The sequence below is a fragment of the Pseudomonas sp. CHM02 genome (assembly GCF_000612585.1).
In the GTDB taxonomy this organism is placed as follows: Bacteria; Pseudomonadota; Gammaproteobacteria; order Pseudomonadales; family Pseudomonadaceae; genus Aquipseudomonas.
The window spans coordinates 1-56,566 of record NZ_JFCA01000043.1; the positions used below are offsets into that span (position 1 = coordinate 1).

Consider the following 56,566-nt stretch of genomic DNA (forward strand, 5'->3'; position numbering starts at 1 on the left):
ACAGAGGGAGGGGGGTCAGGCGGTGTCTTTGAGCCAGAGCTTTTCGAAGCGCCAGGTGCTGAACAGTGACTCTTCCGACTGCGCACCGCCGACGCGTGTGGACACGCTGTCGAGCAGGTCGGCGTAGCCCCAGATCAACATGCCGCCGCGCTCGTACTGGATCTGCTGCACCTGGTGCACCAGGGCCTTGCGTTTTTCCAGGTCAGGCTGGGCCATGGCCGCCAGGAACAGCTCGCTGAACTGCGGGTCGTTGAAGTGGGTCTTGTTCGACACCGCAAATGGCGCATCGGTGTGGATCGCGCTGGCCAGGAACGGCGCGCCGATGCTGCCGCCGGTGCTCAGGGGCCAGTCGTTTTTCAACGGGCCCTGGAAGGTCGCCAGGTCCACCTGCTTGACCTTCAGGGTCACGCCGATGCGTTTGGCTTGCTCGGCCAGCACCAGCGCCGAACTCAGGCCGGGGCCGGCGGTGGTGATCAGCTCCACCTCGAGGTGTTCCTGGCCGGCCTCCTTCAGCAGTTGCGCCGCGCGTTGCGGGTCGTAGGGGCGCGGGCCGAGGCTATGGTTGAAGGTCGGGTCGCTCGGCGCATACAGGTCGTTGGCCACGCGGCCTTGGCCATTCAGGGCCCGGCGCACCAGTTCCTCGCGGTCGGCCATCAGGCGAAACGCTTCGCGCACCCGTGGGTCGTTGAAGGGCGGCCTGTCCAGGTTCATGTCGAAGGACAGCCAGTTACCGGTCACCGATTTGATCACCTGCAGGCGCGGGTCCTTTTGCAGGATCGGCAGTTGCTCGGTGGGCAGCACATTGGCCATGTCGATCTGCCCGGCGCGCAGGGCGGCGAGGCGCGAGACCTGGTCCTTGAAGTCGATGATTTCCAGCTCATCGGCGTAGGGCTTGCCGTCCTTGTAGTAGTTCTCGAAGCGGGTGAACAGCGAGCGCTGGCCGGGGGTGAAGCTTTTCAGCTTGTAAGGGCCGGCGCCCACCGGGTTGGTGACCGGGTGATAGTCCACCGGTACGATGCCGCCGAAGTTGACCCAGGTTTCCGCCAGCGGCATGTAGCTGCGGCCTTCGCGAAAGTTAAGACGCACGGTGCGGTTGTCGAGCTTGACCAGGTTGTCGCGGTCGACCCAGTGCAACAGCGCGGCATACGGCGAGGCCAGTTGCGGGTCGGTGAGGCGACGGATCGAGAAGATCAAATCGTCGGCGTCGATGGTCTTGCCGTTGTGGAACTCCAGGCCCGGACGCAGGCGCAGGGTCCAGGCACTCGCATCGGCGTTCGGCTCGGTCAGTTCGGCCAGGGCCAGGCGCGGTTGCATGTGCTCGTCCCACTCCCACAATTTGCTGTACAGCGCAAAGCCGCGAACGATGCCGCTGCCCACCGGTTTGTGTGCGTCCAGGTTGCCGCTCTGGTTGCCGTCGAGAATCCCCAGGCGCAGGCGTCCGCCATAACGCGGCTGGTCGTTGCCGGCCAGGCTGGCAGGCGCGTCACTGGGGCCGCAACCGGCCAGCAGCAGGCCGCCGCCGACGGTGGCGCTGTAGCCGAGAAAGTCCCGGCGGCTCAGGCGAAAGGTCATGGCATCAGGCTCCGCCGTTGGCCGAGTGCAGTTCGCGCACCGGTTCCTGGGTGCGCGCCAGGGCGACGCGCTCGCTGCGAAAATGCGGCAGGATGTGCTCGCCGAGGCGATAGGCTTCTTCCAGGTGCGGGTAGCCGGCAAGGAAGAACAGGTCGATACCGATGCTGTGGTATTCGCGAATCCGCGCCACCACGTTTTCATAGCTGCCCACCAGTGCGCAGCCTGGCGGGATGCCGATGTAACCGAAACCGGTCCACACATTCGGGTGGATGAAGAAGTCATCGAAGGACTGGGCCTCGTTCTTCTCGGCAAAGCCGTGCTCGTAGCTCAGCTTGCGCGCGGTGCGCAGCCCCGCATGGGCGGCCACGGCCTTGACCGCGCCACGGGCGATGCCTTCGTCGAAGAAGCGCTTGGCCTCGGTACGCGCCAGTTCTTCGGTCTCGCGGGTGATCACGTCGATCGACAGGCCGAAGCGAATGTCGGTACGCCCCCACTTCAGCGCGCGCTGGCGCAGGTCGGCGATCAGCGCGGCGATTTCATCCGGGTGCTCGGCCCGCATCAGGTAGAAGTCCGCATGCTTGGCGGCAAATTCCCGCGCCGCAATCGACGAACCGGCGGTGCAGATCAGCGGCAGTTGGGCCTTTTTCAACGGGCCGCGCAGGCCACCGCCGTCGGCTTTGTAGAATTTGCCGTCGTAGTGGAAGGCCTCGTTGTGCCAATAACCCTTGACCACGTCCATGAACTCGGTGGCGCGTTCATAGCGTTCATCGTGGTCGCTGTAGTCGCCGACCTGGCGCTGGATCGCATCCGAACCGCCGTTGATGATGTTCCACACCAGGCGGTTGCCGGTGGCGCGCTGGTAGGTGGCCGCTTGTTGCACCGCCACCCACGGGGTGTAGTGGTAGGGTTGGAACGCAGTGACGAATTGCAGGGTGCGCGTCTCGCGGGCCAGCAGCGAGCAGACCGTCCAGGGTTCTTCGCCGGTGGGCGCGTTGACCATCAACGCGCCGCCAAACTGGTTGATCTCGGCGGCCTTGGCGATCTGGCCCAGGTAGTCGATGTAGGTGAAGTGGTCGCCCACGCTGAACCCGGAGACCGCGCCGGTGCTGCTGGCGCCGCCGCGATGCCAGTCGCCACGGTTGCGTGGATCGCCGGGCAGGAACTGGGTTTCGCCGTGCAACGGCAGGCGGGTGAAGAATTCAATGCTCATGCAAGCCTCCTGCTTATTGCGCGCTCGGGGCGCAGACCGGGGTGATCGGCTGGTCGTTGATGACCTTGTGGGCAAACGGGATCGAATCCTTGAGCGACGCATTGACCGTGGCGCTGTGGCCCAGGCCCTTGTACAGGTGACCTTCGACCACTGAGCCGGCGTTGCAGGCGTCCTGCATCAGCTTGAGCTGGGTCGCGGCGGCCGGGGTGGTGTCTTCGGCGCCGGTGCCGATAAAGATCGGCTTGGAGGTTTTCAGGGTCGGGTACGAGACTTGCGCCAGCCAGGGTGCGAGTTGCTTGCCCTTGTAGTCTTTCTTGGTGTTGGCAATGCTCAGGCCCAGGCCTTCGACGTCGCCTTCCAGGGCGAACAGGCAACTGGTGCGGGCCTGCTCGAAGATCGGCAGCGCCTTGTCGGTGTAGAAGTTCGCCGGGTTGATGCTCGGGTCGTATTGCTGGGCAGCGAGTAGCGTGTAGAAGCCGTAGGCCAGGGTCGGGTCGACCTTGTTGCGCACCTCTTCGCTGGGGTTTTTCGCGTAGTCGAGGGTGTAGATCACGCCGGTGCCGATGCTGCCCTTGACGCCGAGGTCCGGTGCGTAGGTGGCGGCATAGGCGGCGGCCGCAAACGCACCGGCACCGCCCTGGGACTGGCCGACGATCAGCACTTTGTCGGCCAGGCCGGGCACATCGGCGACCACCGCTTTGGCGGCGTCGAGGATGCCGTAGGCGGCCATGCGGCTGTTCAGCAATGGGTGGCCGCCGGGAACGCCGAGGCCCTGGTAGTCAGTGGCGACCACGGCAAAGCCTTCCGCCAGCCAGCGGTTGAGGTAGGCCACATCGCGGTAGGAACGACCCTGCCAGGACGGTGCGCACACGTCCGCCACGCCGACGGTGCCATGGCCCCAACTCGCGACCGGCCAACCGCCGGCGGGCGCCTTGCCCTTGGGCAGGAACAGCGCGCCGGAGACCACGATCGGCGTCTTGTTATCGATGCCATCGGTGGAGGTGTAGAGGATGCGCTGGGCGCTGGCGGCATTCGCCAGGCTCAGGGTCTTGTCCAGGGGCTCGCTGCGCAACAGTTTGCCGGGTGTGGCCGGAATGGCTTTTTCCCAGGTGTAGAACGCCGAGACGCGGCCGTCGCCTTGCAGCGGGTCGGGTTTCGGTGCGTGCACATCGGCGGCGAAGGCGCTCATGGACAAGGCCAGTACACTGAGACCGAAGGCGAAGGAGTGCGGCAGTTTCATCAATAATTTCCCTATCAAGGATTGGTGCTGACCTGGCCACGCAGGGCCGGCCAGTAGTCGGTGAGTTTCAGGTCGATCAGGGCCTGCTGGGTGAAGCCGGTGGCCAGTGACGGGCCGATGTCGTAGGTGTCGCGAATCAGGTGGTTGGCCAGCGCATAGGCGGTGAGCGCCTGGTAGTGGGCCTTGAGTTGCGCATCGCTTTTCGGCGCCCAGCGTTCTTTCCAGGCGACGGGGTCGTTCTGGTCGTCGCGGCGCAGCACGCTTTCGGCGGTGCCGGCACGGGACGACAGCTGGTAGTAGGCGTCCTGGTTCTGCGGTTGGGAAATCCACCAGGCGGCCTTGACCCAGGCGGTGGCCAGCAGTTGAGTGATAGCCGGATGCTGCTGGACGAAGGTGTCGGTGCCCCACAGGTCGGAGACCAGGCGCCAGTCATTGCTGCCTTGCTTGGTCGACCAGATGATCTTGCCCACGCCCTTGTCTTCCAGGGCATAGGCTTCGCTGAGCAGCACTGCCGCATCGACCTTGCCGGCCGACACCGCCGCCGCGCCCACTTGCGGGTTGAGGTTGGCGATCTTGAAATCGTCGAGCTTCAGGCCCTTGCTGGCGAGGAAATTACTGAACGCAAACTCCCAAGGCCGGCCCCGGTGCAGCGCCAGGCGCTTGCCCTTGAGGTCTTCGATGGTCTTGGCGCTGGAGCCTTCCGGCACCACCAGGTAGATGTTGTTGCCGCTGCCGCCGGGCACGATCAGCTTGCCCGGTACACCACCGGCGCCGGCGATCACCGAGGGCAGGTCGCCGCGTACGGCAAAGTCCAGGCTGTTGTTGCTGAAACCTTCGTTGATCTGCGGGCCGGCGCCGGCGTGGGGCAGGGCGATCCACTCGAGTTTCACGCCGCGCTCGCGCAATTGCGCTTCCAGCCAACCCTCTTCGATCACCCGTCCGGCGATGCCGCCGAACACCGGTTTACCGCCTTGGGTAAAGGCGACGATAGCGATTTTTACCGAGGCCGGCTCGGCGTGGACGGTGCTGATTGCCAATACCCCGAACAGCGCCGCGATAGTCTTGCGCCAAACGTTTTTCATGGGCGTTCTCCCTACCTGAATTGACAAGCCCCTGTAGGCGCCGGCTTGTCGGCGATGAGGCCGTTGAGCCTTGCACCGCCTGAAAAGACGCTATCGCCGGCAAGCCGGCTCCTACACGGAGATCGTGTTGGGAGGGAGAGAGCAGAATGCATGCCACTCGTTGGAAAAAGCGCTCTAGCCCGCGTGCCGCATGGCTTGCAGCGTTTGACGATGGCTGTCGATGAAAGGGCTGCTGCTGATGAGCGAACACGCAAGTGCTGGCCGATTGCTGCTCCAGCAGCAGTCCATGGGGGTGTTGTTGGTATATTCGATCAGGGAATATATAAATATTAATTAATAATTAAATGGTATAGAAAACTTCATGCACTATTGAGCACGCGCTTTTACTGCCAGGAATGCACCATGTCGCTGATCACCCATCCCAACGCCCGCGAATTGACCAAGTCGGTGCGTGCCACCGTGCTGGTCTTCAAGGACCCGCGCTCCCAGGAATTGCTGGCGCGCATCGAGCGCCTGGCTCCCAGTGAAGCCAACACCTTGATCATCGGCGAGACGGGCACTGGCAAGGAATTGGTTGCGCGGCACATCCACAACCTGAGTCGTCGCGGCCGTGAGCCCTTTGTTGCAGTGAACTGCGGTGCGTTTGCCGAAACCCTGGTGGAAAGCGAATTGTTCGGCCATGAAAAAGGCGCGTTCACCGGTGCCACCACCCATAAGGCCGGCTGGTTTGAAGCAGCCAATGGCGGCACGTTGTTTCTTGACGAGATCGGTGATTTGCCACTGAACATGCAGGTCAAATTGCTGCGGGTTTTGCAGGAACGCGAAGTGGTGCGCCTGGGTTCGCGTACGCCGATTCCGATCAATGTACGGCTGGTGGCGGCCACCAACGTCAACCTGGCAGACGCAGTGGTCGCCGGGCATTTTCGTGAGGACTTGTTCTACCGTTTGCACGTCGCCACGATTCGCCTGCCGCCGTTGCGAGAACGTCCGGGAGACATCCTGCCGCTGGCCGAGTTCTTCCTCGAAGAACACTGCCAGCGCCTGGGCTACAACCGTGCCAGCCTGAGTCCGAACGCCGAGCGCAAGATGCTCGAGCACAGCTGGCCAGGCAATATCCGCGAGCTGGAAAACGCCATTCACCACGCATTGCTGGTGTGCCGCAACCAGCAAGTGCAACCTGCGGATCTGCACCTGGTGGACATGCGTTCCTCGGGCATTCGCCAGGACGAAGCCAACCATGCGCCGCCCGCACTGAGTGGTCCGGTGGACCTGGAAAGCGCGCTCAATGCGCTGTTCGAACAGAACATTCCGGACCTCTACGAACATATCGAAGAGACCATCTTTCGCGCGGCCTATCGCTACTGCCATGGCAACCAATTGCAGACCGGGCGCTTGCTCAACATAAGCCGCAATATCGTGCGTGCGCGGCTGGAAAAAATCGGCGAATTGGGTAAGCCCGCGCTACTCGACGGCCAGTAATCGCGGTGTTCAAGCCTGGCAGCGTGGTGGGACGCGGGCAGGGGTTTGATGGAGAAGCCAGCGCATAAACGCAATGTTGAAAAGATCATGGTGTGTCGGCGCGATATTAAATAGAATGAATCTCATTTGAGACTCACTCGCGCCGCGCAGGTCGCTAGCCATGAATGATGCTGTTGTTCCGACCCACGCCCCCGAACTGACCTTGTCGACCCTGTATCGAGACCATCGCAGCTGGCTGGAAAGCTGGCTGCGCCGGCGCCTGGGCAATGCCTGGGATGCGGCGGACCTGAGCCAGGATACGTTCTTGCGCGTGCTCGCCAGCGCTCAGCCGATCGCGCAGATGCAGGAGCCTCGGGCCTATCTGGTGACGGTCGGCAAGCGTCTGCTGGTGAATTTCCATCAGCGGCGCAGCCTTGAACAGGCTTATCTGAATGCCTTGGCCAGCCTGCCGGAAGCCTGCGTGCCGTCGCCCGAACAACGCTGGCTGGTGCTGGAAACCCTGCAAGCCCTGGACGAGTTGCTCGATGGCTTGCCGGTGCTGGTGCGTCGCGCCTTTCTGTGGAGCCAGTTGGAGGGCCTGGGTTATCGGGAAATCGCCGAGCGCCTCGATGTCTCCGAACGCACAGTCAAACGCTACATGGCCCAGGCCTACGAACACTGCCTGCTGGTGGACTTGTGAGCCGCGACGTTGCCCGTGCAGCCGCGCAGTGGCTGGCGTTGCTGGAGTCCGGCGCCGCCACCGAGCGTGATCACGCCGCGTTGCAGCACTGGCGCGACAGCCATCCCCAGCACGAACAGACCTGGCAAAAAGCCCAGAGCCTGCGCCAGCGTTTCAGCGACTTGCCCCAGGCCCTGGCGATGGCCAGCCTCGATCGCCCGCAACCGGGACGACGCGCGGTGCTCAAGCGTGCCCTGGGGATTGCCGCGCTGGTGCCGACGGCCTGGCTGGTCAGCCGGCAATTGCCCATCGAGGCATGGCGCGCCGACCTGCATACCGCGACGGGCGAGCGCAAGCGCATGCCGTTGGCCGACGGCGCCAACCTGCAGCTCAATACGGCGACGGCGGTGGACGTGGACCTGGCGCAGCGTCGCATCACCCTGGTGGGCGGTGAGCTGGCGTTGAATGTACCCGGCGCCACGGCGATGACCGTGCGGACCCGCTACGGCGAACTGAGCGTCAGCCAGGCCGATGTGTGCGTACGGCAACAGGCCGACGGCTGCCTGGTGTCTGTGATCAAGGGGCGGGTGCAGGTGCGTGATTTGAATGGGCAGCGGGCGACGTTGGAAGGCGGCCAGCAAGCATCCTTGAAAGCCGTTGGGCTGGGTGCCTGGGTGCCGTTCGATGCCTTGCAGCTGGGCTGGCGCGACGGGGTGCTGACCGCGCAGAACCAGGCGCTGGGGGACTTCCTGCGTGAGCTGGAGCGTTATCGTCCGGGAGTGTTGCGCTGGGAGCCGAGCCTGGAAACGTTGCGGGTCACCGGCAGTTTTCGCCTGGACGACACTGACCGTATCCTCAACCTGCTGGCCTCGACGCTGGGGCTGGAATTGCACTCACGCACGCGCTATTGGGTGACACTGCGCAAAGCCATGACTTGACCCCTCTCCTGTAGGAGCCCGGCTTGCCGGCGATGGCGTCCTCAAGATCGCCATCGCCGGCAAGCCGGGCTCCTGCAAGGGTGGTTCAGATAACGTGGGCGCGTTGCAGCTCGGTCAACGACAATGCCTTGAGTTGCGCCAGCCGCGGATCACGCCGGTCCCTGGGGTGTGGCAAATCCACCGCAAGCTCCTGGCGAATGCTGCTCGGCCGGTTGTCCATCACCAGCACCCGGTCACTCAAGTACAGCGCCTCGTCCACATCGTGAGTCACCAACAGTAGGGCGATGGCGTGGTGTTCGGCCAGTTGCAACAGCAAGTCCTGCAGCTTCATGCGGGTAAAGGCATCCACCGCGCTGAACGGTTCGTCCAGCAGCAACACCTGCGGGCGTGAATACAGGCCCCGCGCAATCGCCACCCGTTGCGCCATGCCGCCGGACAATGCCTTGGGCAACGCCTGGGCAAATCCGTTGAGGCCGACTTCCTCGATCAGTTGCGTGACCCAGGCCTTGTCGTAGTGCTTGTCATCGCTGAAACCGATGTTCTGTTCCACCGTGAGCCAGGGCATCAGCCGGGGTTCCTGGAACACAAAGGCGACTTCGCCATCGGGACTGCGCAGTTCGCCCTGGAAGTCCTTTTCCAGGCCGGCGACGATGCGCAGCAAGGTGCTTTTGCCGCATCCGCTGGGGCCCAGCAGGCTCACGGCTTCCCGAGGTTGCAGGGCCAGGCGCACATCTTTCAGCACGGTGGTGCTGGCGAAGTTTTTACGCGCTACGTGAATGTCCAACAACGGCAGCACGCTCATTGTTCTGCTCCCTGGAACGTATCGCGCCAGGCCAAGCAGCGCTTTTCCAGCGCGGCGAGCAGGCCATCGCTGACCTTGCCCAGCAACGCCAACACGATGATTGCCGCCAGCACGATATCCGGCCGCGAGGTTTCGCGCCCATCGCTGAGCAAGTAACCCAGGCCCTTGGTGGCCGCGATCAATTCGGCTGCCACCAGAAACATCCACGCCAGGCTCAAGCCGCTGCGCAACCCGGTGAACAGGCCGGGCAGGGCGGCCGGCAACAGGATGCGGCGCACCAGGCGCCACCGACTGAAACCGTACATTTGCCCGACTTCCACCAGTTTGCGGTCGATGTCGCGGATGGCGGCGACGCCATTGAGGTACACCGGAAAAAACGCGCCGATGGCGATCAGCACGATTTTCGAGGTCTCGTCGATGCCCAGCCACAGCAGCAACAGCGGCACCCAGGCCAGGCTCGGAATCGAGCGCAGCCCGGCGAAGGTCGGTTCCAGATAGGCTTCGGCCTCACGGCTCAAGCCCACCCAGGCGGCAAACGCCAACGCCAGGCTGGCGCCGATGGCAAAGCCCAGCAGTACCCGGCCGAGGCTGGCGCTGATGTGTTTCCACAGCGCGCCTTCGGCAAGGTCCGTGAGGGTTACGGCGACCTCGCTGGGCGCCGGCATCTGATAGGACGGCAACCAGCCCACCCGAACCACGACCTCCAGCACCAGCAGGATCAGCACCGGCAACACCAGGCCCTTGAGCCGCCTCGGCCACGCGCTGCGGTTGATCGCCACCGGCTCGACCAGGGGCAATGCTTGGGTTTTGCTGGTCATCACACGCTCCTTAGTGGCCGAACGAGGTGTCGATCAACTGGTCGATCACCTGGTCCACATTCACGCCTTTGCGCACCAACTCTTCGGACACCAGGATCGGTGCAGCCGCTTTCGACGACACTACGTCCTTGCTACTCAGGAATGGTGTGCTCAGGTCGGTGCGCGACAGTTGCAGCTTGGCCACTTCCAGCGGCAGGCCAGATTCGTCGGCGAGCAACTTGGCGAACTCATCCGGGTGTTTCACCGCCCAGTCCCGGGCCTTTTCATACGCGCCGAGCACTTTGGTGATGGTCTGCGGATGCTCCTTGGCGAATTTTTCGGTGACGCTGACCACGCCGTAGCTGTTGAAGTCCTTGTTGCGGTACAGCAGGCGCGAACCGGCCTGGATTTCGCTGGCGGCCATGTGCGGGTCGAGGCCGGCCCAGGCGTCCACGTCACCTTTCTCCAGGGCGGTTCGACCGTCCGGGTGTTGCAGGTGCACCAGTTCCACATCGTCCTTTTTCAGCCCGGCCTTTTGCAGGCTGCGCAGGGTGAACAGGTACGGGTCGGTGCCTTTGGTGGCGGCGATTTTCTTGCCTTTCAGGTCGGTGACGCTCTTGAACGGCGAATCCTTGCGGACCACCAGGGCGGTCCATTCGGCGCGGCTGTAGACGTACACCGACTTGATCGGGCTGCCGTTGGCGCGGCTCAGCACGGCAGACAGGCTGGCGGAGGAGGCGAAATCCACGCCGCCACTGTTGAGGTATTCCAGGGAGCGGTTGCTGCCCTGGCTCAATACCCAGCCTACTTTGGACTGCGGCAGGGCTTGTTCCAGCCAGCCGAAATGCTTGAGCACCAGGCTGACGGGCGAATAATAGGCGTAGTCGAGATTGACTTCGGCGGGATCGGTTTCGGCGGCATGGGCCAGTGGTTGCAGGCACAGGGCGAGGGCGCATGCGCCGAGTAGACGTTGGGTGAAGGGTTTCATGGAACAGCTCCGGCAAGGCGTTGAGAGAGGGCTTTTTCTTATATTCAGAAAAATTAAACGGCATGTTCCATCATGCTTTTCAGGAATATGCAGTCTCTGTGCCATCTGTTCCGGACGTGTATTTACGGGGCCTTTGGGGAATAAGGCTGTAGCGAGAAAAGACAAACTGTTGATCAACTGTCGGTGATGCAACAGTTGATATATAGCCGGATCGAATAAATAAAGAGTTATATATTCCTTTTAATGTCTTCGTGGATGGCGCATTTTGAGGGCCTGCGCATTCGTGCGGATTGACCCAACAGCCAAAAGGAAAGCCGACATGACCATTAAAGCGATCAACGTGCGCAATCAGTTCAAGGGCGTGATCAAGGAGATTCTGCTGGGAGAAGTGGTGTCGGAAATCGACGTGCAGACCGCGTCCGGTATCGTCACTTCGGTGATCACCACCCGCTCGGTGCGTGACCTGGAATTGAAGGTCGGCAGTGAAGTGATTGCCTTTGTGAAGTCCACCGAAGTGTCCATCGCCAAACTCTAAAACCCCGCATAAACCCGTAGGAGCCGGCTTGCCGGCGATGAGGCCAGCAGGATCAACGTTGATCTTGCGGCCGCCATCGCCGGCAAGCCGGCTCCTACAGGGGGTGTGCGAGTCGTCAGGCGATTTTCGGGCCTGAACCGCCGGATGGATGGGGCTCTGGTCTTTCCGGCGGCGCATCACTGGGCAGGCTCTTGGGTTTTTCGTTTGGGTCCTCGTAGTCCTTGTGCAAGTCTCCATCCAGGCGATTGCTCGACGAGCCGCCTTTTTGCGGTGTCTGGTCGAAGTGTTCCCACTCCGATTGCTGGAAGCGGAAGATGCTGTCATCGGCCGGCGCGTCACGGCCACCGTAATGGTGGATTTCGTAGTGGGCGTACTCGACCTTGTCAGCCCAGTTGTCCTGCAACAGACCGTCGCCGGCCAGGTCGCGGTACCAGTCGTTTTCCTTCTCGGTGGCCTTCTGCTTTTTGTTGTGGTCGACAAAGTAGCCGATGATCCCGCCCACCACCGCCAGCACCACACCCACTAGGAACAACGGCCCGGTCAGTGCTGCCGCCGTGCCCGCGCCAAACAGCGCGGCTGCCCCCAGCACCCCGGCCGATGCGCCGAACGCACCGCCAGCCACTTGCAGGCCACCGGCCGCCTGGGCCAACGGGTCTTTGTCTTTTACGCCGCTTTTGATCGCGAGCGCACCCAGCACGATGTCGGCAAAACCACCGGCGATGTCGGTGGCCGGGCCCAGCACCTTGATCACGGAGCCAGCGATCTTCGCCGATTTGGACGCGCCGAGCTTGGCCGCACCCGCAGCCGCCAGGCCGTCGTCCAAGTGTGTGGCCAGGCCTTCGGTAGCCTCGGTGACGGCTTTGTCGCCGTCGCCGAACATTTTCGAAATGCCATCGTATTGGCTGTCCGGCACGGCATCGAGGGTGGTGGCGATCTTGGCTTTGACATCAGACGGCAATTCACTGACGCGGAACTCGAAGTTCGGCTCCTGCAGGCCGTTCTTGCCCCAGATCTCCGGCAGGGTCTTGTCCAGGCCGAGGAAGTCGACCAGGCCGCCTTTGCCCAAGGCTTCGCCGATCTTGTCACCCAATTTGACAAAGTGGCTCGCGCCACCCGCGAAGCTCAGGAAGTCCTTGGCGATGGTCATGCGTTGCGCCGGGGTTTCACCGAGTTTGCCGCCTTTGCCCACCAACTGGTAAATCCCGGAGAACAAGCTCACGCCGGCGCCAAGGGAGCCAAGGATGCCCTTGCTGTTGAGGGTGTTGAACACCTCGCCGAGCATGCCGCGATCTGCCACGGGGATGTAGGGTTTGCTCAGGGCGGTTTTCAGGTCGGTTTCGCTGATCACGCCGTTTTTCTGGTACACCGCACCCAACTCTTCCAGGGCTTTGGTCACCGCCGAGGACTTTTCCTTGCCCTGCAGGCCTTCGTTGAGGAATTTCTCCAGGGTTTCCTGGGTGCGCCGCGGCAAGTCCAGGACGTTGCCCTTGAGCACGCCTTTGAGCAGGCCGAACAGGTCTTTGGTGGCGAGTTCCTTGTTCTCGTCGGAGATCTTGCTCGGGTCCGCCAGGATCGCGTTGAGGTCGGTGGTCAGGCCGTCGGCCTGGATGTTCTGTGCGGCTTTGCTTGCCGCCTCCGGGTCGAACAGTTGCAGCGAGGTGAGGGTGTCGCTCAGGTCTTTCTGCGCCTCGAAGGTCTTGCCCTGGTTCTGCAGGTCCTTGAGGTACAGCACGTAATCCGGGTTGGAGGTGAGGTCCAGCAGCTTCTGCTTGATCTCGTCCTTGTTCGGCAGCTTGTTGATGGCTTCGTCCATCTTCGACTTGTAGTCGGCCTGCACCGTGGGATCGTTGAACAGTTCGCCGATCTGCTTTTGCACGGCCTTGCCGTCGATGATGTCGTGCATGTCGGCCGAGGTCAGCTCGGTCTGCTTGTCATCGAACTCGCGCCAGGTGGTGTTGAACGGGCGCTTGGCTTCCTCGTAGCCGGTGATGCCATGGCCGTTCTGGTACGCGGCTTGTGCTTCGAGGGCGCGAACCAGTTTGGCCCGCGGGTCGTCCTTGGGAATCGAACCGTCCTTGACGCCGGCGCGGTAGGTGTCGATCAGTTGGGTGGTGGCCAGTTCGCTGACGCTGAGGGTCGGCGACTTGTCGTCCTTTTCATCGGCGTGGACGCCGGTGTCCAGGTTCAGCACATCCAGCTCATCGGCCTTGGGCAGGTTGTACTTGGCGCGGGTGTCGTCCACCGAGCTGGCGCTCCAGGCTTCCCATTTGGCCGCCACGTCGTCGTAGAGCTGCGGGCTGAGTTCCTTGGAGACAATCACCTTGCCTTCACTGGTTTCGTAACGGATCAGGCCGTCGCCCAGCTCATCCGGGGAGCCGAAGGTGATATTGGTGTTCTTCAGGAAGTCATTCGGCCCGGCCAGTTTGTAGCCTTCGCCTTCGCTGGTGTGGATCTTGGCCCAGGTGTCATTGGCGGTGGCGACGCTCTTGAACAGCTCGGGGCTGACATCGGCCGACACCACCACCTTGGTGCCGTCATGCAGCTCATAGGTGAGGATGTTGTCTTTCTGGTCGTTGATCCAGTTGAAGTTCTTATAGTCGTTGAGACCCGGTACCGGAGTGTTCGCATCGGCGAGCACCGCGCCGTTATTCAGCTCGCCTTCGACCACCGACTTCTTGCCAGGGTCGGTGTAGACCTCGTGCAGGCCCGCCAGGTAATCGAACAGCTTGGGGTTGTCGTCGCGGGCCACGACCATCTTCTGGCCGTTGCTTTCGAAGCGGATCAGGCCTGGGCCGACTTCATCGACAGGGCCAACGGTGGTGCCGCCGTAGGGTGGCCACACTTCATTGTCGCTGGCGCGCTTGTAGCCGGCGTCTTCGCTGCTGGAAAGGCCGGCGAAGCTTTCATAGGCTGCCTTGGCTTTCTGGAACGCCTCGGGGTTGTCGCGCTGGCTGATGACGACCTTGGTGCCGTCCTGGGTCTCGTAGCGGATCACCCCTGGGCCGGTTTCATCCGGCGGGCCGAGAGACTTGTAGTCCGCGAGTTTGGCCGGCGCGGTGCCGTCGGCGCCGAGGCTCTGGTAGCCGGCATTCTGGCTGGCGACCACCCCGGACAGCGACTTGAAGTCCTGGCTGACCTGCTTGAACAGCTCGGGGCTGTCCTGCTCGCTGACGATGACTTTCTTGCCGTCCTGGGTTTCATAGCGAATCAACCCGGGGCCGACCTCATCGGGCGGGCCGATGGCCTTGTAGTCGGCCAGGGCAGGGGGCGGCGAGGCGTCCTTGACGGCCAGTTCATAGCCGTCCTTTTTACTCGCCTCCAGCCCCGACGGCGTCTTGTCGTGGGCCTCGACCTTCTTGTTATTGGCGCTGTTCTTGAGCAGCACGTGAAACTGCGCGCCGGACTTGGGCGGCGTGCGGGGAAGGGCTTTGGGGTCGGACGCGCGGTCGAGAGGCTGGGTCGTCATGCCTTGGAACTCCTGCTGTTGCCGGTTGTGGCGGTCGGCAAAAACAGTAACAGCAGGGGTTCGGCACTCGTTGCGAAAAGTTGTGAATTAGGCCTGACGGTTGCGCAGGGCGCTTTCCATGCGTTGCAGGCCTTCTTCCAGCATCGACCGTGGGCAGCCGAAGTTCAGGCGCACGAACTGCTGGCTGTCATCGCCGAACTCGATACCGGCGCTCAACCCGACCTTGGCCTGTTCCAGGAAAAACTGCTGCGGATCGTCCAGGCCCAGGGCGCTGCAATCCAGCCAGGCCAGGTAGGTGCCTTGTGGCGCATGCATCACCACGCCGGGCAGGCGGGTCTGCACGGCATCGAGCAGGTAGTCACGGTTGGCTTGCAGGTACTGCACCAGCGCATCGAGCCATTCGCCGCACTGGCTGTAGGCGGCGCGGGTGGCTTCCAGGCCCAGGGGGCTGACGCTGTCGACCATGCCGCAACGGGCATGGTTGAAGCGCTCGCGGATCTCGGCGTTCTGTACCACGGCGAAGCAGGTCTTCAGGCCGGCGACGTTATAGGCCTTGCTCGCCGACATCAGGGTGATAGTGCGTTGGGCGATCTCGGGGCTGAGGCTGGCGGTAGGGATATGGCGGCGGCCGTCGAAGCACAGTTCGGCGTGGATTTCGTCGGAGATGATCAGCGCGCCGTTTTCCAGGCAGGCGTTGGCCACGGCCAGCAGTTCTTCACGGAGGAACACTTTGCCCACGGGATTGTGCGGATTGCTCAGCAGCAGGGCGCCGGCGCCGCTCAGTGCCTGGCGCATGGCCGGCAGGGGCGTGAGGTATTCACCGTCGACCAGCGCGAAGGGGACTTCGATGCGCGGCAGGTTCCAGTGCCCGGGTGCCAGGCGAATCGGCCGGTAGTTGGGGGTTTGTAGCACCACGGCCTGGCCCGGCTGCACAAACGCATGCAGCGCCATGTTGAAACCCGGCTCGACGCCAGGCAGGAACAGCAACTCATCCGGCTGCACGCGCCAGGCGTACTTGTTCCACAGGTCGGCAATGATCGCCTCGCGTACATCCGGTCCGGCGACGCTGTAGCCCAGCACCTGCTGGTCCAGGCGTGCATGCAAGGCCTGCAGCACGGCGGGTGGGGCGGCGATGTCCATGTCGGCGATCCACATCGGCAACACGTCTTGCGGGTAACGGTTCCACTTGGTGCTGCCGGTGCCGAGGCGTGGGTGGATCGTGTCGAAATCAAAGCTCATGGGGGGCTCGTATCAGGGCGTCAGGCGCAGGAATGGCGCTGATTCTAGCGCCATTATTTTTATAGGCCAGAGCTGATTGCCACCCACCGTTGCCGATGTGCCTGTCCCAGGCGCGGGTTCATTGGCTCAGGTCTTGGGAAAAGTGCATGCCCAGGGCCATGTGCATGATCAGGCTTTGGGTGCTTTTGCGTCGGGGGACAGGCCCAGCAAAACGCTCTTGCCCCAACACTCGGCACCTCGCTTAGGCTCGGTGTGCCCTCACTCCGGCTTGAATCCGTGGGCCACGGATTCAAGCCTGCGTTCGGCCAGCGTGTTTAACGGGGCCCCTCAGATCAAAATCAAGATCAAGAGCGACTCGCTTCGCATCGTGGATACGCGGTCCATTGTAGGAGCCGGCTTGCCGGCGAAAAACGTGAGACCGCCGCGTTTTGTCTGGTTCCCCGTGTCATCGTTAACGACCATCGCCGGCAAGCCAGCTCCTACACGTACCTGCCTTTGATCCAACCACTCAGGCCGCCGTGCTGTGGCTTTTGATTTTGATCTTAGGCGGCCCCCCAAATCACTGTCGGATTACGGGCACACCGAGCCTAGGCGAGGTGCCGAGTGTTGGGGCAAGAGCGCTTTGGTTACTTTCGCGCTTGTCGAAAGTGACCCGCCGTAAGGGCGGAACCAATATCAGCCATCATCCAAATAACGGATATGCCCCCAATCACAACCCCTGACTCCCCCGAATCAAGTCATACGCCTTGCGTGCAATCGGATTCGCCGTATTCGGGCGAATCCACAAGTAATACGTCACCTCCGGCAACCGCGGCAGCCCATCCGTCTCCCCCAGCACCCGCATATCCGGCCCCAGCATCTCCATGCTCCGCGGTGTCACCCCTAACCCCGCGCGCGTGGCGGCCTTGATACCGATGAGGTTCGAAGCCAGGTACGCCTGCCGCCAAGGGATATTCGCCCGCTCCAACGCCTCCAACGCGTAACGCCGATAAATACTCGGCTCATCCACCAGAATCAACGGCAACGGCTCACTCGGCTGGTGAATGTACTGCGCCGAACAAATCCACCACACCGGCGACGTCCGCAATGCAAACCCCTCCAGGTTCGGATCGGACCGAGTGGAGATCACCATATCCACCTTGCCCCGATGCAAGTCATCCATCAAGAACGGACTGCGCCCCACATCGATCTCCAGGCGCAAGCGCGGGGCCGAGCGGGCGATGTGGCTGAGGATCGGCGGCAGGATGGTGTCGGCGATATCGTGCGGCGAGCCGATACGCAGCACGCCGCTCAGGCTGCTTTCGCGCAGGGAGTTCAAGGCGTCGTCATTCAGCGACAGCATCTGGCGTGCATGGCGCAGCAGTTGCAGGCCAGGCTCGGTCAGTTGCTTCTGCCGCCCACGTTTCTCGAACAGGCTGACCCCCACTTGCTGCTCCAGCCGCTGCATATGCTGGGTCACGGACGATTGGGTGCGGGCCAGGTGCGTACCGGCTTCGGCGAAGCTGTGGTGGTCGACCACGGCAATAAAAGTGCGCAGCAATTCAAGGTCGAGGGTCGACATGGCCGGTTCCAGAGGCGGTTTTTATATCAAGGGTGTGAAGTTAAACATTACAGATTTTTATGTATTGGTGAAGCGCATTTTTAACGCATCCAGTAAATCATGGGTTATGCCGCAAACGAAGGTTGTCCATGTACGGCAAGTTATAACGATATTAGATATTTGCATTTCCGTTGCCCCCGCACTCTCCCTAGCATGCCCCTCCATCAGGTCGGGGTACGCCGATCACTAGCCAGGGGGAAGTCCGATGAAGTTGAAAAAATGGTTGCCGGTGGCCCTGGGGTCGATGATCGCGTTGGGCGCCAGTGTGGCGGCGCAGGCCGATGCGACCCTGGACAAGATCGAGCAGCGTCATGTGCTGGTGGTGGGTGTGCTGTTGTCCGGCGGGCCGTTCGGCAGCATTGACCCGACGACGCAAAAGCCCAAGGGCTTGAACGTCGACCTGGCCAACGAGCTGGGCCGTCAACTCAAGGCCGAGGTGCAACTGGTGCCGGTGCTGCCGGCCAACCGTGTGCAGTTCCTGCAGCAGGGCAAGGTCGACCTGTTGATCGCCAATATGGAATGGACCGCCGAACGCGGTGAGATCCTCGGCTTCGTACCGACCCCGTTCTACCGCATCGGCGGCGCCGCTGCCGTGCTCAAGGACAGCAAGATCGCGCGCTGGGAAGACCTCAAGGACCAGCCCGTGTGCACCTCCCAGGGCAGCAGCTACGTGAAGCCGCTGACTGAATTCGGCGCACAGCTCAAGGCGTTCAAGAGCTCTTCGGAATCGCTGCTGGCCCTGCGCGGCAACAACTGCGTGGCGGCGGTGCATGACTCCACCCTGATCAACCCGCTGATCAACGACAGCGCCGAGTGGAAGGACTACCGCGTCATCGGCCCGGAACTCAACCCGGCGCCGTCGGTGATCTGGACCCGTCGTGGCGAAAGCGACACCCAGGCCAAGCTCGATCCGATCGTCAAGGAACTGCATCGCAGCGGCTGGCTGATCGACGCCCAGACCCGCAACCGCATCAGCCCGGCATCGCCGGCGCTGGTGGAATTGCAGAAACAGTTCAAGGGCGCCTGACATGCATTTCAAGACCCTCACCGCACTCGGCCTGGCCCTGTGCGCAGGCTTCGCCCACGCCGACGCCACCCTCGACAAGATCCAGCAACGCCACGCGATCAGCGTCGGTGTGATTCTCAGCGGCCCGCCGTTCGGTACCCTCGACCCCAAGACCGGCGAACACCTGGGCTACAACGTCGAACTGGCCAAGGGCATCGGCGAGGCGCTGGGCGTCGAGACCAAGACTGTCTCGGTGCTGGCGCCCAACCGCGTGCAGTTCCTGCAACAGGGCAAGGTCGACATCCTGATCGCCAATATGCAGTTCACCGAAGAGCGCGCCGAGATCCTCGACTACGTGCCCACACCGTATGAAGAAGTCGGTGGTGCGGCGTTGATTCGCAAAGGTGCCGGTATCAAGCAGTGGGCCGACCTCAAGGACAAGCCAGTGTGCGTGTCCCAGGGCAGCAACTTCATCAAGCCACTGCAAGAGACCTACGGCGCGCAGATCAAGGCGTTCCGCAGCCAGTCCGAGTCGTTGCTGTCGCTGCGTGGCAATGGTTGCGTGGCCGCGGTGCACGTCAGCCCGACCATGCACGCACTGCTCAGCGATGCCGAGTGGGCCGGCTACGAAATTCCGTTGCCGGGCGACCTGATCCCGTCCAACTCGGTGATCTGGATCCGCAAGGGCGAACACGACACCCAGGCCAAGCTCGATGCCATTGTGAAGGGCTGGCATAAAAGCGGTTTCCTGATTGCGCTCGGCGAGCGCACCGGCATGGCGCCATCCCAGGCCCTGCGTGATCTGCACGAGCAATACAGCCATGAGTGATGCGCTGTTCGCCACCTTGCAACAGCTACTCGGCGCGGCCCATGTGCAAACCAGTGAAGAGGCTGCGCATTACCTCACCGACAAACAGGGGCGCTACACCGGAAAGGTGATTGCGGCGGTGCACCCGGCCAACGCGGAGGAAGTGGCCGCGGTGGTGCGCGCCTGCGTGGCACTGAAGGCGCCGATCGTGGTGCAGGGCGGCAACACTGGCCTGATGGCCGGCGCAACACCGGATGCCAGCGGGCGTTCGGTGCTGCTGTTGCTGGACCGCATGAACCGCGTACGCACGGTTGATACCGACAACGACACGCTCACGGTGGAAGCCGGCTGCATCCTGCAAAACGTCCAGGACGTGGCCCGCGCGGCCGGTCGCCTGTTTCCCCTGAGCCTCGGTGCCGAGGGCAGTTGCACCCTCGGCGGCAACCTCGGCACCAATGCCGGTGGTACCGGCGTGCTGCGTTATGGCAACACCCGCGAACTGACCCTGGGCCTGGAAGTGGTGACCGCCGAAGGCGAGATCTGGCACGGCCTGCGCGGTCTGCGCAAGGACAACACCGGCTACGACCTGCGCGACCTGTACATCGGCAGCGAAGGCACTCTCGGCATCATCACCGCCGCCACCTTGAAGCTGTTCCCACTGCCCAAGGCCCAGGCCACGGCGCTGCTGGCGTTTGATCAGTTGTCCCAGGCCGTTGCCTTTCTGTCCCATGCCCGTGCCGGTTTCGGGGCGAACCTGACCGCCTTCGAACTACTCACCGCCGATTGCCTGGCCCTGCTGCGCGATCAGTTCCCGGAGGGCCCGCAACCGTTCAAGACCGCGAGCCAACCCTGGTTCGCCTTGATCGAACTCTCTGACAACCACGGCGAAAGCCATGCCCGCGAGGCCTTCGAGCAGGTCCTGGGCGATGCCTTCGAGCAGCAGTTGATCAGTGATGCCCTCATCGCCGAAAGCCTGGCGCAAAGCGAAGCCCTGTGGCTGCTGCGCGAAAACATGAGCGAGGCGCAAAAGCGCTCCGGGCGCAATATGAAGCACGATATCTCGGTGCCGATTTCCCAGGTAGTCGCCTTCGTGGCCCATACCGATGCGTTGTTGCAGCAGCATTTCCCCGGCGTGCGCAACTTCACCTTCGGCCACCTCGGCGACGGCAACCTGCATTACAACGTGGCGCATCCGCTGGATTCGACGGTGGACGCGCACATGGCGCACTACGCCGAACTGAGCGCCCTGGTGCACGACAGCGCCCACGCCCACGGCGGCTCGATCAGTGCCGAGCACGGTATCGGCCAGCGCAAGGTCGGCATGCTCGGCCGCTACAAAAGCCCGGTGGAGCTGGACCTGATGCGCCGCATCAAACAGGCGCTCGACCCGCACAACCTGCTCAACCCCGGCAAAGTCCTTGAGGTACAGCCATGACCCTACGCCTGTCCCAACGCGTGCAGCGGGTGTCGTTGTCCGCCAACGCCGCGGCCAAATCCCGTGCTACCGAATTGCGCGAGGCGGGTCGCGATATTCTCGACCTCACCACGGGCGAGCCGGATTTCGACACACCGGAACACATCAAGCAGGCCGCCTACAAAGCCATCGCTGGCGGCGCTACCAAGTACACACCGACGCCGGGCGTGAAGGCCTTGCGGGTCGCGGTGCAGCGCAAACTGGCCGAAGAGAACCACCTTGATTACCCGCTGGCGTCCATCGTGATCGCCAATGGTGCCAAGCAGATCATCTTCAATGCGTTCGCCGCCACTCTGGATGATGGCGATGAAGTGCTGGTGCCGACACCGTACTGGCCGTCGTTCCCCGACAGCGTGCGCTTCAATGGCGGTGAGCCGGTGTTCGTCGAATGCGGGCTGGAGCAGGGCTGCAAGCTGCTGCCGGCGCAGTTGGAACAGCACATCAGCGCACGCACGCGCTGGCTGATTCTCAACGGCCCCGGCAACCCCAGTGGCGCGGTGTACAGCGATGCCGAGTTGCGCGAGTTGGCCGAGGTGCTGCGCCGTCATCCCCAGGTGCTGATCCTGCTGGATGAACTCTACGAACATATCCGTTTCGACGATCGCCCCGCGCAAAGCCTGCTGAACGTCGCACCGGACTTGCTCGACCGCTGCCTGCTGGTGGGCGGCGTGTCCAAGACCTACGCCATGACCGGCTGGCGCATTGGCTTTGGGGCGGGGCCGAAAATCCTGACCGAGGCCATCGCGGTGGTGCAATCCCAATCCACCTCTGGTGCTTCCTCGGTGGGCCAGGCCGCTGCGTTGGCGGCTTACAACGGCGGGCTGGATTTCCTCGCGGAGCAGGTCGCCGCGTACCAGTTGCGTCGGGATATTCTGGTCGCGGCGCTGAGCAACGTCGACGGCCTGGACGTGCTCGAACCCCAGGGCGGGTTCTTCGTGTTCGTGCGCTGCGCCGGGTTGCTGGGGCGTGTGCGTCCGGACGGCCAGCGCATCGACAACGATGGTGATGTGGTGGCGTGGTTGCTGGAGGAGGGCGTGGCCGGCGTGGCAGGCAGTGCCTATGGGCTGTCGCCGTGGTTCCGCCTGTCCATCGCCACCGCGACCGACAGCGTGGCAGAGGCGGGGCGGCGTATCGCGAGCGCCTGCGGAAAGCTGCAATGATGGAACTGTTCGTGCAGTGGGCCGCCGGCATTGGCCTGAACTATAACTTCCTGCTCGATGCCTACCAGCGCGGCACCCTGGTCCAGGGCGCGTTGACCACTGGCTTGCTGTGCCTGTTCACCCTTATCGGCAGCCTGCTGGCGGGCATCACCCTGGCCGCGATGCTGACCTCGGGCAACCCGTGGCTGGCCAAGCCCGCGCGGGTATTCGTCGAAGTCACGCGCAATACGCCGACGCTGGTGCAGTTGTACTGTGCGTTCCTGGTGCTGAACATGCTGCTGACCCAGGCGGTCGGCGCGGCCAACCCGCTGACGCCGTTCGCCTGGGTGGTGATCGTGATCTCCCTGCACAAAGGCGCGTTCCATGCCGAGGCCTTGCGCGCCGGTATCGAAGCGGTGCCTGCCGTGACCCTGGAAGCCGCCAGTTCCCTGGCCTTCAGCAGCCGCCAGTTGCTGTGGAATGTGCAGTTGCCGCTGGCACTGCGCTTTGCCTTGCCGTCGCTGATCAACAACCTGATCGACCTAGTGAAGATGACCGCCGTGGCGTCCGCCATTGCCGTGGGCGACATCACCTACGCGGCGATCATGATCTGGACCCAGAGCGACAATGTGCTGGAGCTGATGATCCTGATCCTGAGCTTTTTCGGCCTGCTGAGTTTTATCGTCAATTGTGTGGGGCGCTGGCTGGAAGCGCGCCTGAGGATGCCCGGCTATGGCCATTGATTCATTCCCGGTGCTGTCGGCGTTGCTGCAATGGTCGCCGGCGCTGGTGGCCGGTTTCGGCCAGAACATTCTGATCAGCGTGGTGGCGATTGCCCTGGGCTCGGTGCTGGGCCTGTTGATCGGCGCGCTGGCGCTGTCGCCCCTGGGCATTGTCGCGCGGCTGTGGGTGCAGGTGTTTCGCAACGCGCCGTGGCTGGTGCTGATCTATTTCACCACCTACGTGTTCCCGTTCGAGATCCACATCGGCAGCAGCTACGTATCGTTCCCCGATTGGGTCAAGGTCACCATCGGCCTGGCCTTGCCGGCCAGTGCCAACGTGGCGGAGATCTTTCGCGGGGCCATCGGCTCGATCCCCAGTACCCAGTGGGAAGCCGCGCGTTCATTGGCCTTCACCCGTGGCCAGTTGTTCCGTTCGATCATCCTGCCGCAGTGCTTCAAGCGCATGTTGCCGCCGTGGATGAACCTGTATGCGGTGGTCACCATGGGCACTGCGCTGGCTTCGCTGGTGGGCGTGCATGACGTGATCGACACCGCACAGATCGCCAGCAACACCGTGAACATGACCGGTTTCACCGTGGTGATCTACCTGAGCCTGCTGGTGCTGTTCTTTGCCTATTGCTACCCGATTTCCCGTCTCACCCAACACCTGGAGCGCCGTTATGCCTTCTATTGAACCCTTGGTGAGCCTGCGGGATGTACACCTGTCGTTCGGCACCAACCCGGTGCTCAAGGGCATCGACCTGGAGGTGTTGCGCGGCCAGGCCGTGTCGATCATCGGCCCGTCGGGCTCGGGCAAATCCACGATCCTGCGCTGCATCACCGGGCTGTTGCAGCCCCAGCGCGGCAGCATCCGCGTGGGCCAGACCCAGGTCGACACCCTGGCCCAGGAAGCCCAGCGCATTGAGCTGCGCAAGCGCGTGGGGTTTGTGTTCCAGCAATACAACCTGTTCCCGCACTTGTCGGTGCTGGAAAACCTGGTGATTGCCCCGCGCAAGGTGCTGGGCCGCAACCGTGCCGACGCCGAGAAAGACGCCCGCGCACTGCTGGCCAAGGTGCGCATGGAGCACAAGGCCGATGCCTATCCTGGCCAGCTCTCCGGCGGGCAGCAACAGCGCGTGGCGATTGCCCGCGCCCTGGCGATGCGCCCGGAGTTGATCCTGTTCGACGAAGTGACCTCGGCCCTTGACCCGGAAACCGTCGGTGAAGTGCTCACGGTGATCCGCGAGTTGACCGAGGAGGGCATGACCTGCGTGCTGGTCACCCATGAAATGCGCTTCGCCGAAGAGATCAGCGACGTTGTGTACTTCACCGAGAACGGCGTGATTGTCGAGCATGGCAGCGCCGCACAGATCTTCCAGAACCCGACCAGCGAACGCACCCAGACGTTCCTGCGTCACGCCCTGGGCGATTCGGGACGCCGTGGCCCCATCGCTCACGACCCGTACCTGTTGACCAATTTGAGCCGTTACAGCCTGTCTGTCTGATAAGAGGAAAATCGTGATGAGTATCGAAAACCGTGCCGACGTGATCGAAGCGTTTTTGCAGCAGATCCGCGTCATCAACCAGCGCGGCGTAGACCGTGCGGCCCTGGCAGAAATCGTTGGCCTGCTGGAAAACCTCGCTGAACGTCGCGACCTGTTCAACTTTGACGAATTCCCCGCGCCCGTGCCGGGGCAGGGCAGCACTGCGTTTCGCTATCGCCTGAACGACGACGGCGATACGCCGACCCTGTACCTCAACTCGTTGCTGCCGGGCAAAAGCACCATCGCGCACAACCACGAGACCTGGGCAATCATCAGCGCTATCGAAGGCCAGGAGATCAACTACGTCTACGCGCGCAACGACGAAGGCCGCGAACCGGGGTTCACCACCCTGACCCTGGAGAAAGAAGTGATCGTGCAGCCGGGCACCTCGATTTCGTTCCTGGGCGAAGACCTGCATGGCATCAAGGTCGAGGGCGAGCAGGCGACGTTGCACTTCCACTTGTACGGGCTGCCGCTGGAATCGCTGAACGGCCGGTATGGCGTGGAAGCGGACGGTCGTATCCTCAACTACAACGCCTCGCAGATGGCGCCGTCTATCAAGGCCTATGCCTGAGCAATGCCGGGACCGCTTTATGTGGGAGCCGGGCTTGCCCGCGATGCAGGCGCTGCGGTGTATCTGATGCATCGCGATGATGCCATCGCAGGCAAGCCAGCTCCCACATTTTGATCTGCGTTTATCCAGGGGGTTTTATGATTGATCTGTATTACTGGCCGACGGGCAATGGGTTGAAAGTCGGCATCCTGCTCGAAGAGCTGGGCGTGGAATATCGCCTGGTGCCGGTGAATATCCGCGAAGGCCAGCAAAAGCACGCCGACTTCCAGCGCATCAGCGCCAATGGGCGGATCCCGGCGATTGTCGACCATCGCCCTGCAACGCCGCTGAGCCTGTTCGAATCCGGCGCGATCCTCAATTACCTGGCCGACAGCGCCGGGCAGTTCCTGCCACCGGCAGGCAGTGCCGAGCGGCAAAAGGTGCAGGAATGGCTGTTCTGGCAGGTCGGGCATATCACCCCGTACTTGAGCCAGTTGCAGGTGTTCAAGGAGAAGGCGCCGGAGCCGATTCCCTTCGCCCTCGACCTGTTGAACGCCGAAGCCACGCGCCTGTATCGGGTGCTGGAGCAGCGACTGGCCGAAGTGCCGTATGTGGCCGGCGCGTATTCGGTGGCAGACATGGCGATCTTCCCGTGGATCCAGCCGCTGCGGCAGGGCCAGGCGCTGGCGGACTACCCGCATATCCAGGCCTGGCGTGAGCGCATCAAGGCGCGGCCGGCGGTGCAGCGTGCCTATGCCAAGGGTCGCGAAGTGGCCGCGGGCGAACGCTCGTTGGCGTTGCAGTAAATCTTTCTTAATTTGTTGGGACTTCCATGAGCCAGACCATCACCCCAAGTCAACTGCAGCAATGGCTGTTCGACGGGCAGGAAATTGCCGTGTTCGACGTGCGCGAACACGGGCAATACGGTGAAGCCCACCTGTTCCATGGGGTGAACCTGCCCTATAGCCGCCTGGAGCTGGAAGTACGCCGCCTGGCGCCTAACCCGCAGGTGCGCCTGGTGATCTACGACCAGGATGACGGTGACGTGGCGGCGCGTGCGGCCGCGCGTTTGCAGGCGTTGGGTTATCGCCATGTGCATGTGCTGGAAGGTGGCGCGGACGGCTGGCAGGCAGCAGGTTTGCAGCTGTTTGCCGGTGTGCACGTGCCGTCCAAGGCCTTTGGCGAATTGGTGGAAGAGGCTAGCCACACGCCGCACGTCACTGCCCGGCAACTGGCGCAGTGGCAGGCGCGTGGCGAGCCGCTCGTGGTATTGGACGGTCGACCGTTCGACGAGTACCGCAAGATGACCATCCCCGGTTCCATCTGCTGCCCCAACGGCGAGCTGGGCTACCGCGTGCACGACCTGGTGCCGGATGACAGCACGCCTATCGTGGTCAACTGCGCGGGCCGTACCCGCAGCATTATCGGGGCGCAGACGCTGATCAACCTGGGGCTGAAGAACCCGATCTACGCGCTGGAAAACGGCACGCAAGGCTGGTACCTGGAAGACTTCCAACTGGAACACGGCAGCACCCGGCGTTATGCCGACCGGGTCAGCAGCGATCTGGCCCGGCAGCGCCAGGCCGCACGTCAGCTGGCTGAGCGGGCAGGGGTGGTGAATGTATCGGCCGAGCAGGTGCGCCGGTGGGCTGATGACGCCCAACGCAGCCTGTTCCTGTGCGACGTGCGCACCGCTGAAGAATTTGCCGCCGGCAGCCTGCCGGGGGCGCAACACACACCGGGCGGACAGTTGATCCAGTCCACCGACCTGTATATCGGCGTGCGTCAGGCCCGTGTTGTGTTGGTGGACAGCGACGGTGTGCGTGCTCCGGTCGTCGCCAGTTGGCTGCGCCAGCTGGGGCATGAGGCCTATGTGTTGAACGACGGCATCGACTGCGGCCTGGCGTTGCCGGTGCTGCAGTCGGTGGCGTATGAGCCGTTGCCGTTGATCAGCGCCGAGGCCCTGGCGCTGGAATTGAACGATGTGAACCTGATCGACCTGCGCCCGAGCATGGTGTATCGCAAGGGGCATATCGCCGGGTCGCGCTGGTCGATTCGTTCGCGGCTGCAAACCGATCAACGCCCGTTGGTGCTGGTGGCGGATGACCCGGCATTGGCGGCCTTTGCTGCCGAAGGCCTGTCGGCACACTTGCTGGACGGCGGTTTCGCCGCCTGGGTAGCCGCCGGCCTGCCAGTGAGCGAAGACCCGCAAAACCCGCCCGACGCACAGTGCATCGACTTCCTGTTCTTCACCCATGACCGCCACAGCGGCAACAAGGATGCCGCACGCCAATACCTGGCCTGGGAAATCGGCTTGCTGGCGCAGATGAGCGCGGCGGAAATTGCCAGCCTCAAGCCGCTGGCCGCGCCATCGCGGGTGCGTACCCGGCTGATCCACGCGGCACGCACTGAAAAGGGCCAGGGTGGCCGTGCGGTCAACGTGCCAGTCACGCGTTTGAGCACGGTGCTGTTCGACAACCTGGCCCAGATGCGCGACGCCCGTGCGCGCCGTGACAGCGAGCGGGTGCTGACCTACGGCGCACGCGGCAACCCGACCTCCCACGCCCTCGAAGACCTGGTCACCGAGCTGGAAGGTGGCTATCGCACGCGTCTCTACGGCACCGGCCTGGCGGCCGCCGCCCAGGTGTTCCTGGCCTACCTGCGCCCCGGCGACCATGTGCTGATCACCGATGCGGTGTATTCGCCGGTGCGCAAGTTGGCCCGCGAGTTCCTGCTGCCGTTCGGGATCGAGGTCGGCTATTTCTCCCCCGACGGCCAAGGCCTGGAAGCGCAGTTGCAAGCCAACACCAAGCTGGTCTACGCCGAAGTGCCGGGCTCGCTGCTCTATGAGTTGTGCGACCTGCCGGCGATTGCCGCCTTGTGCAAGCCGCGCAATATCCTGCTGGCCGTGGACAACACCTGGGGCTCGGGTTACTTGTACCGTCCGCTGGCGCTGGGTGCGGATATTTCCATCATGGCCCTGACCAAGTACCTCGGCGGCCACAGCGATGTGATGATGGGCAGCGTGTCCACCACTCAGGCGGCCTGGCCGGCGCTGGGCCGGATGAGCGACACCTTCGGCAATGCCGTGAGTGCCGACGATGCCTACCTGATCCTGCGCGGTGCGCGCACCCTGGCGTCGCGCCTGGATGTGCACGAGCGCCAGGCGCTGGACATTGCCCTGTGGCTGCAAGCGCAACCCCAGGTCAAGCGCGTGTTCCACCCGGCACTGCCCGAGCATCCGGGGCACGCGGTGTGGCGTCGTGACTTCACCGGCAGCAATGGCTTGTTGTCGTTTGAATTGGCGAATGCAGACGCGGGCTATGTCGAGCGCTTTATCGATGGCCTGCAACTGTTCGGGCTGGGCGCTTCATGGGGCGGTTATGAAAGCCTGGTCACCGTGGCCGATACCCGGGACCGTAACAGCGCGACGGACCGTGCGTTGAACCCGGTGGTGCGCCTGCATATCGGCCTGGAGGATGTGGCGGCGTTGATCGAGGACCTGCAACGCGGGTTTGTGCTGGCAGGTTGAGGGATAAGCGCTCCCACGCAAGGTGGGAGCGCGCAACCGGTCAGTGCTTGACCGGCGTCGGCAGGGTCACGAGGTTGACGTAGCCATCCCAGAATTTTTTCTGGTCCACGCCGAACACCACCTTGGCCTTCTGCGTGCCTACCGGCGCGCCTTTCTGGTAGCCCAGTGCGCGGCCGTAGTCGGCGCCGAAGGTGGCGTCTACATCCACCCACAAGTCGCGGGATTGCGTGATGATCTCCGGGTTGACCAGGTACAGCGCCGGCAAGCTGTCCCAGGTGAAGCTGTGGTAGCTCGGGTCCTTGTCGAACAACGGCCCGAACTCATGCGTGTACAGGTCGGCAATTGCGCCTTTCTGGGCGACCACGCGCTGGTACACCGCCTTGTCGAAGGTGACTTTCTCGCACACATCATTGGGGAAGATCACGTGTTCGATGGGCGAACGCAACACGATCTTCGCCGCCTCCGGGTCGAACCACCAGTTGAACTCCGCCGCCGGTGTGGTGTTGCCCGGAATCTCCAGGGCGCCACCCATGTACACGATGCGCTTGATCAGCGGCACGATATCCGGCGCCGAGCGAATTGCCAGGGCGACGTTGGTCAGCGGGCCGACGGCGAGGATCGTCACCTGGTGCGGGTTGGCGCGCACGCTGTCGACAATGAATTGCGCGGCGGTTTCCTTGCGCAGTTTCGTGTGCGTGGCCAGGCCATCCGGTGGCGTGACCAACTGCGCGGGCGACGTAGGTCGCGGGTTTTTGAACGCCCCCGGCCAACCCGAACCGAACAGCGCCTTTTCCGCCTCATAGGTGGCGTAGTCGTGCAGCAGCGGGTAGGCGGCGCCGGAGTAGACGCCCACCTCTTTCTCCACGCCCATGCGTTCCACGGCCTTGAGGGCGTCGACTTGTTCCTGGTCGACCCAGGCGTTGCCGCTGACCAGGGTCATGCCCAGCAGCTCGATGCGTTTTTGCGCATGCAACTGGGCGAGCATGATGAAGGCCTGGCCGTCATCGTTGAGCACATTGAAGTCGGTGTCGAAGATGACTTTTTCCGCGGCCTGCGCGGTGCCGGCACACAGGCCTACCGCGACAAGCAACGCACAGCGTTTCAAGAAGCCTTGCATGGTGATTCATCCGAAAGAAGTGTGGTTATCAACGATTCACCAGTTTCGCCGGCAAGGCGATGACCAGGAAGCTGCTGAGAATCAGGCAGCCGGCGAAAAACCACAAGGCACCGGCGCTGCTGCCTGTGACGTCGATCGCAACGCCCATCAACGAGTTGCTCACCAGGCCTGCGATATTCGCCACCGAACAGGCCAGGGCAAAGCCGGTGGCCGCCGCGGTGCCTTTGAGAAAGGTTGCCGGCAGGCTGAAGAACACCGGCACCGCGCCGATGATCGCCGCCGAGGCAATCGCGAACAGCGCCACGGTGGCCGCCACGTTATGGGTAAAGAAGGTGCTGGTGGCCATGGCCGCTGCGCCGATGAAGAACGGCACGATGATGTGCCAGCGGCGTTCGCGGTGTTTGTCGGAGCTGGCGCCGATCAGCAGCATGCCGAGGAGGGCCGCGATGCTCGGTAGCGCGGTGAGCACGCCGATATGGAACGTGTCGGTGACCCCGGCGTTGCGGATGAAGGTCGGCATCCAGAAACCCATGGCGTAGGCGCTGAGCAGGATCGAGAAGTCGATACCGCCGAGCATCCACACTTTGAGGTTGAAGAAGCCGTCGCGGAAGCTGTGCTTGCTGCCGGCGCCGTCGGCGTCATCCTTGCGCAGTTCGATTTCCAGCAGGGCCTTTTCCTCCTCCGACAGCCATTTGGCTTGCTGGTAGGTGTTGGGCAGTGCCCAGAAGGTCAGCACGCCGAGCAACACGCTGGGCACCGCTTCGATCAGGAACAACCACTGCCAGCCGCGCAGCCCGCCCATATGGTCGAAATGCCCCATGATCCAGCCGGACAGCGGGCCGCCGATCACGCTGGACAGCGGCAGGCCGATCATGAACAGCGCGATGATGCGCCCGCGCCGGTGGGTGGGGAACCAGGTGGTCAGGTAGTACAGGACACCCGGCAGAAAGCCCGCCTCGGCAGCGCCGAGCAGAAAACGCAGGATGTAGAACTGGGTGGTGGAGGTGACCAGCATGGTGCAGGCCGAGAGCAGGCCCCAGGTGATCATGATGCGTGCGATCCAGATCTTCGCGCCGACCCGCTCCAGCACCAGGTTGCTGGGTACTTCGAAGAGGATGTAGCCGACAAAGAACAGGCCGGCACCAAGGCCGAACGCGGTTTCGCTGAACTGCAATTGGTCGAGCATCTGCAGTTTGGCGAAGCCGATGTTGATGCGGTCGAGGTAGGCGGCCAGGTAGCAGAAGCACAGGAACGGAATCAGTTTCCAGGTGATCTTGTGGTAGAGCGTGTTGATCGGATCGGCGACGGTGGTCGCGGGCGCTGCATTCGCAATGGGCATTGGGGTGTCTCCTGGCGGTGACTTATGGTTTTTATACAGCCGCTGTGTTCCAGCACTTCGGAGTGCTGTAGAAGCGACTTCCAAAGGCAGTGTCAGAAGACTGAGGGCGGCGGTTGGACACGGTCCATGTGGACACCGGGTTTATGTGGGAGCTGGCTTGCCTGCGATAACATCAGCGCGGTGTCACTGTTACACCGCAGCGTCTGCATCGCGGGCAAGCCCGGCTCCCACAGGGATCGGTTCCCACAGTGGAATGTGTTCCAAGGCCGGGCCTCAGTTTGTTCAAGACCGCACTCTATGGCGCGGTTCTCAGTACCGTCTTATTGCTCCCTGAACGTGCGCATCGCCTCCTGCTTGCTCACCACGTCGCCATACTTGCTGTCGATATCGAACAAGTTGGCTTCATGGGGGGCCGGGTGTCGGTCGCCGACGCACTCGCGCACGACGATGGTGCGAAACCCGTGTTGCACCGCATCCACCGCCGTGGCGCGGATGCAGCCGCTGGTGGAACAACCGGCCAGTACCACGGTGTCGATGCCCTGGGCATGCAGCATCGGCGCCAGACTGCTGCCGAAGAACGCACTGGCATACTGTTTGGTGATCACCACTTCATCGGCCTGGGGCAACACCTCGGCGCAGAACGCCGCCAGTGGGTTGCCTTCGACCATGTCTTTCATCACTGGGGCCTTCTTGACCCAGATTCCACCGTCCACGAAATGGCCGGGATGGTAGCGGATATTGGTGTGCACCACCGTAATCCCGTGCTTGCGTGCGGTGGCCAGCAGCTCCACGCTTTCAGCCACGGCCGTGACCACGCCCGGCGCGAACAGCGGTGCGCCTTCGGTGGTGTAGCCCTGCATGAAGTCGATCATCAGCAGCGCGGCTTTTTTACCGAAGCCGATGCGGTTGCCCCACACGCCCTGGTAGTTGGCGTCGGCGGATTGTTCGCTCATCTTCTCAACTCCTCATTCATGTTTGCTGTGGCGAGCGGGCTTGCTGTGGTGAGCGGGCTTGTCCCGCGTTGGAGTGCGTAGCGCTCCCGCTTTTTTTGGGGCCGCTGCGCAGCCCAACGCGGGGCAAGCCCGCTCACCACAGAATCCCGCTCACCACCACCACAGAAGCGCTTTGCACTCCAATCAATAGGCCCCGGAGAGCAGGGCGCCCGCGCCGGGAACGATGGGTTCCAGGTCCAGGGCCTTGAGCATGGCGTAGGTGGTGGCGATGGCGGCGGTGAGCACCGGTTTGCCGGTTTGCGCCTCGACCTTGGCCACCACCGGCAGCGATTGCATCTGCACGCAGGCGGACAGCACGATCACATCGACGCCTTCCAGGTTCATCCCGGCGACGATGGCCGGCAGGTTGGCCGGGTCATGACGGGCCACTTCGAGGTTGTCGGGGATCTCCAGGGCGCGCCAGTCCACCACCTCGAAGCCTTCTTCACGGATGTAATTCACCACCAGTTCGGTCAGCGGTTTCATGTACGGCGCGACAATCGCGATGCGCTTGGCGCCCATCACTTTCAGGCCTTCGATCAGGGCGCCGGCGCTGGTGATCACCGGCGCGTTGGCATCGTTGTCGGCAGTGGCCTTGCGCAGGCGTTGTTCGGAGTTGCGGTGGTAACCCAGGCCCATGGCCATGATCGCCACCAGGCACGCATAACCCAGTACATCCACCTTGGCGTCGGACAGTTCGACGGCGCAACGGTCGGACTCGCCGTCCATGGCGGCCAGTTCTTCCTTGCGCACTTGCTTCATGCGCATGCGGCTGGAGTGAAAGGTAAAACGCTCGGGGCGGATCGCCTGGCGTGCGGTGAGCATCGCCGGGATCTCGGTTTCCATGGTGGTGTTGGAACTCGGCACGATCTGGCCGATGCGATAAGGCTTCTGCATGGGGGTCTCCATGGTTATTGTTCGAGGAAGTCGCCGAGGGCGTGGAAGAAACCGTCGAGGTCATCCCACGGAATCATGTGCCCGGCATTGGGTACGCGGGCGACCTGGAGACTGGGTTGCAGGTTCTGGATCTCGGCAATGTCTTCATCGAGAATCACACCACCGCGCCCCGCCACCATCAACAGGGCAGGGGCCTTGAGGTGGGGCAGGTCCTGGTGGAAGTCCACCGTGTGGAAGTCATTGAAGGCACGCACAATGGCGGGCTCGTAGCAGGTGTGCAGCCATTCGGCGCGCAGTTGCAGTTGTTCGTCGGTCCAGGTGGCGCAGAAGGCGCGCATCGCCTCGGCGTCCATGCCCACCAGGGATTGGCGGATCGAGTCGACGTACCACGGCAGCTTGCTAGGGTATTCGCGGCGGCCCGGGCCGGACACCGGCGGGTCGATCAGCACCACGCGGTTGACGCCCCGGGGATGCAGCACGGCGCTGCGCACGGCAAACCGCGCGCCCATGGAGTGGCCCATCAGGTGGTAGCTGTGCAGGTTCAATGCATCGGCAAAGGCACCGATGTCCTCGGCGCAGGTGTCCGCGCTGTAGTCCAGCTCGGGGCCGGTGGACGACAAGCCGCGACCGCGCACATCCAGCACGTAGGTGTCGAACTGCGCGCCGAGACGCTCGGCCACGAAGCCCCAGGTGATCGCCGGGCTGGTGATGCCGGGGATCAGGATCAGCGCGGGGCCCTTGCCGCCATAACGCAGGTAGTGCTGGCGAATGCCATTGGCCTGCACGTTGCCGCCGTAGAGGAAGGTGCTCACGCGGCCACCCCCGATTTCAGTTCCTGGGCGTACAGGTCATAACCGTAGACCCAGGCCGGATCTTCCTGAGTACGCAGCCAGGTGTTGGCGTTGGACACCGCTTGTACCCGTGATGCACGTTCCTTGCGGTTGGCTTCGTAGAGCTGGAATGCGGTGCGGTAGTCGCTGATGCCGGTTTCCTGCAGGCAGCGGGTGAGCATCGCTGCGTCTTCGATGGCCATGCCGGCGCCCTGGGCCATGTGGGGCTTCATCGGGTGGCAGGCGTCGCCGAGCAGCACCAGGCGACCACGGCTCCACAACGGCAGCGGGTTGCGGTTGCGCAGCGGCCATTTGGTCACGCTTTCGGTGGATTCGATCAGGGCCTGGACGGTGGGGTGGTAGCCCTTGAAGGCGTCGAACATCTCTTCGCGGCTGCTGTCGACGAACGCGCCCTGGAAGTCCCATTCGGCATGGGGCACGCCGGTCACGTAGTAGTACTCGTCGCGCTTGCCGGTGGTGTAGTAGACCATCATGTGGCGGTCTTCGGTCCACCACTTGATGCAGTCTTCGAACTTGAGGTCGTACTTGGCCAACTGGTCGCCACGGATCAGCGCACGGTGCGCGACCCAGCCGCTGTACAGCGGTTTTTCCACACCCAGCAGTTCTTCGCGGATCTTGGAATTGATGCCGTCGGCGCCGATCACGATGTCGGCGTAGGTCACCTCGCCATCGGCGAAGGTCAGGCGCACCTGGGTGTCGGTTTCTTCGAGGGTTTCCAGGCGCTTGTTGAAATGCAGGGTACCGGGCTTGAGGGTCGACATCTGCAGGGCGTGCAGGTCGCCACGGTGCACGGTGATGTACGACGCGCCGTAGCCGGTGAGCGGGATGCGCGACAGGTAGTCGCCGGTTTCGCCGCAACGGCTGAACCAGTGCTCGGGGTGCGAGCCCATCAGGTCCAGCTGCTTTTCGATGCCCATGCGGCGAAAGATTTTCATGATGTTGGGGCCCATGTGGATCCCCGCACCCAACCGGGAAAACTCCGGCGCCTGCTCATAGACATCCACGTCGAAGCCAGCTTGCTGCAACAGGGTGGCAGCGGCGGCACCGCCGAGGCCGGCACCGACGATGGCGATTTTCTGAGTGCTTCCCATGGGGCGTGTTCCTCTCTCTTTTTGATTTTTGGCGGCGTCTGTCCGCAAGGTTTTTAAAGTGTATACGCTCATTTTTTCAAATGGGAAGCCCACGGTTAAAAATTTATTTTTGGCCGTACTTATCCCCTGTAACGCGATGTAGCCAATAAATACTGGGGTTGTTTCGATAGGTAACGTTTTGGCGCGCCGCTTGCAGTCTGTTCGTAATTCGGGTCTTATCGTTATTAAATGGCGTATACGCTATAAAAATGCACTAGAGTGAAGCGCAGTGCTTGAACTTGGTGCAGGCCCACAGGAGACAGGAAAATGCCGGTAAGCGATTGCGAACTGACCCAGATGTTTGAACACGTGTTGACGTTGTCCAAGGTCGACCCGACCCAGAGCGTTGCCGTGCTCAAGAGCCATTACTCCGACCCGCGCACCGTGCGTGCGGCGATGGACGCTGCGCAGCGCCTGGGGGCCAAGGTGTATGCGGTGGAGTTGCCGTCGTTCAACCATCCCAAGGCCATGGGCAACGACATGACCGCCTACTGCGGCGACACCGCGCTCACCGGCAATATCGCAGCGCAACGTGCGCTGGAAGCCGCTGACCTGATCGTCGACACCATGATGCTGCTGCACTCGCCGGAGCAGGAGCAGATCCTCAAGACCGGCACACGCATCCTGCTGGCCGTGGAACCGCCGGAAGTGCTGGCGCGCATGCTGCCCACCGAAGAAGACAAAGTGCGCGTGCTGGCGGCCGAGCAGTTGCTGAAAAAGGCGCGCTCGATCCATGTGAAGTCCCGCGCCGGCAGTGATTTTCGCGCGGCCCTGGGGCAATACCCGTCGGTGACGGAATACGGTTTTGCCGATGAGCCGGGGCGCTGGGACCATTGGCCCAGCGGCTTCCTGTTCTCGTGGCCCAACGAAGAAACCGCCGAAGGCGTGCTGGTGCTGGATATCGGCGACATCCTACTGCCGTTCAAGACCTACACCCGCGAGAAGATCACCCTGGAGATCGAGAAGGGGTTCATCACTAAAATCCAGGGTGGTTTCGAGGCCGAGTACCTGCGTGACTACATGAAGTACTTCAACGACCCCGAGGTGTACGGTATCTCCCATATCGGCTGGGGCTTGCAGCCGCGGGCGCAGTGGACGGCCATGGGCCTGCACGATAAGAACGATGGCATGTGCATGGACGCGCGGGCGTTCTACGGCAACTTCCTGTTCTCCACCGGCCCGAATACCGAAGTGGGCGGGACGCGCAAGACGCCTTGCCATATGGACATTCCGCTGCGCAATTGCGATGTGTACCTGGATGACGAAGCGGTGGTCATCGCCGGTGACGTCGTCGCCCCGAAAGCCTCCCTGGCCCGCTGAAGATCCATTGTGGGAGCTGGCTTGCCTGCGATAGCGGTGGATCAGCCAGCCAGGCTTTGGCTGACAGACCGCTATCGCAGGCAAGCCAGCTCCCACAGTTTGATAGTGTTTCTTCAGGGAGTGCCTTGAGTCCTTCCAGCAAGCCCGCCATCATACTTCTCAATCCTATGCCACCCACCGAGCTCCGCCGTGCCTGATTCCTACGTCTTTTCTGAACAAGTTGGCCACCTGCTGCGCAAGGCCTACCAGCGCCACCTGGCGATCTTTCAGCAGAATGTCGGCGACTCCCAGCTTACCGCCGTGCAGTTCGTGACCCTGTGTGCGTTGCGCGATCACGGTGCAAGTTCGCTGACCGAACTGGTCAAGGCCACTGCGGTGGACCAGGCGACCATTCGCGGGATTGTCGAGCGGCTCAAGGCCAAGGAACTGATCAGCCTGGAACCGGACCCGCAGGACAAGCGCAAAGTCGTGGTGGACCTGTCCCCAGCAGGCGCCGAACTGGTCGCCCAGACCGCGCCGCGCGCCGCGCAGATCAGCGAACTGACCATGAGCAATCTCAACCCCGCCGAACGGGTAGCGGTGCTGTTCCTGCTGCGCAAGATGATCGACGACCCGCAGGAATAATTGTGGTGAGCGGGCTTGCCCCGCGCTGGGGCGCGAAGCGGCCCTGAAACCAGACACCGCCATTCATCTGGAAGAACTCAGTGGCATTATTGGGGCGGCTGCGCCACCCAGCGCGGGGCAAGCCCGCTCACCACAACATGACTCCCATCCCCCCTTTGGCATTGATCTTGCTCTGAGTTGATGTAGTAGCCACTTCACCAGTCAAGTGTGTCGTGAGACCCCAGGTCCGCGACGCTTTTTTTTGACTGTTTAATGTAGTGCCTACTTCACCAACTGTTACGGGCGAAGCGAATGATCAGCCAGCACATCACGGTAGCCCTTGAGGTCAACGGGCAAAAAAGCGAAGTCAGCGCCATGGCGGACACGCCGCTGTTGCTGATACTGCGCAATGACCTGCAACTCAATGGCCCCAAATACGGCTGCGGCTTGGGGGAGTGCGGTGCGTGCACCGTGATCATTGACGGTGTGGCGGCCCGCTCCTGCGTGTTTCCACTGGCGGGTGCGGTGGGGCGCGAGATCGTCACCCTCGAAGGCCTGGGTACGCGCCAGGCGCCGCATCCGGTGCAACAAGCCTTCATCGATGAGCAGGCCGCGCAGTGCGGTTACTGCCTCAACGGCATGATCATGACCACCAAGGCCTTGCTCGACCGTAACCCCAACCCCAGCGAAGCCGAGGTGCGCAACGAGCTGTCAGGCAACCTCTGCCGTTGCGGTACCCATATCGAAATCCTGCGCGCCGTGCTGCGTGCCGCCCGCCTGATGACAGTGGATTGATGACCATGACCGACATACCGCTTTCCCGTGACCAGTGGCTGGCCAAGGCCGGTGTCCTGTTGATCGTCGATGATGTGCTGCCACCCTCGGGGCCGGTAGCCAAGGGCGGCACGCCCACCGTGAAGCCCAAGGAACTGGGGCTGTTCATTGCCGTGAACGATGACGGCCTGGTGTATGCGTTCAACGGCCATGTGGACCTGGGCACCGGCATTCGTACCTCGTTGGCACAGATCGTGGCCGAAGAACTGGACCTGGCGATGGACCAGGTGAAGATGGTGCTCGGCGACACCGAACGCGCACCGAACCAGGGCGCGACCATTGCCAGCGCCACGTTGCAGATTTCTGCGGTGCCCCTGCGCAATGCGGCAGCCGAGGCGCGGCGGTTCCTGCTGGCGCGGGCTGCGGGGCGCTGGGGGGTGAGCACCGCCAGTCTCAAGGTGGATGCCGGCGTTATTCAAGCGGCGGACGGACGCACCACCACCTACTTTGAGTTGGTCAGCGGCCAGCACGACCAACTGCGCATCAGCGGTAACGCGCCGTTGAAGGCTGCCGAGGACTATCGCCTGGTGGGCAAGGGCGCCGCACGCGTGGATATCCCCGGCAAAGCCACCGGCGAGCTGACCTACGTGCACGACATGCGTGTGCCGGGCATGCTCCATGGCCGGGTGATTCGCCCGCCGTATGCCGGGCTCGACTGCGGGGATTTTGTCGGTAATAGCCTGCTGCGCGTCGACGAATCCTCCATTGCGCATATCTCCGGCGTGGTCGCGGTGGTGGTGATCCGCGATTTCGTGGGCGTGGTGGCCTTGCGAGAAGAGCAGGCAATCAAGGCCGCACATGAGTTGCAGGTGCACTGGAAACCCTGGAACAACGCCTTGCCGGACATGAGCGATGTCGAGCAGGCCATCCGCGACAACCCCCGTGTGCGCCGCACCGTCCTCGATCAGGGCTCTGTGGATGACGCCCTGGCCAATGCCAGCCAACGCATGCCTCGCAGTTACCTGTGGCCGTACCAGATGCATGGTTCGATCGGCCCGTCCTGTGGCGTGGCGGATTACTCGCCGGCCGGCAGCCGGGTATGGTCGGGCAGCCAGAACCCGCACCTGCTGCGCGCCGACCTGGCGTGGTTGCTGGAGTGCGATGAAGCCCTGATCGACGTGATCCGCATGGAGGCCGCCGGCTGTTACGGGCGCAATTGCGCCGACGATGTGTGCGCCGATGCCTTGCTGTTGTCCCGTGCAGTCGGCAAGCCGGTGCGCGTACAGCTGACCCGCGAGCAGGAACACCTGTGGGAGCCCAAGGGCACCGCGCAGTTGATGGATGTGGACGGCGGCCTCAACGCCGACGGCAGCATCGCGGCCTATGACTTTGAAACCAGCTACCCCTCCAATGGCGCACCGACCCTGGCGCTGTTGCTCACCGGTCGCGTCGAGCCGGTGGCGGCGATGTTCGAGATGGGTGACCGCACCTCGATCCCGCCCTACGACATCGACAATATGCGCGTGACTATCAACGACATGGCGCCCATCGTGCGCGCCTCGTGGATGCGTGGCGTATCGGCCTTGCCCAACACCTTTGCCCACGAATCCTATATCGACGAATTGGCCTTTGCCGCCGGCGTCGACCCGGTGGAATACCGCCTGCGCTACCTTAAGGACGAACGAGCCATTGACCTGGTGAAATCCACCGCCGAACGCGCCAACTGGGCACCGCGCACCGCGCCGATGCAAACCGCCAACGAGGATCATCTGCTGCGTGGCCGTGGCTTTGCCTACGCGCGCTACATCCACAGCAAGTTCCCCGGTTTCGGCGCGGCGTGGGCGGCCTGGGTGGCGGATGTGGCCATCGACAAACAGACCGGCGATGTGTCGGTGACGCGTGTGGTGATCGGCCATGACTCGGGGATGATGATCAACCCGGCCGGGGTGCAGCACCAGATTCACGGCAATGTGATCCAGTCCACCAGCCGCGTGCTGAAGGAGCGGGTGACCTTTGAAGAGTCGACGGTGGCGAGCAAGGAGTGGGGCGGCTATCCGATCCTGACCTTCCCGGAAGTGCCGCAGATTGACGTGATGATGATGCCGCGCCAGGACCAGCCGCCCATGGGCGCCGGTGAGTCGGCGTCGGTGCCCAGTGCGGCGGCGATCGCCAATGCGATCTATGACGCCACCGGCATTCGGTTTCGCGAGTTGCCGATTACCCCGGAGCGGGTGCTGGCGGCGCTGAATGCGGCGACCCTCGGCGAGCCTGCGAAGTCGCCGCAGAAGCGCAGGAAGTGGTGGTTCGGCGCACTGTTCGCCACCCTGGGCGCGGTGTTGGCGACAGCCTGGCCGTTCCATAATGAAATCGCGCCGATTGCTCCGCCCAACGCCGGCACCTGGTCCAAGGCGACCCTGGAACGCGGGCGGTTGCTGGCGGCGGTGGGGGATTGCGCGGTGTGCCATACGGCGCCCGGCGGTGCGACCAATGCCGGTGGGTTGGCCATGGAAACGCCGTTCGGCACGCTGTACAGCAGCAATATCACCCCGGACGTGAAGACCGGGATCGGCGCCTGGTCGTACCCGGCTTTCGAACGGGCGATGCGCGATGGTATTGGCCGTGACGGACGCAACCTGTACCCGGCGTTTCCCTATACGGCGTTTCGCAATATCAACGACGCGGATATGCAGGCGCTGTATGCCTACCTGATGTCCCAGGCGCCGGTGAGCCAGGCGCCGACGCCGAATGCGATGCGCTTTCCGTTCAATATCCGGCCGTTGATGGCGGGGTGGAATGCCCTGAACCTGCGGCGCGGTGAGATCTCGGTGCAGCCTGAGCGCAGCGAGCAATGGAATCGCGGCAATTACCTGGTCAACGGCCTGGGCCACTGCGCGGCCTGCCATTCGCCGCGCAACCTGATGGGCGCGGAGAAGGGCGGCAAGTCCTTTCTGGCCGGTGGCAGGGTCGATGGTTGGGAGGCGCCGGCCCTCAACGGCTTGTCCAAGGCGCCGACGCCGTGGACCGAGGACCAACTGTTTAGCTACCTGAGCACCGGCTATTCCGATGCGCACGGCGTGGCCGCAGGCCCAATGGGGCCAGTAGTGAGTGAGTTGTCGAAACTGCCCAAGACGGATATCCGCGCGATGGCGGTGTACCTGGCCTCGCTCAACGGTGATGCGGCTGCCGAGGCCCAGGTGGTTGCGGCGGCCGGCGTGCCGAATCCCAACGGACGACGGGTGTTCGAAGGTTCCTGCAAGGCCTGCCATGCGGATGGCCTGGGACCCAAACTGTTTGGAGTGAGCCCGTCGTTGGCGACCAATACCAATGTGCACAGCGATCAGCCGGATAATTTGATCAAGGTGATTCTGCAAGGCATCAGCAACCCGGCGACCAAGGATCTGGGGTATATGCCGGGGTTCAAGGACAGTTTGTCCAATAGCCAGGTGGCGGAGCTGGCGGCGTACCTACGCGGCAACTTCGCGCCGAACGCGCCGCAGTGGAAGGGCCTGGAACAGAAAGTGGCGCATTTGCGCGCCAATCCCGGTACGCACTGACAGTTCCAGGCGTATGAAGATCAAATGTGGGAGCTGGCTTGCCTGCGATAGCGGTCCTCCAGGCAACATTTCCAGTGACTGACACACTGCAATCGCAGGCAAGCCAGCTCCCACAGTTTGATCGCCTTTTTACCGGGAGGACGGCGTGACGCCACGTACGACCAGGTCACTGATAAACCCCAGCCAATCCTGCTGCTGGCCCTTGCCCGCCAGGTCTTCACCGAGGAACGAGCTAAGGGTGTGGCGGTTGGAGTTATAGAAGTAGCACAGCGAGGCAATCATCAAGTACACGTGCTTGAGGTCCACATCCAGGCGGAAAATGCCCTGGGCCTGGCCGGCCTCGATGATCGGTCGCAGCACGCCGACCGCTTCGCCCGCTAACCGCCGCATCTCGCCGGACTGTTGCGCGTGCTTGCCCTGGTGCAGGTTCTCGATGCTCAGGATCGCGACGAATTCCGGGTGTTTGACGTAATAGTTCCAGATAAACGCCACCAGGTCGCGCAGGGCCTGTTCCGGCGCGTCGAGGTTGAGCTTGAGCATGCTTTCGGCTTTGTTGAACTGCTCGTAGGTGTGCTCCAGCACGCAGACGAACAGGTGTTCCTTGCTGCCGAAATAGTAATAGAGCATGCGGTCGTTGGAGTCGGCTTCCTTGGAGATGGTGTCGACACGCCCACCGGAATAGCCATCGCGGGTGAACACCTTGACCGCTGCCTGGAGGATGCGCGCGCGGGTCTGGTCGGCCTGTTGGGCGCGGATGCCGGTCTTCTTGATCGCCATATCAAAGGGCCTTGCAGGACAGTCTGGGCGCGAAATATAGCATGGGCTTTTTTCGGGCCGTTCTGTGACCGACAGGTTCTGTAATAAAAACGCCATTGCGCTGGGGATTAAATCCGCAACGGGCTATTTTGGTGCGTCTCAATAACTAGAGTAGCCATGGATGAAATACCAACCCTTCAGCCGTACCTTGATTGCCACAGCCCTGGTGTTGACGGTCGGTGGTGTGCAAGCCGCGTCCCAGGCCCCAGTGGCCGGTGAAAATGGCATGGTGGTGACGGCCCAGCATTTGGCAACTCACGTGGGCGTGGATGTGCTCAAGGCCGGCGGCAATGCGGTCGATGCGGCTGTAGCCGTGGGCTATGCGCTGGCAGTGGTGTACCCGGCGGCGGGTAACCTGGGCGGTGGCGGCTTCATGACCGTGCAACTGGCGGACGGGCGCAAGACCTTCCTCGATTTCCGTGAAAAAGCCCCGCTGGCGGCCACTGCCGACATGTACCTGGACAAGGACGGCAACGTCGTCGAAGGCCTCAGCGCCAAGGGCCACCTGGCCGTCGGCGTACCCGGCACCGTTTCGGGGATGGAACTGGCCCTGAGCAAATACGGGACGCTCAAGCGCGCCCAGGTCATCGCCCCGGCGATCAAACTGGCGGAAAACGGCTTTGCCCTGGAGCAAGGGGATATCGACCTGCTGCACACCGCCACCGGCGAGTTCGAAAAAGACAAGGACATGCGCGGGATCTTCCTGCACAACGGCCAACCGCTGCAGGTAGGCCAGAAGCTGGTGCAGAAAGACCTGGCCAAGACGCTCAAGGAAATCTCGGCCAAGGGCAGCGACGGTTTCTATAAGGGGTGGGTCGCCAAGGCGCTGGTGGATTCCAGCCAGGCCGGCAAAGGCATCATCACCCAGGCCGATCTCGACAAGTACAAGACTCGCGAGCTGGCGCCCATCGAGTGCGACTACCGCGGCTACCACGTGGTCTCGGCACCGCCTCCGAGCTCCGGCGGCGTGGTGATCTGCCAGATCATGAACATCCTCGAAGGCTACCCGATGGCCGACCTCGGCTATCACTCGGCCCAGGGCCTGCACTACCAGATCGAAGCCATGCGCCACGCCTATGTGGACCGCAACAGCTACCTCGGCGACCCGGACTTCGTGAAGAACCCGATCGAGCACCTGCTGGATAAAAACTACGCGACAAAACTGCGCGACGCGATCGAACCGCAGAAGGCCGGTGATTCCCAGGCGATCAAGCCGGGCGTGTCGCCCCATGAAGGCAACAACACCACCCACTATTCCATCGTCGACAAGTGGGGCAATGCGGTATCGGTCACCTACACCCTCAACGACTGGTTCGGTGCGGGCGTGATGGCGAGCAAGACCGGGGTGATCCTCAACGATGAGATGGATGACTTTACCGTCAAGGTCGGCGTGCCGAACATGTACGGCCTGGTCCAGGGTGAAGCCAACGCCATCGCACCCGGCAAGGCACCGCTGTCGTCGATGAGCCCGACCATCGTGACCAAGGATGGCAAGGCCGTGATGGTGGTGGGTACGCCGGGTGGCAGCCGCATCATCACCGCCACCTTGCTGACGATCCTGAATGTCATCGACTACAAGATGAACATCCAGGAAGCCGTGGATGCGCCGCGTTTCCACCAGCAATGGATGCCGGAAACCACCAACCTGGAGACCTTCGCGGTCAGCCCGGACACCCAGAAGATCCTCGAAAGCTGGGGCCACAAGTTCGCCGGTCCGCAGGATGCCAACCACTTGGCGGCGATCCTGGTCGGCGCGCCGTCCCTGGGTGGCAAACCGGTGGGCAACAACCGCTTCTACGGTGCGAACGACCCGCGTCGCAATACCGGGTTGTCGCTGGGTTACTGAGTCGTGAGGTGGTGATGCAGGTGGGCCAGGGACAGCGCCAGGCTGTCATGGGATAACTGGAGGGCGGCGCCCTCGGCGCTGCCCTGGGCAGCCGGCATCACCCGTTCGAACATGTGGTTTTCATACGCCTGTACGGCCGCCGTGCAGTCAGGCGTCTCCAGCAGGTGCTGCGCCAGTTCGGCAGCATCCAGCATCGCCGCATTCACCCCTTCGCCACCGAATGGCGACATCAAGTGCGCCGCATCCCCGATCAACGTCAACCCTTGACGGTGGGACCAGCGATGGCCGACCGGCAGGGCATGGATAGGCCTGGCCACCACGGTCTCGTTCGCCGCATCAAACAGCGCCAGCACATCCGGGTGCCAGCCACTGAACTGGGCTTTCAGGGCCGGTAGGCTGAGATGGTCGACGGCCCAATCGGTCGGCACGCGGAAAATCGCGTAGCCACGCAAATGCGCATGGGCATTGCGTTGCACGATGAGTGCCTTGGCTTCCCCGGCGACCTCCAGTTTGCCTCGGCCCACCAGTCGGGCGAGGTGCGGGTGCTGGCGGTCGACATCGTCTATGCCGAATTCGATGAAGGTCAGCCCGCTGTACTGTGGCTGATAGGACGACAATAGCGGGCGCACCTTTGACCAGGCGCCATCGGCACCGACCACCAGGTCGAACGGGCCGTGCGTGACCGGCCCCTGGTGCAGTGCCCAGCACCTGTCACCGACCGGACGGACTTCGTCGATGCGGACGCCCCACTTCACGCAGCCGTGCGGCAGTGAGTCCAACAGCGCCTGGCGCAGGGCGGTGCGGTCGACTTCGGGACGATCCCCTGCATCCGGGTTGGGGTCTTCGAACAACAGGTTTGCGTGGTGATCCATCAGGCGCGAGCCCTGGTCTTCGTACCGGGCGATGCGCTTGAACGCGTGTTCCAGGCCGGCACGCTGGAGGGCGAGCTGGCCGGATTCGACGTGCAGGTCCAGCGTGCCACCTTGCGGGCGTTCGAGCGGTCCGCCTTCGCGTTCGAACACGGTAACGGCCAGGCCATGGCGATAAAGGATTCGGGCCAAGGTCAATCCGCCGGGGCCGGCGCCGACAATGGCGATGCGCAACGAGTTCGTCATGAGATTGTCCTTGGCGATGTTTATAGGATCCTATACATTTAGTTCATAGGATCCTATGGAAAGTCAACGCCGCCATGAATGTTCAATCGCCCGCTCCCAACCCGATGCAACAGATCGGCCTGGCCAACCGCGGCTTCGTTCGCCTCTACGAAGGCCGCTTGAAAGCCTTGGGCTTTGCCGTCGCACAGATTCCGGTGCTGGTGGCGCTCAAGTACAGCGAGGGCTTGCCCCAGGCCGAACTGGTGCGCATCGCCCGCGTCGAACAGTCGAGCATGGCGCAGTTGCTGGGGCGCATGGAGCGTGATGGCATGATTGAACGCGTCGCCGACCCGGCGGATAAACGCAGCCGGCTGATCACTCTGACCGACGCGGCACGCGAACGCATGCCTGCAGCCCGCGCGATCATGCAGCAGGGCACCGCGCAGGCGCTGGAGGGTTTCAGTGAAGAAGAGCAGGCGACCTTGCTGGCGTTGCTGCTACGGGTGAATGCCAACCTGGAGCGTGCCGGCGAGTAGCTGTTCAACCGCCGCAAACGCGATGGCGCGGCGTTGTTCCCAATTGCCGCGAATCACCAGGACCGGTTGTCGATGTTGCTCGATCCAATCCAGGCTGCCTTGGAAAAACGCCCGGCGATCCTCCAGTTCCGGTTGGCAGCGTTGGCCATCGGCGGTCCACTCCACATCCTCCGGCGATAGCAGCAGGTGCAGGTCGTAGTGACGCGCGAGCAGTTCGCTGTCGAGCCAGGCCGGGCAGTCGCCGAACAGGGTCTGGCTCCAGAGCGCGTTGGTGAGCAAATGCGTGTCGAGGATCAGCAGTTCGGGTTGACGGGCGCGGGCGGCATCTTCCCAGGCCAGTTGGCCACGGGCGATGTCCGGGATGTCCGCCAGGGTGGTGTCGCGTTGATGGAGGTCGATGAAATAGCGCACGTATTCACCCACCATCACGCCGCCGAAATGCGCGTGCAGCGCTGCCGCCAGCCAGCTTTTGCCGCTGGACTCGGGGCCGGCCAATACCACCACCTTCATGCGTGCAACGCCGGGTCGGCGCGCCATTCGCGCCAGCCTTGCACGGCGATCACGGTGAACAGTGCGTAGAGCGCCGCGGTGAGGTACAGGCCTTTGTAGAGGAACAGCCCGACGAAGATCACATCCACGGCAATCCACAGCGGCCAGCATTGCACGCGTTTCTGCGCCATCCACATTTGCGCCACCAGGCTGAAACCGGTGAGGGCGGCGTCCAGCCAGGGCTGGGCAGCATCGGTCCAGTGGGCCATGGCGGCGCCAAGCAGCAAGCTGCCGGCAGCGCCCACCGCCAAGCTGGCGATGATGGCCGGCACACCGAGGCGGGTGACCTGGCGCCCTTGCTTGATCTCGCCGGCGCGGGTCCACTGCCACCAACCGTAGACCTGCAGCGCGGCATAGACCACTTGCAAGAGCATGTCGGAATAGAGTTTCACCTCGAAGAACACCCAGGTGTACAGCAACACCATCACCAGCCCGATCGGCCAGCACCACGGGTTCTGCTTGACCGTCAGCCACACGGCGATCACCCCCAGGGCGGCGGCGAACAGTTCAAGCCCGGACATGGTGGTTCCTTGGGAGAGTGGGAGAGGGCGGGGATTGTAACCAAAGAAGAATGGCGTAGGCATTATCTCTGTAGTGAGCGGGCTTGTTGTAGTGAGCGGGCTTGCCCCGCGCCGGGCTGCGCAGCAGCCCCAGATAAGTACGCCGCCTACTGCCTGACAGTCTGCGGTGATTGGTTTCAGGGCTGCTGCGCAACCCGGCCGGGGCAAGCCCGCTCACTACAACAACACCGCCCACGGGAGTGTCAGACTTTGAATTGTCGCAGCAGGCCGTCGAGTTGGTCGCTCAGGCCACGCAAATGCGCACTCGCCACGCTCGACTGTTCCGCCGCCAGTGCGGTGCTGTGGGACAGGCCGGCGGCCTGGGTGACGTTCTGGTTGATGTCTTCGACCACATGAGCCTGTTGCAGGGTGGCGCTGGCAATCGAGGCGTTGAGGCCGTTGAGGTTGCGCAGGGCCTGGCCGATGGCGGTCAGGCTGGCGCCCGCCTGGCCGGCCTGTTCGATGGTCAGTTGCGAGGCGCTGTGGCTGTCGCTGATGACCTTGACCGCCGCTTCCGAGTGGCCTTGCAGGCGCTCGATCATGCCCTGGATCTCGGCGGTGGATTTCTGCGTGCGCTGGGCCAGCAGCCGCACTTCATCGGCCACCACGGCAAAGCCTCGGCCTTGCTCACCCGCGCGTGCCGCTTCAATCGCGGCGTTGAGGGCCAGCAGGTTGGTCTGGTCGGCGATCGAACGGATCACTTCGAGCACGCTACCGATCTGGGTACTTTCAGCCGACAGGGTGCGGATCACCTCGACTGCCTGGCTGATGGTGCCGGAGAGCTGGTCGATCTGCTGCAGGCTGCCGTCGATATTCACCTGGCCTTGTTGCGCCTGGGCCTGTGCGTCGCGCATTTCGCTGGCGGCGTGTTCGGCGTTCTTGGCCACATCCTGCACGCCGTAGGTGACTTCATTGATGGCGGTGGCCACCAGTTCCATCTGCTGCGACTGCTGCTGGCTGCGGTCATGGGCCTGGGTGGCGTTGTTGCCCAGTTCCTGCGAGGACTGACCCAGGGCGTTGGCGCACACCTGCAACTGGCCGACGACCTGGCGCAGCTTGGCGGTGAAACTGTTGAAGTGCCGGGACAGTTGGGTGACTTCGTCCTGGCCGAGGGTGTCGAGGCTGCGGGTCAGGTCGCTCTCGCCGCTGGCAATGTTGCCCATGGCGTTCACGGCGTCCTGCAACGGCCGCACGATGCTGCGGGCGATCAGCGAGACCAGCAACGCCATGACCAGCGCGATACCCAGGCCGATGAACGAGGCTTTCCAGACCTGGCCGCTGAACTCGGCCTGCACATCATCCACGTACACGCCGGAGCCGATAATCCAGCCCCATGGCTCGAACAGTTGGATATACGAGGTCTTGGCCACCGGCGCCTCGGCGCCCGGTTTCGGCCAGCGATAGTTGACGATGCCGGCGCCCTTGGCCTTGGCCAGGATCACGAACTCGTTGAACACGGCAAACCCGTCCGGGTCGCGGATGGCCGACAGGTTCTGGCCGTCGAGCTTGGGGTTGGCTGGATGCATGATCATCACGGGCGTGAGGTCGTTGATCCAGAAATAGTCGTCATGGTCGTAGCGCAAGCCACGCACTGCGCTCAAGGCTTGTTTCTGGGCGGCTTCGCGGGTCATGACACCGGTGGTTTCGAGGCCGTGATAAAACGTCAGGATCCCGCTGGCGGTCTGGACCACGTGTTGGGTCTGCTGGCGCTTGGCCTGGTACAGGTCGTCATGAATCTGCTTGAGCATCAGCAAACCCAGGGCCAGCAGCATCAGCACGGCGACTATCAGGATCAGCCAGAGGCGCCGGCTGATCGACATATTGCGCAAACTGTTCATCGTCCTGTCACTCCGTGCTTTTTATAATTGTGGGTGCTGCATCGACTTTTCCGCCTTGTCTGATAGGCTTTCGGCCTGTATTCGGAAAACCTGAGTACTGTCTGATTTTTCACAGGATTTTTGCAGGCCGGCGTTGAGAATAAACACCGGGCCTCGTCGTCAGTGAACCATTAAAAAGATTAACAAGGCTTGCCATAGAGCAAGACCTTCGGGGGAAGCATGGATTTTTGGACCGCCATTCAGGCAGTGATTCTTGGCGTTGTGGAGGGGCTTACCGAGTTTCTGCCGATTTCCAGCACGGGTCACCAGATCATCGTCGCCGACTTGCTCGACTTTACCGGCGACCGTTTCAACGCATTCAATATCATCATCCAACTGGGCGCCATCCTGGCCGTGGTCTGGGAGTTCCGTGGCAAGATTTTCGAAGTGGTCAGCGGTCTGCCGACCCAGCGCAAGGCCCAGCGGTTTACCGCCAACCTGCTGATCGCCTTCCTGCCGGCGGTGGTGTTGGGCGTGATTTTCGCCGACCTGATTCACCACTACCTGTTCAATCCGATCACCGTCGCCACGGCGCTGGTGGTGGGCGGCATCATCATGTTGTGGGCCGAACGCCGCGAGCACGACGTGCACGCTGAAACCGTCGATGACATCACCTGGAAAGATGCGCTCAAGGTCGGCCTGGCCCAGTGCCTGGCAATGATCCCCGGCACCTCGCGCTCGGGCTCGACCATCATCGGCGGCCTGCTGTTCGGACTGTCACGCAAGACCGCCACCGAGTTCTCGTTCTTCCTGGCAATGCCGACCATGGTCGGTGCGGCGGTGTATTCGGGCTACAAGTACCGTGACCTGTTCCAGCCCTCGGACCTGCCGGTGTTCGCCATTGGCTTCGTCACTTCGTTTATCTTCGCAATGATCGCGGTCAAAGGCCTGCTCAAGTTCATTGCCAGCCACAGCTATGCCGCGTTTGCCTGGTACCGCATCGCGTTCGGCCTGCTGATCCTGGCGACCTGGCAGTTCGGCTGGATCGACTGGGCGGCCGCCAAGGCATGATGATCCAGCACCCACGCCTGAAAGCGGCGATCTTCGTGCTGTTGTGCGCAGCGCCGTTGCTGGGTTCAGTGCTGGTGTGGCAGCGCGGCGAAACCGTCATCCCACTGGCGGCCTATGGCGTGGTCAGCGTCATCGCGTTTTTCCTCTACTGGAGCGACAAACGCAAGGCACGCACCGACAGCTGGCGCACCCCGGAAAACATCCTCCACGCCGTCGAACTCGCGGGCGGCTGGCCAGGAGCGCTGATTGCCCAACAAGTATTCCGGCACAAGACGCGGAAGGTGTCTTATCAAGTGCTGTTCTGGGTGATCGTGCTGTTGCATCAAGTGTTCTGGTTGGACCAACTGTTCCTGGGGGGCACCCTGTGGTCAGTCCTATAGCTACAGGGTTACGGGCACACCGAGCGTTGGGGCAAGAGCCATTTGCTGACTTTGGGCTGGGCCGGCATTCCGGCTTTTCCAAAGTGAGCCGCCGTAAGGGCGGAACCCATAGCAGACGTTACCCAAATAACGGATATGTACCCGGTCTGATCCAACATCCTGGGCGGCTGTCAGGCCGCCTTCGCAGGCAAGCCAGCTCCCACATTTGGATCGCAGGGCAACAGTTGGAGAGTGGTCGGCTGTGAGCCCCCTCACCAAAGACCCAGCGCCATCCCCAGATACCTACACCTCCAGCAACAACCCAACCTGCGTACGCTTGGGCAACTTACTCACCACCAACTGATGGGACCGTTGCAACAAACCCCGCAACTCCTCGGCACCCAGCGGATAGGGCGTATTCATGATCACCCACTGTGCCCGCGCCAGATACGGCGCCGGGTGAATGCCAGGGCGGTCCACATGCCCCAGGAACAACGCCTTGTCGACCTTGAACGCCAACGACTCACCGCGCAGATTCTGCAGCGCAAACATCTTATTGCCCGCAATCGAAAACACCCGCACGCCACCCCATTTATAGTCTTCCCGCGCACCCGGCAGGCTCAGGCAGAACGCGGCGACTTGTGCTTCGGTCATCTTCATAACAGGCGGTCTCCACACCCTTTGAACCCTTCTTCCAGGTAATCGATCCACGCGCGAATGGCCGGCAACACGCCACGGCGATGCGGATACACCGCTTGCAGCCAGCCACCCGGCAAGGACCATTCCGGCAGCAGTTGCACCAAGCGGCCACTGGCCAGTTCCTCTTCACAGTACATCATCGGCAAAACGGTAAAGCCCAGGCCCATGATCGCGCTGGCTTTGCGCACGATAAAGTCGTCAATACCCAGCCGGGCCTCCATCGCCAAGTCGTGAGCGTTGCCCTGGGGATCGAGAATGCGCTGATGCACCAGGCGATCCGCCTCCAGCGCGCCGAGGATCGGCAACTGCTTGAGGTCCTCCAGGGTCGCTACGTGATGATCGAGCATCAGCGCGGGGCTGGCCACCAGCACGGTCTGGGCCTGACGCAGGCGCTTGGTGACCAGCAGCGGGTCTTCATCGCCGAGTTCGCGTACGCGCAACGCCACATCTATGCCTTCGGCCACCAGGTCGACGCGGCGATTGACCAGGGTCATTTCCAATTGCACCTGAGGGTGGGCAGCGAGAAACCCCGCGACCAGTTCCGGCAGAATGTGCTGGGCCATGCCCACCGGGCAGCTCACCCGCAGTCGCCCACGGGGTTCACTGGACATGCTGGCCACTGCCTCATCGGCCATTTCTGCTTCCAGCAGCATGGCCTGGCAATGCCGCAGGTAGCGCTCGCCGACGGCGGTGAGGGTCAATTGACGGGTGGTGCGTTGCAGCAGGCGCGCGCCGAGGCGTTCTTCCAACTCGGCGATGCGTCGCGACAGGCGGGATTTGGGAATGCCGAGCATGCGCCCGGCCGCCGCGAAGCCGCCGGCTTCGACGACTTTGGCGAAATAGTAGAGGTCGTTGAGGTCTTGCATGGTCCGCCTCAAAAAACGGTAGGAGCGAGCTTGCTCGCGAAAAACGTCAACGATAACGCAGCGCATCGGGTTTATCGCGGCGTTCTCGGGTTTTTCGCGGGCAAGCTCGCTCCTACCGTGGAGGTAGCAGGCGCCTCAGTGGGTGAATCAGGCGCTTAGAACTGCGCGCCCGCCATCAACACATACTTCACATGCACGTACTCTTCGATCCCGTAGTAGCTGCCTTCGCGGCCATAACCGGACTGTTTGATCCCGCCAAACGGCACCGACGCGGTGCCCACCGATCCCGAGTTGAGAATCACCATGCCGGCCTCCAACTGGCGCGACAGGCGCAGCGATCGCCCCAGCGCGCTGGTGTAGGCATAGGCGACCAGGCCGAATTCCGTCTGGTTGGCGCGGGCGATCACTTCCTCTTCGTCCTTGAACGAATAGATCGCAAACACCGGCCCGAAGATTTCCTCGGTCGCCAGGGGGGAATCATCCTGCAGGCCGGTCAACACCGTTGGTTCGTAGAACAGGCCACCCTTGGCGTGAGGTTTGCCACCCATCAGCACGGCGGCGCCGGCGGCCTTGGCGCTTTCTACCAGGCGCACGACTTTGTCGAAGCCCAATTGATTGACCAGCGGGCCGACCACGAAGTCTTCACGCAAGCCCTGGTCCACTTCGATCGCGGCCACCGCATGCTTCACGCGCTTGATGAAGTCTTCGAGGATGCTGTGTTGCACAAAAATCCGGTTCGGCGAGATGCACACCTGGCCCGAGTTACGCAGCTTGGCGCTGACCAACCCCTTCACCGCCTCATCCAGGTTGGCGTCCTGGAACACGATAAACGGCGCGTTGCCGCCCAGTTCCAGGGTCATCTTCTTGATGCTCGCCGCGCATTGTGCGGCGAGCAGTTTGCCGACGCCGGTGGAGCCGGTGAACGAGATCTTGCGGATACGCGGATCGCCCGTGAGGATCAGGCCGATCTCCTTGGGGTCGCCGACCACCACTTCCAGCACGCCTTCCGCGATCCCGGCCTTGCGTGCGTATTCCAGCAACTTGAAGGCGGTCAGCGGTGTGTCTTCAGCGGGCTTGATCACCATGGTGCAACCGGCGGCCAGGGCCGTGGCGACCTTGCGGGTGATCATCATGAACGGAAAGTTCCACGGCGTGATGGCGGCGACGGGGCCGATGGCTTCCTTGGTCACCACCACGTTGGCATTGCGGTCGTGGGTAGGGATGGTATCGCCATACACGCGCTTGGCTTCTTCGGCGTACCACTCGATAAAGCCAAGGCCATAGTCGATTTCGCCGCGCGCTTCGCTGAGGCATTTGCCGTTTTCGCGGCAGAGCAGTTCGGCGAAGGCTTCCTTGTCGGCTTTTACCGCGTCGTGCCAGCGGCGCAGGATGTCGCTGCGCTCCTTGGCGAGTCTGCCTGACCATTCGGGGAAAGCCGTGCAGGCACGGTCGACGGCGGCCTTGACCTCGTCCGCAGTGTTCTTGGCGACACGGCCGATTTCTTCACCGGTGGCGGGGTTGTAGACGATAAGCATGGGGAATCTCCGAGGGCTGAAAGTGCTGTTCAGGCTACGGAACTGCTGTGTTCGAGCGAATATCCATTCCAATGTGCTGATTGCCTAATCCTATAAGTCCATAGCGTCGGCACCGGTTGCGGGGTACCGTGACGTTTTACCCAGGGGCCCGTCGCCATGGACCGTACAGACAGAATCATCGAGTTGATGGGCAGCCTGGCGCCTGTCGAAGGCTACAACCTGAGCGCCCTCGATGACGTGCGCTTCCTGCGCTCCAACCAGCCGCTGCACCGGGTGCCGGTGCTCTACGACCCCGGCATCGTGATCGTCTGCCAGGGTCGCAAGCGTGGTTATCTGGGGGATGAGGTTTACCTGTATGACGCCCAGCACTATCTGGTGGTATCCGTGCCGGTGCCGTTCACCATGGAGACCGACGCCAGCGAAGCCGAACCGATGCTGGCGGTGTACCTGCGGCTGGATTTCACCCTCGCAGCGGAGCTGATGGTGGCGCTGGATGACTTTCCGGGACTGGTCGACGCCAAGCCTCGGGGCATGTATTCCTCGCCCATGGATGAGTCACTCAGTGAGTCGTTGCTTCGCTTCCTGGAAGCCATGCATGTGCCGATGGATGCGCACATACTCGGTCGGGCGCTGATGCGCGAAATCTACTATCGGATCCTCACGGGCGAGCAGGGTGGTTCGATGCGCGCCGCGTTGAATCGCCAGGGCCAGTTCGGCAAGGTGGCGCGGGCGATTCGCAAGATCCATGGGTGCTATGACCAGCCCCTGGACGTAGAGACGTTGGCCAGCGAGGCGATGATGAGCGTGCCCAGTTTTCACGCGCATTTTCGCACGGTCACCGACACGTCGCCGATGCAGTACCTCAAGTCCACGCGCCTGCACCAGGCGCGTCTGCTGATGCTGCGCAACGACATCACCGCCGCCACGGCCTGTGCCAAGGTAGGCTATGAAAGCGCTTCGCAGTTCAGTCGCGAGTTCAAGCGTTTCTTCGGGCGCACGCCGCAGGAAGAAATCCAGTGGATGAAGCGTACCTATGCGTTGCCGGCGCCTACGTCGGCGTCGATTTACGTGTCGTCGCACTGAGCAGTGTGATCAACAGCGCCAGCCCGGCAAATGCCGCACCGGTCAGCGCCTGGCCTTGCCAGCCGTAGTGCTCGGAGGCAAAGGCGCCGGAGGCCGAGCCCAAGGCGCCGCCGATAAAATAGATCACCATGAACACCGTGTTCAGGCGACTGGTGGCCGCCGGTTCCAGGGCCAGCACGCGGGTCTGGTTGGCGAGCTGGTTGATACGATTGCCCAGGTCGAGGAAGGTCGCCGCGATCAGGATCGGCCACCACCAGCCCTGGGGGCCGAGCGTGAAAATCAGCAGGAACGCGACCAACACCGTGCCGATGCCGATCCATTCGAGCAATTGCCCATGGCGCCGGGTTTGCTGGCCGATCGTGGACGCGCAGAGAATGCCGACAATGGCCGACAGCCCCAGCAGGCCGGCCTGCGCGCTGGAGAACCCATACGGCGGCAAGGCCAGCAACGCCGCCATCGACCCCCAGAACACGTTGAGTGCACCGAACACCAGGCCGCCCTTGATCGCCGATTGGCGCAGGGTGGCATGTTGCCGGGCCAGGCCCCACAGGGATTTGAGCAGTGCGCCGTAGGGGAGTCTGCTGGTGGACACCGACACTGGCATGCGCGTGAGAATCGCCAGGAACAGCAGCACATCCAGCGCTGCAGCGACGGCGAACATGCCGCGCCAGCCCAGCCAGCCGCTGAACACGCCGCTGACGGTACGGGCGAGCAAACCACCGGCCGACAGCCCGCTGACCATCAGGCCGAGCACCGCACCTTTTTGCACCGGCTCACTGAGGTCCGACGCAGCGGGAATAATCACTTGGGCGCTGATACCCGACAGGCCCAGCAGCACGCTCGCCATCAGCAACCAGGTGTAGGACGGCGCGGTGGCCGAGGCCAGCAGGCTGACAAAGTTGATGCACAGCACCGCCAGAATCAACGTGCGCCGGCTGATGCGGTCGCCGAGCGGCACAAACAGCAGCAAGCCGCAGGCGTAGCCCAACTGGGTGAGCATCGCGATCTGCCCGACATGGGCAGTGGACACCTCGAAGGTGCCCGCAATCAGCGGCAGCATGGCCTGGTTGTAGTAGATCGTGGCGACCGAAAACCCGCAGCAGATGGCGAGGATCAGGCTCAGGCCCTTGGTCAGAACGGGGGAGTGTGGCGGCATGGCGGGTCCAGTGGCGGTCGGAACTGCGGCGAGCATGCCGCGAAGTTTCGGTGAAAGCCAGAACCGTAGAGGATTGGGCAATAACGCGACAGGATCAGGCCGTGGTGTTTTTGGATTGTCTCGTCAGTGGGACGAACAATCGCATTTGAGCCCTCTAATCGTTTATTCGGATCATCTGTAGGATCAACTCCACTTGATCGCCACGTCGCGATCCTCACTTGGAGATCCCGCATGAAACTGTTGCATATCGATTCCAGCATCCTCGGCGACAACTCGGCCTCCCGTCAGCTCAGTGCTGGCGTGGTCAAGGCCTGGCGAGCGGCGGAGCCGGGTCTGGAAGTGACCTACCGCGACCTGGCCAGCGAAGGCATCAACCACTTCTCCGGCGCGACCCTGGGTGCCTTGGGCACTGCCGCCGAACTGCGTGATGCTGCGCAAAAACACGAGGCTGAACTGAGTGCATCGTCGCTGGCTGAGTTCCTCGCCGCTGATGCGGTAGTGGTGGGTGCGCCGATGTACAACTTCACCATTGCGACCCAATTGAAAGCCTGGATCGACCGCATCGCCGTCGCCGGCCAGACGTTCCGCTACAGCGAAGCCGGTCCGGAAGGCCTCTGCGGCAACAAGAAAGTCATCATCGTGTCCACGGCCGGTGGCCTGCACGCCGGCCAAGCTTCCGGCGCCGCCCATGAAGGCTACCTGAAACTGCTGTTCGGCTTCCTCGGTATCACCGACATCGAGATCGTGCGTGCCGAGGGCCTGGCCTACGGTGACGAAGTGCGCAGCAAAGCCCTGAGCGACGCCAACGTACTGATCAACGAACAATTGTTCGCCACCGCGTAAGGCTTGTGTAAATTTCGCCCTTCCTCGGTTTCAATCTGAAGCCGGGCGCCTAAACTCTGTATTCTGCTCGCTTCAAAGCGAGCGGAGTACGGAGTTTTTTCGTTTGCCCGCTGTCATTACTTTGGCCCAGGTTGTGCAAGCATGGGTTTAACAACCTGGACGTTTCTTCGATATGTCGGTTCTCACGCAGCAAAGGTGGACATCCCCATGATGCGTCTTTGTGCTGTTATGGTTCTTTCGCTGCTCGGCGGCCTGATTTCAGTGCACGCCGCACCGGCACCGCACCCGCATTGGAGTGTGGGCTTCCATCGCATGACGTTTCTTGATCCGCTGGACCTGCAGCCGATGAAAGCCGTGGCCTTTTACCCGTCCACCGGCCTTGAGCACACCACGCAATTGGGCGCCTATCACGTCGCCGCCACTGAAGACGCCAAGATCGCCATCGGCCGTTTCCCGATGCTGATGTTGTCCCACGGCAACACCGGCACACCCCTGGCCCTGCACGACCTGGCCACCTCGTTGGCGCGCAAGGGTTTCGTCGTGGTGGCGGTGCTGCACCCTGGCGACAACTATAAGGACCACAGCCGCCTGGGCACGGTGAGTAACCTGTATGGCCGGCCGATCCAGATTTCCGAAGCGATCACTGCCACGTTGGGCGATCCAATGCTGTCGCCGTTCGTCAACGTCGATCAGGTGGGGGTGATCGGTTATTCAGCCGGCGGCGAGACCGCGTTGATCCTGGCCGGTGCCAAGCCGGATTTCGACCGCCTGCGCC

The 56,566-nt window shown here is 62.7% G+C and carries 49 protein-coding genes and 1 pseudogene (1 of these 50 cut by a window edge); 25 read left to right on the plus strand and 25 right to left on the minus strand.

From position 1 onward, the window contains the following. Positions 1 to 15 precede the first annotated feature (15 nt). From BM70_RS0123225 to BM70_RS0123240, 4 genes are read right to left on the minus strand one after another with little or no spacing between them, the layout of a single operon-like run. Positions 16 to 1,572, minus strand: coding sequence for an ABC transporter substrate-binding protein (locus BM70_RS0123225; protein ID WP_025858249.1), 1,557 nt, complete (start codon positions 1,570 to 1,572; stop codon positions 16 to 18). A 4-nt stretch (positions 1,573 to 1,576) separates the two neighbouring features. Then, on the minus strand, positions 1,577 to 2,782 hold the full coding sequence (locus tag BM70_RS0123230; protein ID WP_025858251.1) for an LLM class flavin-dependent oxidoreductase: 1,206 nt from the start codon (positions 2,780 to 2,782) through the stop codon (positions 1,577 to 1,579). 13 nt (positions 2,783 to 2,795) lie between these two features. Beyond that, a complete protein-coding gene (locus BM70_RS0123235) occupies positions 2,796 to 4,022 on the minus strand; it encodes a lipase family protein (RefSeq protein WP_025858252.1) in 1,227 nt (408 codons plus the stop codon). Positions 4,023 to 4,036: 14 nt separating this feature from the next. After that, complete coding sequence (locus BM70_RS0123240) at positions 4,037 to 5,104, minus strand: ABC transporter substrate-binding protein (protein WP_025858253.1); 1,068 nt, start codon at positions 5,102 to 5,104, stop codon at positions 4,037 to 4,039. A 402-nt stretch (positions 5,105 to 5,506) separates the two neighbouring features. On the opposite strand from BM70_RS0123240, the pseudogene BM70_RS0123245 reads away from it, so the two are divergent. From BM70_RS0123245 to BM70_RS0123255, 3 genes and pseudogenes are all read left to right on the plus strand, one after another. Further along, positions 5,507 to 6,632 (plus strand): annotated as a pseudogene (locus tag BM70_RS0123245) (sigma-54 interaction domain-containing protein). A gap of 111 nt (positions 6,633 to 6,743) precedes the next feature. Further along, positions 6,744 to 7,262 carry a sigma-70 family RNA polymerase sigma factor gene (locus tag BM70_RS0123250; protein WP_025858256.1) on the plus strand — a complete coding sequence of 173 codons (519 nt, stop codon included), beginning with the start codon at positions 6,744 to 6,746 and terminating at the stop codon, positions 7,260 to 7,262. Continuing rightward, a complete protein-coding gene (locus tag BM70_RS0123255) occupies positions 7,259 to 8,179 on the plus strand; it encodes a FecR domain-containing protein (protein WP_025858257.1) in 921 nt (306 codons plus the stop codon). The genes BM70_RS0123250 and BM70_RS0123255 overlap by 4 nt, the downstream gene beginning before the upstream one ends. A gap of 85 nt (positions 8,180 to 8,264) precedes the next feature. Here BM70_RS0123255 and BM70_RS0123260 read toward each other — a convergent pair whose 3' ends face one another. From BM70_RS0123260 to BM70_RS0123270, 3 genes are read right to left on the minus strand one after another with little or no spacing between them, the layout of a single operon-like run. Then, a complete protein-coding gene (locus BM70_RS0123260) occupies positions 8,265 to 8,981 on the minus strand; it encodes an ABC transporter ATP-binding protein (protein ID WP_025858259.1) in 717 nt (238 codons plus the stop codon). Next, positions 8,978 to 9,799 (minus strand): ABC transporter permease, encoded by an 822-nt coding sequence (locus tag BM70_RS0123265; protein WP_025858260.1) that lies wholly within the window; start codon positions 9,797 to 9,799, stop codon positions 8,978 to 8,980. Before BM70_RS0123265 ends, BM70_RS0123260 begins: the two co-directional genes overlap by 4 nt. A 10-nt stretch (positions 9,800 to 9,809) precedes the next feature. After that, on the minus strand, positions 9,810 to 10,766 hold the full coding sequence (locus tag BM70_RS0123270; RefSeq protein WP_025858261.1) for an aliphatic sulfonate ABC transporter substrate-binding protein: 957 nt from the start codon (positions 10,764 to 10,766) through the stop codon (positions 9,810 to 9,812). 319 nt (positions 10,767 to 11,085) lie between these two features. On the opposite strand from BM70_RS0123270, the gene BM70_RS0123275 reads away from it, so the two are divergent. After that, positions 11,086 to 11,301, plus strand: a complete 216-nt coding sequence (locus tag BM70_RS0123275) for a molybdopterin-binding protein (RefSeq protein ID WP_003173733.1) — start codon at positions 11,086 to 11,088, stop codon at positions 11,299 to 11,301. A 115-nt stretch (positions 11,302 to 11,416) separates the two neighbouring features. Here BM70_RS0123275 and BM70_RS0123280 read toward each other — a convergent pair whose 3' ends face one another. From BM70_RS0123280 to BM70_RS0123295, 3 genes are all read right to left on the minus strand, one after another. Next, positions 11,417 to 14,767, minus strand: coding sequence for a hypothetical protein (locus tag BM70_RS0123280; protein ID WP_025858262.1), 3,351 nt, complete (start codon positions 14,765 to 14,767; stop codon positions 11,417 to 11,419). A gap of 87 nt (positions 14,768 to 14,854) precedes the next feature. Further along, the gene (locus BM70_RS0123285) at positions 14,855 to 16,006 is read right to left on the minus strand and encodes a MalY/PatB family protein (protein ID WP_025858263.1); all 1,152 of its coding nucleotides are present in this window, start codon (positions 16,004 to 16,006) and stop codon (positions 14,855 to 14,857) included. A gap of 709 nt (positions 16,007 to 16,715) precedes the next feature. Then, complete coding sequence (locus BM70_RS0123295; RefSeq protein WP_025858264.1) at positions 16,716 to 17,567, minus strand: LysR substrate-binding domain-containing protein; 852 nt, start codon at positions 17,565 to 17,567, stop codon at positions 16,716 to 16,718. Between the two features lie 244 nt (positions 17,568 to 17,811). Between BM70_RS0123295 and BM70_RS0123300 the strand changes: the two genes are divergently transcribed. The 10 genes from BM70_RS0123300 (at position 17,812) to metC (ending at position 28,384) form a co-directional block, all read left to right on the plus strand. Further along, entirely contained in the window at positions 17,812 to 18,633 is an 822-nt protein-coding gene (locus BM70_RS0123300; protein ID WP_025858265.1) for a transporter substrate-binding domain-containing protein, read from the plus strand. Position 18,634: 1 nt separating this feature from the next. Then, complete coding sequence (locus tag BM70_RS0123305; protein WP_025858266.1) at positions 18,635 to 19,441, plus strand: transporter substrate-binding domain-containing protein; 807 nt, start codon at positions 18,635 to 18,637, stop codon at positions 19,439 to 19,441. After that, on the plus strand, positions 19,434 to 20,855 hold the full coding sequence (locus BM70_RS0123310) for an FAD-binding oxidoreductase (RefSeq protein ID WP_025858267.1): 1,422 nt from the start codon (positions 19,434 to 19,436) through the stop codon (positions 20,853 to 20,855). Before BM70_RS0123305 ends, BM70_RS0123310 begins: the two co-directional genes overlap by 8 nt. Beyond that, entirely contained in the window at positions 20,852 to 22,054 is a 1,203-nt protein-coding gene (locus BM70_RS0123315) for an aminotransferase class I/II-fold pyridoxal phosphate-dependent enzyme (RefSeq protein WP_025858268.1), read from the plus strand. The genes BM70_RS0123310 and BM70_RS0123315 overlap by 4 nt, the downstream gene beginning before the upstream one ends. Beyond that, positions 22,051 to 22,776 (plus strand): amino acid ABC transporter permease, encoded by a 726-nt coding sequence (locus BM70_RS0123320; RefSeq protein WP_025858269.1) that lies wholly within the window; start codon positions 22,051 to 22,053, stop codon positions 22,774 to 22,776. The genes BM70_RS0123315 and BM70_RS0123320 overlap by 4 nt, the downstream gene beginning before the upstream one ends. Then, a complete protein-coding gene (locus BM70_RS0123325; protein WP_025858270.1) occupies positions 22,766 to 23,449 on the plus strand; it encodes an amino acid ABC transporter permease in 684 nt (227 codons plus the stop codon). Before BM70_RS0123320 ends, BM70_RS0123325 begins: the two co-directional genes overlap by 11 nt. After that, positions 23,436 to 24,260, plus strand: a complete 825-nt coding sequence (locus tag BM70_RS0123330; protein WP_025858271.1) for an amino acid ABC transporter ATP-binding protein — start codon at positions 23,436 to 23,438, stop codon at positions 24,258 to 24,260. The genes BM70_RS0123325 and BM70_RS0123330 overlap by 14 nt, the downstream gene beginning before the upstream one ends. 16 nt (positions 24,261 to 24,276) lie before the next feature. Continuing rightward, entirely contained in the window at positions 24,277 to 24,873 is a 597-nt protein-coding gene (locus tag BM70_RS0123335; protein ID WP_025858272.1) for a cysteine dioxygenase, read from the plus strand. A 137-nt stretch (positions 24,874 to 25,010) separates the two neighbouring features. Then, positions 25,011 to 25,658 (plus strand): glutathione S-transferase family protein, encoded by a 648-nt coding sequence (locus BM70_RS0123340; RefSeq protein WP_025858273.1) that lies wholly within the window; start codon positions 25,011 to 25,013, stop codon positions 25,656 to 25,658. Positions 25,659 to 25,684: 26 nt separating this feature from the next. Beyond that, complete coding sequence (metC, locus tag BM70_RS0123345) at positions 25,685 to 28,384, plus strand: cystathionine beta-lyase (RefSeq protein WP_025858274.1); 2,700 nt, start codon at positions 25,685 to 25,687, stop codon at positions 28,382 to 28,384. Between the two features lie 40 nt (positions 28,385 to 28,424). Here metC and BM70_RS0123350 read toward each other — a convergent pair whose 3' ends face one another. The 6 genes from BM70_RS0123350 to BM70_RS0123375 form a co-directional block, all read right to left on the minus strand. Then, positions 28,425 to 29,501, minus strand: coding sequence for a nucleoside hydrolase (locus tag BM70_RS0123350; protein WP_025858275.1), 1,077 nt, complete (start codon positions 29,499 to 29,501; stop codon positions 28,425 to 28,427). Between the two features lie 28 nt (positions 29,502 to 29,529). Further along, positions 29,530 to 30,840: an MFS transporter gene (locus tag BM70_RS0123355; protein ID WP_025858276.1), complete on the minus strand. Its 1,311-nt coding sequence runs from the start codon at positions 30,838 to 30,840 to the stop codon at positions 29,530 to 29,532. 320 nt (positions 30,841 to 31,160) lie between these two features. Continuing rightward, a complete protein-coding gene (locus BM70_RS0123360; RefSeq protein WP_025858277.1) occupies positions 31,161 to 31,793 on the minus strand; it encodes an N-carbamoylsarcosine amidohydrolase in 633 nt (210 codons plus the stop codon). 183 nt (positions 31,794 to 31,976) lie between these two features. Continuing rightward, complete coding sequence (locus tag BM70_RS0123365) at positions 31,977 to 32,729, minus strand: Asp/Glu racemase (protein ID WP_010210656.1); 753 nt, start codon at positions 32,727 to 32,729, stop codon at positions 31,977 to 31,979. A gap of 14 nt (positions 32,730 to 32,743) precedes the next feature. Beyond that, positions 32,744 to 33,541, minus strand: a complete 798-nt coding sequence (locus tag BM70_RS0123370) for an alpha/beta fold hydrolase (RefSeq protein WP_025858278.1) — start codon at positions 33,539 to 33,541, stop codon at positions 32,744 to 32,746. Continuing rightward, positions 33,538 to 34,671, minus strand: a complete 1,134-nt coding sequence (locus BM70_RS0123375; RefSeq protein WP_025858279.1) for an FAD-dependent monooxygenase — start codon at positions 34,669 to 34,671, stop codon at positions 33,538 to 33,540. Before BM70_RS0123375 ends, BM70_RS0123370 begins: the two co-directional genes overlap by 4 nt. 306 nt (positions 34,672 to 34,977) lie before the next feature. On the opposite strand from BM70_RS0123375, the gene BM70_RS0123380 reads away from it, so the two are divergent. From BM70_RS0123380 to BM70_RS0123395, 4 genes are all read left to right on the plus strand, one after another. Then, the gene (locus tag BM70_RS0123380) at positions 34,978 to 36,030 is read left to right on the plus strand and encodes a 2,5-dihydroxypyridine 5,6-dioxygenase (protein WP_025858280.1); all 1,053 of its coding nucleotides are present in this window, start codon (positions 34,978 to 34,980) and stop codon (positions 36,028 to 36,030) included. A gap of 189 nt (positions 36,031 to 36,219) precedes the next feature. Beyond that, positions 36,220 to 36,654, plus strand: coding sequence for a MarR family winged helix-turn-helix transcriptional regulator (locus BM70_RS0123385; RefSeq protein WP_025858281.1), 435 nt, complete (start codon positions 36,220 to 36,222; stop codon positions 36,652 to 36,654). A 291-nt stretch (positions 36,655 to 36,945) separates the two neighbouring features. Further along, positions 36,946 to 37,428, plus strand: coding sequence for a (2Fe-2S)-binding protein (locus tag BM70_RS0123390; RefSeq protein ID WP_025858282.1), 483 nt, complete (start codon positions 36,946 to 36,948; stop codon positions 37,426 to 37,428). A 5-nt stretch (positions 37,429 to 37,433) separates the two neighbouring features. Then, complete coding sequence (locus BM70_RS0123395; RefSeq protein WP_025858283.1) at positions 37,434 to 40,961, plus strand: molybdopterin cofactor-binding domain-containing protein; 3,528 nt, start codon at positions 37,434 to 37,436, stop codon at positions 40,959 to 40,961. A gap of 129 nt (positions 40,962 to 41,090) precedes the next feature. Here BM70_RS0123395 and BM70_RS0123400 read toward each other — a convergent pair whose 3' ends face one another. Further along, on the minus strand, positions 41,091 to 41,738 hold the full coding sequence (locus BM70_RS0123400) for a TetR/AcrR family transcriptional regulator (protein ID WP_025858284.1): 648 nt from the start codon (positions 41,736 to 41,738) through the stop codon (positions 41,091 to 41,093). A gap of 160 nt (positions 41,739 to 41,898) precedes the next feature. Here BM70_RS0123400 and ggt point away from each other — a divergent pair, with 160 nt between their 5' ends. Beyond that, complete coding sequence (ggt, locus tag BM70_RS0123405; protein WP_025858285.1) at positions 41,899 to 43,623, plus strand: gamma-glutamyltransferase; 1,725 nt, start codon at positions 41,899 to 41,901, stop codon at positions 43,621 to 43,623. Here ggt and BM70_RS0123410 read toward each other — a convergent pair. Next, on the minus strand, positions 43,617 to 44,738 hold the full coding sequence (locus BM70_RS0123410; RefSeq protein WP_025858286.1) for an NAD(P)/FAD-dependent oxidoreductase: 1,122 nt from the start codon (positions 44,736 to 44,738) through the stop codon (positions 43,617 to 43,619). The genes ggt and BM70_RS0123410 overlap by 7 nt on opposite strands. 74 nt (positions 44,739 to 44,812) lie before the next feature. Between BM70_RS0123410 and BM70_RS0123415 the strand changes: the two genes are divergently transcribed. After that, positions 44,813 to 45,253 carry a MarR family winged helix-turn-helix transcriptional regulator gene (locus tag BM70_RS0123415; protein ID WP_025858287.1) on the plus strand — a complete coding sequence of 147 codons (441 nt, stop codon included), beginning with the start codon at positions 44,813 to 44,815 and terminating at the stop codon, positions 45,251 to 45,253. Here BM70_RS0123415 and BM70_RS0123420 read toward each other — a convergent pair. The 3 genes from BM70_RS0123420 to BM70_RS0123430 all read right to left on the minus strand — a co-directional run bounded on the left by BM70_RS0123420 (position 45,215) and on the right by BM70_RS0123430 (position 48,200). Continuing rightward, the gene (locus BM70_RS0123420) at positions 45,215 to 45,763 is read right to left on the minus strand and encodes an AAA family ATPase (protein ID WP_025858288.1); all 549 of its coding nucleotides are present in this window, start codon (positions 45,761 to 45,763) and stop codon (positions 45,215 to 45,217) included. The two genes, BM70_RS0123415 and BM70_RS0123420, sit on opposite strands and share 39 nt — an antisense overlap. Further along, positions 45,760 to 46,323 (minus strand): nicotinamide riboside transporter PnuC, encoded by a 564-nt coding sequence (gene pnuC / locus BM70_RS0123425; RefSeq protein ID WP_025858289.1) that lies wholly within the window; start codon positions 46,321 to 46,323, stop codon positions 45,760 to 45,762. The genes BM70_RS0123420 and pnuC overlap by 4 nt, the downstream gene beginning before the upstream one ends. A gap of 242 nt (positions 46,324 to 46,565) precedes the next feature. Next, complete coding sequence (locus BM70_RS0123430) at positions 46,566 to 48,200, minus strand: methyl-accepting chemotaxis protein (RefSeq protein WP_025858290.1); 1,635 nt, start codon at positions 48,198 to 48,200, stop codon at positions 46,566 to 46,568. 219 nt (positions 48,201 to 48,419) lie between these two features. Here BM70_RS0123430 and BM70_RS0123435 point away from each other — a divergent pair, with 219 nt between their 5' ends. Further along, the gene (locus BM70_RS0123435) at positions 48,420 to 49,250 is read left to right on the plus strand and encodes an undecaprenyl-diphosphate phosphatase (RefSeq protein ID WP_025858291.1); all 831 of its coding nucleotides are present in this window, start codon (positions 48,420 to 48,422) and stop codon (positions 49,248 to 49,250) included. After that, the gene (locus BM70_RS0123440) at positions 49,247 to 49,630 is read left to right on the plus strand and encodes a DUF1294 domain-containing protein (protein ID WP_025858292.1); all 384 of its coding nucleotides are present in this window, start codon (positions 49,247 to 49,249) and stop codon (positions 49,628 to 49,630) included. Before BM70_RS0123435 ends, BM70_RS0123440 begins: the two co-directional genes overlap by 4 nt. Positions 49,631 to 49,912: 282 nt before the next feature. Here BM70_RS0123440 and BM70_RS0123445 read toward each other — a convergent pair whose 3' ends face one another. The 3 genes from BM70_RS0123445 to BM70_RS0123455 all read right to left on the minus strand — a co-directional run bounded on the left by BM70_RS0123445 (position 49,913) and on the right by BM70_RS0123455 (position 52,709). After that, a complete protein-coding gene (locus BM70_RS0123445; protein ID WP_025858293.1) occupies positions 49,913 to 50,269 on the minus strand; it encodes an MmcQ/YjbR family DNA-binding protein in 357 nt (118 codons plus the stop codon). Then, positions 50,266 to 51,174: a LysR substrate-binding domain-containing protein gene (locus tag BM70_RS0123450; RefSeq protein ID WP_025858294.1), complete on the minus strand. Its 909-nt coding sequence runs from the start codon at positions 51,172 to 51,174 to the stop codon at positions 50,266 to 50,268. The genes BM70_RS0123445 and BM70_RS0123450 overlap by 4 nt, the downstream gene beginning before the upstream one ends. Before the next feature lie 155 nt (positions 51,175 to 51,329). Continuing rightward, a complete protein-coding gene (locus tag BM70_RS0123455; RefSeq protein WP_025858295.1) occupies positions 51,330 to 52,709 on the minus strand; it encodes an NAD-dependent succinate-semialdehyde dehydrogenase in 1,380 nt (459 codons plus the stop codon). Positions 52,710 to 52,865: 156 nt separating this feature from the next. On the opposite strand from BM70_RS0123455, the gene BM70_RS0123460 reads away from it, so the two are divergent. Continuing rightward, positions 52,866 to 53,792 carry an AraC family transcriptional regulator gene (locus BM70_RS0123460; protein ID WP_025858296.1) on the plus strand — a complete coding sequence of 309 codons (927 nt, stop codon included), beginning with the start codon at positions 52,866 to 52,868 and terminating at the stop codon, positions 53,790 to 53,792. Here BM70_RS0123460 and BM70_RS0123465 read toward each other — a convergent pair. Beyond that, positions 53,758 to 54,948, minus strand: a complete 1,191-nt coding sequence (locus tag BM70_RS0123465) for an MFS transporter (protein WP_025858297.1) — start codon at positions 54,946 to 54,948, stop codon at positions 53,758 to 53,760. The two genes, BM70_RS0123460 and BM70_RS0123465, sit on opposite strands and share 35 nt — an antisense overlap. 231 nt (positions 54,949 to 55,179) lie before the next feature. Between BM70_RS0123465 and BM70_RS0123470 the strand changes: the two genes are divergently transcribed. Together BM70_RS0123470 and BM70_RS0123475 are read left to right on the plus strand one after the other, a co-directional pair. After that, complete coding sequence (locus BM70_RS0123470; RefSeq protein WP_025858298.1) at positions 55,180 to 55,791, plus strand: FMN-dependent NADH-azoreductase; 612 nt, start codon at positions 55,180 to 55,182, stop codon at positions 55,789 to 55,791. A gap of 207 nt (positions 55,792 to 55,998) precedes the next feature. Further along, positions 55,999 to 56,566 carry the 5' portion of a dienelactone hydrolase gene (locus tag BM70_RS0123475; RefSeq protein WP_025858299.1) on the plus strand. It continues 470 nt past the right edge of the window, so the window shows 568 of its 1,038 coding nt (coding positions 1-568); it begins with the start codon at positions 55,999 to 56,001; its stop codon lies off the right edge, out of view.

Excerpts from the sequence above, each read along its gene's own strand:
- BM70_RS0123225 (WP_025858249.1), bottom strand. The coding sequence starts at position 1,572 with ATGACCTTTCGCCTGAGCCGCCGGGACTTTCTCGGCTACAGCGCCACC.
- BM70_RS0123230 (WP_025858251.1), bottom strand. The coding sequence starts at position 2,782 with ATGAGCATTGAATTCTTCACCCGCCTGCCGTTGCACGGCGAAACCCAG.
- BM70_RS0123235 (WP_025858252.1), bottom strand. The coding sequence starts at position 4,022 with ATGAAACTGCCGCACTCCTTCGCCTTCGGTCTCAGTGTACTGGCCTTG.
- BM70_RS0123240 (WP_025858253.1), bottom strand. The coding sequence starts at position 5,104 with ATGAAAAACGTTTGGCGCAAGACTATCGCGGCGCTGTTCGGGGTATTG.
- BM70_RS0123250 (WP_025858256.1), top strand. The coding sequence starts at position 6,744 with ATGAATGATGCTGTTGTTCCGACCCACGCCCCCGAACTGACCTTGTCG.
- BM70_RS0123260 (WP_025858259.1), bottom strand. The coding sequence starts at position 8,981 with ATGAGCGTGCTGCCGTTGTTGGACATTCACGTAGCGCGTAAAAACTTC.
- BM70_RS0123265 (WP_025858260.1), bottom strand. The coding sequence starts at position 9,799 with ATGACCAGCAAAACCCAAGCATTGCCCCTGGTCGAGCCGGTGGCGATC.
- BM70_RS0123270 (WP_025858261.1), bottom strand. The coding sequence starts at position 10,766 with ATGAAACCCTTCACCCAACGTCTACTCGGCGCATGCGCCCTCGCCCTG.
- BM70_RS0123275 (WP_003173733.1), top strand. The coding sequence starts at position 11,086 with ATGACCATTAAAGCGATCAACGTGCGCAATCAGTTCAAGGGCGTGATC.
- BM70_RS0123280 (WP_025858262.1), bottom strand. The coding sequence starts at position 14,767 with ATGACGACCCAGCCTCTCGACCGCGCGTCCGACCCCAAAGCCCTTCCC.
- BM70_RS0123285 (WP_025858263.1), bottom strand. The coding sequence starts at position 16,006 with ATGAGCTTTGATTTCGACACGATCCACCCACGCCTCGGCACCGGCAGC.
- BM70_RS0123295 (WP_025858264.1), bottom strand. The coding sequence starts at position 17,567 with ATGTCGACCCTCGACCTTGAATTGCTGCGCACTTTTATTGCCGTGGTC.
- BM70_RS0123300 (WP_025858265.1), top strand. The coding sequence starts at position 17,812 with ATGAAGTTGAAAAAATGGTTGCCGGTGGCCCTGGGGTCGATGATCGCG.
- BM70_RS0123305 (WP_025858266.1), top strand. The coding sequence starts at position 18,635 with ATGCATTTCAAGACCCTCACCGCACTCGGCCTGGCCCTGTGCGCAGGC.
- BM70_RS0123310 (WP_025858267.1), top strand. The coding sequence starts at position 19,434 with ATGAGTGATGCGCTGTTCGCCACCTTGCAACAGCTACTCGGCGCGGCC.
- BM70_RS0123315 (WP_025858268.1), top strand. The coding sequence starts at position 20,852 with ATGACCCTACGCCTGTCCCAACGCGTGCAGCGGGTGTCGTTGTCCGCC.
- BM70_RS0123320 (WP_025858269.1), top strand. The coding sequence starts at position 22,051 with ATGATGGAACTGTTCGTGCAGTGGGCCGCCGGCATTGGCCTGAACTAT.
- BM70_RS0123325 (WP_025858270.1), top strand. The coding sequence starts at position 22,766 with ATGGCCATTGATTCATTCCCGGTGCTGTCGGCGTTGCTGCAATGGTCG.
- BM70_RS0123330 (WP_025858271.1), top strand. The coding sequence starts at position 23,436 with ATGCCTTCTATTGAACCCTTGGTGAGCCTGCGGGATGTACACCTGTCG.
- BM70_RS0123335 (WP_025858272.1), top strand. The coding sequence starts at position 24,277 with ATGAGTATCGAAAACCGTGCCGACGTGATCGAAGCGTTTTTGCAGCAG.
- BM70_RS0123340 (WP_025858273.1), top strand. The coding sequence starts at position 25,011 with ATGATTGATCTGTATTACTGGCCGACGGGCAATGGGTTGAAAGTCGGC.
- metC (WP_025858274.1), top strand. The coding sequence starts at position 25,685 with ATGAGCCAGACCATCACCCCAAGTCAACTGCAGCAATGGCTGTTCGAC.
- BM70_RS0123350 (WP_025858275.1), bottom strand. The coding sequence starts at position 29,501 with ATGCAAGGCTTCTTGAAACGCTGTGCGTTGCTTGTCGCGGTAGGCCTG.
- BM70_RS0123355 (WP_025858276.1), bottom strand. The coding sequence starts at position 30,840 with ATGCCCATTGCGAATGCAGCGCCCGCGACCACCGTCGCCGATCCGATC.
- BM70_RS0123360 (WP_025858277.1), bottom strand. The coding sequence starts at position 31,793 with ATGAGCGAACAATCCGCCGACGCCAACTACCAGGGCGTGTGGGGCAAC.
- BM70_RS0123365 (WP_010210656.1), bottom strand. The coding sequence starts at position 32,729 with ATGCAGAAGCCTTATCGCATCGGCCAGATCGTGCCGAGTTCCAACACC.
- BM70_RS0123375 (WP_025858279.1), bottom strand. The coding sequence starts at position 34,671 with ATGGGAAGCACTCAGAAAATCGCCATCGTCGGTGCCGGCCTCGGCGGT.
- BM70_RS0123380 (WP_025858280.1), top strand. The coding sequence starts at position 34,978 with ATGCCGGTAAGCGATTGCGAACTGACCCAGATGTTTGAACACGTGTTG.
- BM70_RS0123390 (WP_025858282.1), top strand. The coding sequence starts at position 36,946 with ATGATCAGCCAGCACATCACGGTAGCCCTTGAGGTCAACGGGCAAAAA.
- BM70_RS0123395 (WP_025858283.1), top strand. The coding sequence starts at position 37,434 with ATGACCGACATACCGCTTTCCCGTGACCAGTGGCTGGCCAAGGCCGGT.
- BM70_RS0123400 (WP_025858284.1), bottom strand. The coding sequence starts at position 41,738 with ATGGCGATCAAGAAGACCGGCATCCGCGCCCAACAGGCCGACCAGACC.
- ggt (WP_025858285.1), top strand. The coding sequence starts at position 41,899 with ATGAAATACCAACCCTTCAGCCGTACCTTGATTGCCACAGCCCTGGTG.
- BM70_RS0123410 (WP_025858286.1), bottom strand. The coding sequence starts at position 44,738 with ATGACGAACTCGTTGCGCATCGCCATTGTCGGCGCCGGCCCCGGCGGA.
- BM70_RS0123415 (WP_025858287.1), top strand. The coding sequence starts at position 44,813 with ATGAATGTTCAATCGCCCGCTCCCAACCCGATGCAACAGATCGGCCTG.
- BM70_RS0123420 (WP_025858288.1), bottom strand. The coding sequence starts at position 45,763 with ATGAAGGTGGTGGTATTGGCCGGCCCCGAGTCCAGCGGCAAAAGCTGG.
- pnuC (WP_025858289.1), bottom strand. The coding sequence starts at position 46,323 with ATGTCCGGGCTTGAACTGTTCGCCGCCGCCCTGGGGGTGATCGCCGTG.
- BM70_RS0123430 (WP_025858290.1), bottom strand. The coding sequence starts at position 48,200 with ATGAACAGTTTGCGCAATATGTCGATCAGCCGGCGCCTCTGGCTGATC.
- BM70_RS0123435 (WP_025858291.1), top strand. The coding sequence starts at position 48,420 with ATGGATTTTTGGACCGCCATTCAGGCAGTGATTCTTGGCGTTGTGGAG.
- BM70_RS0123440 (WP_025858292.1), top strand. The coding sequence starts at position 49,247 with ATGATGATCCAGCACCCACGCCTGAAAGCGGCGATCTTCGTGCTGTTG.
- BM70_RS0123445 (WP_025858293.1), bottom strand. The coding sequence starts at position 50,269 with ATGAAGATGACCGAAGCACAAGTCGCCGCGTTCTGCCTGAGCCTGCCG.
- BM70_RS0123450 (WP_025858294.1), bottom strand. The coding sequence starts at position 51,174 with ATGCAAGACCTCAACGACCTCTACTATTTCGCCAAAGTCGTCGAAGCC.
- BM70_RS0123455 (WP_025858295.1), bottom strand. The coding sequence starts at position 52,709 with ATGCTTATCGTCTACAACCCCGCCACCGGTGAAGAAATCGGCCGTGTC.
- BM70_RS0123460 (WP_025858296.1), top strand. The coding sequence starts at position 52,866 with ATGGACCGTACAGACAGAATCATCGAGTTGATGGGCAGCCTGGCGCCT.
- BM70_RS0123465 (WP_025858297.1), bottom strand. The coding sequence starts at position 54,948 with ATGCCGCCACACTCCCCCGTTCTGACCAAGGGCCTGAGCCTGATCCTC.
- BM70_RS0123470 (WP_025858298.1), top strand. The coding sequence starts at position 55,180 with ATGAAACTGTTGCATATCGATTCCAGCATCCTCGGCGACAACTCGGCC.